Source organism: Pseudomonas sp. Xaverov 259 (assembly GCF_019352915.1).
Classification (GTDB): Bacteria; Pseudomonadota; Gammaproteobacteria; order Pseudomonadales; family Pseudomonadaceae; genus Aquipseudomonas.
Map to the genome: position 1 here is coordinate 103806 of NZ_JAAAFV010000057.1, position 57243 is coordinate 161048.

The 57243-nt window shown below is 60.6% G+C and carries 49 protein-coding genes and 1 pseudogene; 18 read left to right on the plus strand and 32 right to left on the minus strand.

Features of this window, described 5'->3' with window-relative positions; all coding sequences use genetic code 11:
• Positions 1 to 34: 34 nt before the first annotated feature.
• On the minus strand, positions 35 to 325 hold the full coding sequence (locus K0H48_RS23185; protein ID WP_219269347.1) for a DUF3077 domain-containing protein: 291 nt from the start codon (positions 323 to 325) through the stop codon (positions 35 to 37).
• Between the two features lie 566 nt (positions 326 to 891).
• Between K0H48_RS23185 and K0H48_RS23190 the strand changes: the two genes are divergently transcribed.
• Positions 892 to 1248, plus strand: a complete 357-nt coding sequence (locus tag K0H48_RS23190) for a hypothetical protein (RefSeq protein WP_219269348.1) — start codon at positions 892 to 894, stop codon at positions 1246 to 1248.
• A gap of 109 nt (positions 1249 to 1357) precedes the next feature.
• Entirely contained in the window at positions 1358 to 1846 is a 489-nt protein-coding gene (locus tag K0H48_RS23195) for a GreA/GreB family elongation factor (RefSeq protein ID WP_219269349.1), read from the plus strand.
• On the opposite strand, the gene gdhA is transcribed toward K0H48_RS23195, so the two are convergent.
• Positions 1843 to 3180 (minus strand): NADP-specific glutamate dehydrogenase, encoded by a 1338-nt coding sequence (gdhA, locus tag K0H48_RS23200; protein ID WP_219269350.1) that lies wholly within the window; start codon positions 3178 to 3180, stop codon positions 1843 to 1845. The genes K0H48_RS23195 and gdhA overlap by 4 nt on opposite strands.
• A 350-nt stretch (positions 3181 to 3530) precedes the next feature.
• Complete coding sequence (ettA, locus tag K0H48_RS23205) at positions 3531 to 5195, minus strand: energy-dependent translational throttle protein EttA (RefSeq protein WP_058421529.1); 1665 nt, start codon at positions 5193 to 5195, stop codon at positions 3531 to 3533.
• Positions 5196 to 5480: 285 nt separating this feature from the next.
• Between ettA and K0H48_RS23210 the strand changes: the two genes are divergently transcribed.
• Complete coding sequence (locus K0H48_RS23210) at positions 5481 to 9332, plus strand: bifunctional diguanylate cyclase/phosphodiesterase (RefSeq protein ID WP_219269351.1); 3852 nt, start codon at positions 5481 to 5483, stop codon at positions 9330 to 9332.
• A 230-nt stretch (positions 9333 to 9562) separates the two neighbouring features.
• Positions 9563 to 10816, plus strand: coding sequence for a serine hydroxymethyltransferase (gene glyA, locus K0H48_RS23215; protein ID WP_053137906.1), 1254 nt, complete (start codon positions 9563 to 9565; stop codon positions 10814 to 10816).
• A gap of 211 nt (positions 10817 to 11027) precedes the next feature.
• On the opposite strand, the gene yjiA is transcribed toward glyA, so the two are convergent.
• The 3 genes from yjiA to K0H48_RS23230 form a co-directional block, all read right to left on the minus strand.
• Positions 11028 to 12011 carry a GTPase gene (gene yjiA / locus K0H48_RS23220; RefSeq protein WP_219337598.1) on the minus strand — a complete coding sequence of 328 codons (984 nt, stop codon included), beginning with the start codon at positions 12009 to 12011 and terminating at the stop codon, positions 11028 to 11030.
• Between the two features lie 156 nt (positions 12012 to 12167).
• Entirely contained in the window at positions 12168 to 12365 is a 198-nt protein-coding gene (locus K0H48_RS23225) for a YbdD/YjiX family protein (protein ID WP_003176208.1), read from the minus strand.
• 15 nt (positions 12366 to 12380) lie between these two features.
• Positions 12381 to 14447: a carbon starvation CstA family protein gene (locus K0H48_RS23230; RefSeq protein WP_200431478.1), complete on the minus strand. Its 2067-nt coding sequence runs from the start codon at positions 14445 to 14447 to the stop codon at positions 12381 to 12383.
• Between the two features lie 173 nt (positions 14448 to 14620).
• Here K0H48_RS23230 and K0H48_RS23235 point away from each other — a divergent pair, with 173 nt between their 5' ends.
• On the plus strand, positions 14621 to 14989 hold the full coding sequence (locus K0H48_RS23235) for a PilZ domain-containing protein (protein WP_219269352.1): 369 nt from the start codon (positions 14621 to 14623) through the stop codon (positions 14987 to 14989).
• Between the two features lie 126 nt (positions 14990 to 15115).
• Here the strand turns inward: K0H48_RS23235 and radA are convergent, their stop codons facing one another.
• The 3 genes from radA to K0H48_RS23250 are packed head-to-tail and all read right to left on the minus strand — an operon-like array spanning position 15116 to position 18655.
• Entirely contained in the window at positions 15116 to 16483 is a 1368-nt protein-coding gene (gene radA, locus K0H48_RS23240; protein WP_056858224.1) for a DNA repair protein RadA, read from the minus strand.
• A gap of 35 nt (positions 16484 to 16518) precedes the next feature.
• Positions 16519 to 17058: an ankyrin repeat domain-containing protein gene (locus tag K0H48_RS23245; protein ID WP_219269353.1), complete on the minus strand. Its 540-nt coding sequence runs from the start codon at positions 17056 to 17058 to the stop codon at positions 16519 to 16521.
• 55 nt (positions 17059 to 17113) lie between these two features.
• Positions 17114 to 18655, minus strand: coding sequence for a catalase (locus K0H48_RS23250; RefSeq protein ID WP_219269354.1), 1542 nt, complete (start codon positions 18653 to 18655; stop codon positions 17114 to 17116).
• A 287-nt stretch (positions 18656 to 18942) separates the two neighbouring features.
• Between K0H48_RS23250 and mscL the strand changes: the two genes are divergently transcribed.
• Entirely contained in the window at positions 18943 to 19359 is a 417-nt protein-coding gene (mscL, locus tag K0H48_RS23255; RefSeq protein ID WP_110621846.1) for a large-conductance mechanosensitive channel protein MscL, read from the plus strand.
• A 45-nt stretch (positions 19360 to 19404) separates the two neighbouring features.
• On the opposite strand, the gene K0H48_RS23260 is transcribed toward mscL, so the two are convergent.
• Complete coding sequence (locus K0H48_RS23260; RefSeq protein WP_138813760.1) at positions 19405 to 20181, minus strand: ferredoxin--NADP reductase; 777 nt, start codon at positions 20179 to 20181, stop codon at positions 19405 to 19407.
• Positions 20182 to 20611: 430 nt separating this feature from the next.
• On the opposite strand from K0H48_RS23260, the gene K0H48_RS23265 reads away from it, so the two are divergent.
• Entirely contained in the window at positions 20612 to 21322 is a 711-nt protein-coding gene (locus K0H48_RS23265) for a LuxR family transcriptional regulator (protein ID WP_219269355.1), read from the plus strand.
• A 167-nt stretch (positions 21323 to 21489) separates the two neighbouring features.
• Positions 21490 to 22614 (plus strand): methyltransferase, encoded by a 1125-nt coding sequence (locus K0H48_RS23270; RefSeq protein ID WP_219269356.1) that lies wholly within the window; start codon positions 21490 to 21492, stop codon positions 22612 to 22614.
• A 55-nt stretch (positions 22615 to 22669) separates the two neighbouring features.
• On the opposite strand, the gene K0H48_RS23275 is transcribed toward K0H48_RS23270, so the two are convergent.
• From K0H48_RS23275 to K0H48_RS23285, 3 genes are read right to left on the minus strand one after another with little or no spacing between them, the layout of a single operon-like run.
• The gene (locus K0H48_RS23275) at positions 22670 to 22837 is read right to left on the minus strand and encodes a DUF2474 domain-containing protein (protein WP_010206690.1); all 168 of its coding nucleotides are present in this window, start codon (positions 22835 to 22837) and stop codon (positions 22670 to 22672) included.
• A gap of 12 nt (positions 22838 to 22849) precedes the next feature.
• Positions 22850 to 23857, minus strand: coding sequence for a cytochrome d ubiquinol oxidase subunit II (gene cydB, locus K0H48_RS23280; RefSeq protein WP_056858218.1), 1008 nt, complete (start codon positions 23855 to 23857; stop codon positions 22850 to 22852).
• Between the two features lies 1 nt (position 23858).
• Positions 23859 to 25298 carry a cytochrome ubiquinol oxidase subunit I gene (locus K0H48_RS23285; protein ID WP_017139317.1) on the minus strand — a complete coding sequence of 480 codons (1440 nt, stop codon included), beginning with the start codon at positions 25296 to 25298 and terminating at the stop codon, positions 23859 to 23861.
• A 317-nt stretch (positions 25299 to 25615) separates the two neighbouring features.
• Here K0H48_RS23285 and K0H48_RS23290 point away from each other — a divergent pair, with 317 nt between their 5' ends.
• Positions 25616 to 26854, plus strand: a complete 1239-nt coding sequence (locus tag K0H48_RS23290; protein WP_219269357.1) for an MFS transporter — start codon at positions 25616 to 25618, stop codon at positions 26852 to 26854.
• Positions 26855 to 27007: 153 nt separating this feature from the next.
• Here K0H48_RS23290 and K0H48_RS23295 read toward each other — a convergent pair whose 3' ends face one another.
• The 4 genes from K0H48_RS23295 to K0H48_RS23310 form a co-directional block, all read right to left on the minus strand.
• Complete coding sequence (locus K0H48_RS23295) at positions 27008 to 29191, minus strand: xanthine dehydrogenase family protein molybdopterin-binding subunit (RefSeq protein ID WP_219269358.1); 2184 nt, start codon at positions 29189 to 29191, stop codon at positions 27008 to 27010.
• Positions 29188 to 30177, minus strand: coding sequence for a xanthine dehydrogenase family protein subunit M (locus tag K0H48_RS23300; RefSeq protein WP_219269359.1), 990 nt, complete (start codon positions 30175 to 30177; stop codon positions 29188 to 29190). The genes K0H48_RS23295 and K0H48_RS23300 overlap by 4 nt, the downstream gene beginning before the upstream one ends.
• Positions 30174 to 30683, minus strand: a complete 510-nt coding sequence (locus K0H48_RS23305; protein WP_219269360.1) for a (2Fe-2S)-binding protein — start codon at positions 30681 to 30683, stop codon at positions 30174 to 30176. The genes K0H48_RS23300 and K0H48_RS23305 overlap by 4 nt, the downstream gene beginning before the upstream one ends.
• 96 nt (positions 30684 to 30779) lie before the next feature.
• Positions 30780 to 31223, minus strand: a complete 444-nt coding sequence (locus K0H48_RS23310) for a DUF4879 domain-containing protein (protein ID WP_219269361.1) — start codon at positions 31221 to 31223, stop codon at positions 30780 to 30782.
• A gap of 210 nt (positions 31224 to 31433) precedes the next feature.
• Between K0H48_RS23310 and K0H48_RS23315 the strand changes: the two genes are divergently transcribed.
• Both K0H48_RS23315 and trmA read left to right on the plus strand, forming a co-directional pair.
• Positions 31434 to 32729 carry an NCS2 family permease gene (locus K0H48_RS23315; RefSeq protein WP_065911126.1) on the plus strand — a complete coding sequence of 432 codons (1296 nt, stop codon included), beginning with the start codon at positions 31434 to 31436 and terminating at the stop codon, positions 32727 to 32729.
• On the plus strand, positions 32726 to 33805 hold the full coding sequence (trmA, locus tag K0H48_RS23320; protein ID WP_138813751.1) for a tRNA (uridine(54)-C5)-methyltransferase TrmA: 1080 nt from the start codon (positions 32726 to 32728) through the stop codon (positions 33803 to 33805). The genes K0H48_RS23315 and trmA overlap by 4 nt, the downstream gene beginning before the upstream one ends.
• Before the next feature lie 99 nt (positions 33806 to 33904).
• Here the strand turns inward: trmA and K0H48_RS23325 are convergent, their stop codons facing one another.
• The 9 genes and pseudogenes from K0H48_RS23325 to K0H48_RS23365 form a co-directional block, all read right to left on the minus strand.
• Positions 33905 to 34372: a DUF2442 domain-containing protein gene (locus K0H48_RS23325; protein WP_219269362.1), complete on the minus strand. Its 468-nt coding sequence runs from the start codon at positions 34370 to 34372 to the stop codon at positions 33905 to 33907.
• Positions 34369 to 34802 (minus strand): annotated as a pseudogene (locus tag K0H48_RS23330) (DUF4160 domain-containing protein). The gene K0H48_RS23325 and the pseudogene K0H48_RS23330 overlap by 4 nt, the downstream one beginning before the upstream one ends.
• Before the next feature lie 135 nt (positions 34803 to 34937).
• Positions 34938 to 36254 (minus strand): TolC family outer membrane protein, encoded by a 1317-nt coding sequence (locus K0H48_RS23335; protein ID WP_219269363.1) that lies wholly within the window; start codon positions 36252 to 36254, stop codon positions 34938 to 34940.
• Positions 36251 to 37561, minus strand: coding sequence for an HlyD family type I secretion periplasmic adaptor subunit (locus tag K0H48_RS23340; protein ID WP_219269364.1), 1311 nt, complete (start codon positions 37559 to 37561; stop codon positions 36251 to 36253). The genes K0H48_RS23335 and K0H48_RS23340 overlap by 4 nt, the downstream gene beginning before the upstream one ends.
• On the minus strand, positions 37558 to 39294 hold the full coding sequence (locus K0H48_RS23345) for a type I secretion system permease/ATPase (protein WP_219269365.1): 1737 nt from the start codon (positions 39292 to 39294) through the stop codon (positions 37558 to 37560). The genes K0H48_RS23340 and K0H48_RS23345 overlap by 4 nt, the downstream gene beginning before the upstream one ends.
• Positions 39295 to 39464: 170 nt before the next feature.
• Entirely contained in the window at positions 39465 to 40082 is a 618-nt protein-coding gene (locus K0H48_RS23350; protein WP_219269366.1) for a heme acquisition protein HasA, read from the minus strand.
• A 103-nt stretch (positions 40083 to 40185) separates the two neighbouring features.
• Positions 40186 to 42936: a TonB-dependent receptor gene (locus tag K0H48_RS23355; protein ID WP_219269367.1), complete on the minus strand. Its 2751-nt coding sequence runs from the start codon at positions 42934 to 42936 to the stop codon at positions 40186 to 40188.
• 176 nt (positions 42937 to 43112) lie between these two features.
• Complete coding sequence (locus tag K0H48_RS23360) at positions 43113 to 44111, minus strand: FecR family protein (RefSeq protein WP_219269368.1); 999 nt, start codon at positions 44109 to 44111, stop codon at positions 43113 to 43115.
• 63 nt (positions 44112 to 44174) lie between these two features.
• Positions 44175 to 44696, minus strand: a complete 522-nt coding sequence (locus K0H48_RS23365; protein ID WP_219269369.1) for an RNA polymerase sigma factor — start codon at positions 44694 to 44696, stop codon at positions 44175 to 44177.
• Positions 44697 to 44903: 207 nt separating this feature from the next.
• Between K0H48_RS23365 and aroQ the strand changes: the two genes are divergently transcribed.
• Positions 44904 to 45353 carry a type II 3-dehydroquinate dehydratase gene (aroQ, locus tag K0H48_RS23370; protein WP_219269370.1) on the plus strand — a complete coding sequence of 150 codons (450 nt, stop codon included), beginning with the start codon at positions 44904 to 44906 and terminating at the stop codon, positions 45351 to 45353.
• A complete protein-coding gene (locus tag K0H48_RS23375) occupies positions 45350 to 46198 on the plus strand; it encodes a shikimate dehydrogenase (protein WP_219269371.1) in 849 nt (282 codons plus the stop codon). Before aroQ ends, K0H48_RS23375 begins: the two co-directional genes overlap by 4 nt.
• Positions 46199 to 46229: 31 nt before the next feature.
• Here the strand turns inward: K0H48_RS23375 and K0H48_RS23380 are convergent, their stop codons facing one another.
• Entirely contained in the window at positions 46230 to 46895 is a 666-nt protein-coding gene (locus tag K0H48_RS23380) for a TetR/AcrR family transcriptional regulator (protein ID WP_219269372.1), read from the minus strand.
• 80 nt (positions 46896 to 46975) lie between these two features.
• A complete protein-coding gene (gene quiC / locus K0H48_RS23385; protein WP_219269373.1) occupies positions 46976 to 48877 on the minus strand; it encodes a 3-dehydroshikimate dehydratase QuiC in 1902 nt (633 codons plus the stop codon).
• A 211-nt stretch (positions 48878 to 49088) separates the two neighbouring features.
• On the opposite strand from quiC, the gene K0H48_RS23390 reads away from it, so the two are divergent.
• Positions 49089 to 50423 (plus strand): MFS transporter, encoded by a 1335-nt coding sequence (locus K0H48_RS23390; protein WP_219269374.1) that lies wholly within the window; start codon positions 49089 to 49091, stop codon positions 50421 to 50423.
• A gap of 1 nt (position 50424) precedes the next feature.
• Here the strand turns inward: K0H48_RS23390 and K0H48_RS23395 are convergent, their stop codons facing one another.
• Positions 50425 to 51303, minus strand: coding sequence for a DMT family transporter (locus K0H48_RS23395; RefSeq protein ID WP_219269375.1), 879 nt, complete (start codon positions 51301 to 51303; stop codon positions 50425 to 50427).
• Positions 51304 to 51488: 185 nt separating this feature from the next.
• Here K0H48_RS23395 and K0H48_RS23400 point away from each other — a divergent pair, with 185 nt between their 5' ends.
• The 3 genes from K0H48_RS23400 to K0H48_RS23410 all read left to right on the plus strand — a co-directional run bounded on the left by K0H48_RS23400 (position 51489) and on the right by K0H48_RS23410 (position 53952).
• Complete coding sequence (locus K0H48_RS23400; RefSeq protein ID WP_138813736.1) at positions 51489 to 51905, plus strand: membrane lipoprotein lipid attachment site-containing protein; 417 nt, start codon at positions 51489 to 51491, stop codon at positions 51903 to 51905.
• Positions 51906 to 52077: 172 nt separating this feature from the next.
• Positions 52078 to 52965 (plus strand): neutral zinc metallopeptidase, encoded by an 888-nt coding sequence (locus K0H48_RS23405; RefSeq protein ID WP_065911118.1) that lies wholly within the window; start codon positions 52078 to 52080, stop codon positions 52963 to 52965.
• Positions 52966 to 53952 (plus strand): alpha/beta hydrolase, encoded by a 987-nt coding sequence (locus K0H48_RS23410; protein ID WP_219269376.1) that lies wholly within the window; start codon positions 52966 to 52968, stop codon positions 53950 to 53952.
• Positions 53953 to 54104: 152 nt separating this feature from the next.
• Here the strand turns inward: K0H48_RS23410 and K0H48_RS23415 are convergent, their stop codons facing one another.
• From K0H48_RS23415 to K0H48_RS23425, 3 genes are read right to left on the minus strand one after another with little or no spacing between them, the layout of a single operon-like run.
• Positions 54105 to 54692 carry an HAD family hydrolase gene (locus K0H48_RS23415; RefSeq protein WP_219269377.1) on the minus strand — a complete coding sequence of 196 codons (588 nt, stop codon included), beginning with the start codon at positions 54690 to 54692 and terminating at the stop codon, positions 54105 to 54107.
• Positions 54689 to 55558, minus strand: a complete 870-nt coding sequence (tesB, locus tag K0H48_RS23420; protein WP_017139338.1) for an acyl-CoA thioesterase II — start codon at positions 55556 to 55558, stop codon at positions 54689 to 54691. Before tesB ends, K0H48_RS23415 begins: the two co-directional genes overlap by 4 nt.
• A gap of 38 nt (positions 55559 to 55596) precedes the next feature.
• Positions 55597 to 56166, minus strand: a complete 570-nt coding sequence (locus tag K0H48_RS23425; RefSeq protein WP_219269378.1) for a GNAT family N-acetyltransferase — start codon at positions 56164 to 56166, stop codon at positions 55597 to 55599.
• Between the two features lie 76 nt (positions 56167 to 56242).
• Between K0H48_RS23425 and K0H48_RS23430 the strand changes: the two genes are divergently transcribed.
• Positions 56243 to 57163, plus strand: a complete 921-nt coding sequence (locus K0H48_RS23430) for a histone deacetylase (protein ID WP_219269379.1) — start codon at positions 56243 to 56245, stop codon at positions 57161 to 57163.
• Positions 57164 to 57243: the final 80 nt, after the last annotated feature.

Below are 57243 nucleotides of genomic sequence, written 5' to 3' on the forward strand. Positions count from 1 at the left end.
CAAGCCCGCTCGCCACAACGATAGTGTCAGGCTTTTAGGTTGCGGGCGTCATCGCTTGGGTGAGGTCATCGACGACGGCTTTGCCCATTTCACACAGGTAGTGCGCGGCCCAGGCGTATTGTTCGCCGCGCACGTCCATCGCGGCTTCCATGGCGAGTTTCTTTGAGTAAAAAAGCAGGGTGGAGGCGTGTTCCAGGGCTTCGTCGATCGGCATGCCGGCATTGATGCGGAACAGCGGCTTTTGGTTTTCACCGTAGTCGCCAAAGGTGACGACGCCAAGGGTGGTGATTGAAGACAGGGGTGGATCGGGGACGACTTTAGACATGGTGTTTCTCTTAGGTTAAGTAAGTAGAAACTGCCGCGCCATGTCGCTAAACATGGAGAGGTGGCAGCTGTACGCGGGTTAGCGAACCGGTAACCTAGAAACCCGGTAGACCCGAAGGTCTCCCGCGCACAGCCGCCATAACACGATTAGGCAGGCAAAAATGCCGACCAAAATTGTTGAGGAGGTCGTATCTACGTTTCTCGGGTCGCTAAACCCAATCGCTGTTTTGCAGCGACCCGAGGAGGCTAGACACTCAAATCCTATGACGCAATAGGCCAGCGATTCTCTAGGAAACGTCCTGCAAGTTAAAGGGAATCGTCGTTGATGGCCCTTTAATAGATCGTTAATAGATCGTTCCCACGCTCCGCGTGGGCACGCATCCTGTGACGCTCCGCGTCACGACCTTAAAGCGGACGCAGAGCGTCCAGGGCTGCATTCCCACGCAGAGCGTGGGAACGAGCGCTAAGCCTTTAACTCAACACTTTTCTCACCGCCCTTTCACGCCTCCCCGACAATTCCCTGACTAGACTTCCCCTATCAGCCGTAAAGCGGCCAGGGAGTACGCCATGTGGCGGTCTGCGGTAATGCTGTGTGCGCTAGTGTGGTTGTCGGGTTGCCAGTCCACCCATCAGGATTTAATCGCCAAGGGTTATCCTCCTGCCTTTGCCGATGGCTTTGATGATGGTTGCAGCAGTGGTCGCCAGGCGGCTGGCGTGATCAGTGGGGAGTTTCGCAAGAACGTGCCGCGCTATCTTAAGGACCGTGAATACGCCGAAGGCTGGGAAGATGGCTTTCGCCAGTGCAAGGCCATGCGTGAGAACGAAGAGTTGCGCGACTACAAGGACAATCACTGGGATGACCGTGAACGCGCCTGGCAGCAGGAGAAGGATCGCGACGCGGCCCGCGCCTATCGCCCGCAATAGGTCGCTTTTCTGAAAAGCGGACGCAGAGCGTCCAGGGCTGCATGCCCACGCAGAGCGCGGGAACGATCACGCGGCGACCATGGCCCAACCTCCATAGAGGGAGAACACCATGAGCCGAGCTTTTGTAAATGAAGACAACGCCGCCGCCCAGGCCGATCAGCCGGTGGAGCGCCTGGTGAGCGAACAGCCCAACCGTCTCACCGCGCAAGGGTTGGCGCAGTTGCAAGCCAAGGTTGCGCAGTTGCAGCAGGAATACAGCTACGAATCCGCCAAAGATGATAAACAACGTCTGGCGGACCTCGAGCGGGATTTGCGCTACTTCAACCAGCGCGTGCAAAGCGCCCAAGTGGTAGCACCGGCCACCTCCACCGATAAGGTACAGATCGGCAGTTGGGTGACCTTTGCCAACGAGCAGGACGAGCAGCAGCGCATTCAACTGGTCGGTGAAGACCAGGCCGATGCCAATGCCCACCTGATCAACTGGGGCTCACCGTTGGGCCGCGCATTGCTGGGCGCCCAAGTGGGCGACGAGGTGCTGTGGAAGCGCCCCGTCGGCGATCAGTTGATCGAGGTGCTGCGTGTGGAGCCCGAGGTTTAGACGATGCCTTGGGCGAGCATGGCATCGGCGACTTTCACAAAGCCCGCGATATTCGCGCCCTTCACGTAATTGACCCGGCCGTTTTCTTCGCCGTAGTGCACGCAGGCGTGGTGGATCGACTGCATGATCGCGTGCAGCTTGCTGTCGACTTCACCCGCGGTCCACAACAGGCGCATGGCGTTCTGCGACATTTCCAGGCCACTCACGGCCACGCCACCGGCGTTGGAGGCTTTGCCCGGCGCAAACAGAATGCCCGCCTCGATGAAGATATCCACAGCCTCCAAGGTGGTCGGCATGTTGGCGCCTTCGGCCACACAAATGCAGCCGTTGCGCAGCAGCGTGCGGGCGGCTTCGGCATCGAGTTCGTTCTGAGTGGCGCAGGGCAAGGCGATGTCGCAAGCCAACTCCCAAGGGGTTTTGCCTTTGCGGAACTCCAGGCCAAAACGCTCGGCCAATTCACTGATGCGCCCACGCTGTACGTTTTTCAGCTCCAGCAGCGCCGACCATTGCGCCTCGGTCAAACCGCTTTCGGCGTACAAGGTGCCTTCGGAGTCGGAGAGGGAAACCACCTTGCCGCCCAGGTCCATGACTTTGCGCGCGGCGTATTGTGCGACGTTGCCCGAGCCGGAGACCGCCACGCGTTTGCCCTCAACCCGCTGGCCGTTGCGCTTGAGCATTTCTTCCGCGAAGTACACACAGCCAAAGCCGGTGGCTTCAGGGCGGATCAGGCTGCCGCCGTAGGTCATGCCTTTGCCGGTCAGCACCGAGGTGAACTGGTTGCTCAGGCGCTTGTACTGGCCAAACAAAAAGCCGATTTCACGCGCACCCACGCCGATATCGCCAGCCGGCACGTCCACGTCGGCGCCGATGTGGCGGTACAGTTCACTCATGAATGCCTGGCAGAAGCGCATCACTTCGGCGTCGCTCTTGCCCTTGGGGTCGAAGTCCGAGCCGCCTTTGCCGCCGCCCATGGGCAGCGAGGTCAGGGAGTTTTTGAAGGTTTGTTCGAAGGCGAGGAATTTGAGCACGCCCAGGTTCACCGACGGGTGAAAGCGCAGGCCGCCTTTATAGGGGCCGATGGCGCTGTTCATCTGGATGCGAAACCCGCGATTGACCTGAACCTTGCCGTGATCATCCACCCACGACACCCGGAAGGTGATCGCGCGTTCCGGCTCGCAGATGCGCTCCAGAATGCCCGAGCTCAGGTAGTGAGGGTTGGCTTCAAGAAACGGCCACAGGCTGCGCAGGACTTCTTCTACGGCCTGGTGGAATTCCGGCTGGTCGGGGTCGCGTTTCTTGAGGCGCGAAAGGAAGGATTCGACAGATTCGATCATGGAGAAGTCTCGGCAAATTGATTGTTTTTAAATGAGATTGAGCCGGACCTTAGCAACTCATGTTGCACCTGAAAAGCGCAGAATGTCGCCTTTGTGAATTTAAATGGTGCATTGGATATAAATTAATGGGCTTTTTTGCACCACAAGAGGGTTTTCAACTCAGAGCATGCACCAACAGTTCAACCGTCTTCGCGAGCAAGCCCGCTCCCACATTTGATCGGGTTGTCACATTGAAATGCGGTCGAATGTGGGAGCGGGCTTGCTCGCGAATGAATCCACCTCGGTCTCATTGAAAAAACGCGCACAAAAAAACGGAGCCCGAAGGCTCCGCTCTTTCAAACCAACCCGAATCAGGCCAGTTTTTTGTGCCGTACACGGTGCGGCTGGGCAGCAGCATCGCCCAAACGCTTCTTACGGTCCGCTTCGTACTCGGTGTAGTTACCTTCGAAGAACACCGCTTGGGAGTCATCTTCGTAGGCCAGGATGTGCGTCGCCACACGGTCCAGGAACCACCGATCGTGAGAGATCACAATGGCGGCGCCCGGGAAGTCCAACAGGGCTTCTTCCAGGGAACGCAGGGTTTCAACGTCGAGGTCGTTGGACGGTTCGTCGAGCAGCAACACGTTGCCGCCTTCTTTCAAGGTGAGGGCCAGGTGCAAGCGACCGCGCTCACCACCGGACAGGTCCTTGACGAACTTCTGCTGGTCGCCGCCCTTGAAGTTGAAACGGCCAACGTAGGTGCGCGACGGGATTTCATAGTTGCCGATGCGGATCTGGTCAGAACCTTCGGAGACTTGCTGGAATACCGTTTTGCTGCCGTCGAGGTCTTCACGGCTCTGGTCCACACAAGCCAGTTGCACAGTTTCACCGATTTCGATGCTGCCCGAATCCGGGGTTTCCTTGCCCATCAGCATGCGGAACAGTGTGGATTTACCCGCACCGTTACCGCCGATAACGCCGACGATCGCGCCTTTTGGCATGGAGAACGACAGGTTGTCGATCAACACACGGTCGCCATAGCCTTTGCAGACGTTCTTGAATTCGATGACCTTGTCACCCAGGCGCGGGCCGGCCGGGATGTAGATCTCGTTGGTTTCGCTGCGCTTCTGGAATTCCTGCGACTGCATTTCTTCAAAGCGTTGCAGACGTGCCTTGGATTTGGACTGGCGGGCCTTGGCGCCTTTGCGCACCCACTCCAGTTCTTCCTTCATGGCTTTTTCATGGGCCGATTGCTGCTTGGATTCGGCGGCCAGACGGTCGGACTTGGCTTCCAGCCAACCGGAGTAGTTGCCCTCGTAAGGGATACCGGCGCCACGGTCGAGCTCGAGGATCCAGCCGGCGACGTTGTCGAGGAAGTAGCGGTCGTGCGTGATCGCTACCACGGTGCCCGGGAAATCGTGCAGGAAGTGCTCCAGCCAGGCGACGGAATCGGCGTCCAAGTGGTTGGTCGGTTCGTCGAGCAGCAGCATGTCGGGAGCCGACAGCAGCAGGCGGCACAGGGCCACACGGCGTTTTTCACCGCCGGAGAGGAATTCGACCTTGGCGTCCCACGCCGGCAGGCGCAGCGCGTCGGCGGCGACTTCCAGCTGGCGCTCCAGGTTGTGGCCATCGCCAGCCTGCAGGATGGCTTCGAGCTTGGCCTGTTCGGCGGCCAGTTTGTCGAAGTCGGCATCTTCATCGGCGTAGGCGGCGTAGACCTCGTCCAGGCGGGCCTGGGCGTTCTTGATCACGGCCACCGCTTCTTCGACCACTTCACGCACGGTCTTGGTCGGGTCCAGGATCGGCTCTTGGGGCAGGTAGCCGATGTTCAGTTCGGGCATCGGGCGGGCTTCTCCTTCAAACTCGGTGTCGACGCCGGCCATGATTTTCAGCAGCGTGGACTTACCCGAACCGTTGAGGCCGAGCACGCCGATCTTGGCGCCGGGGAAGAAGGACAGCGAAATGTTTTTCAGGATTTCCCGCTTCGGCGGAACAACTTTTCCCAGCCGATGCATGGTGAAGACGTATTGAGCCATGGTGAACCTAGCGTCAGTGACTGATGAATTAAGCGGGCGAAGCCCGTGCCAGGCCATGCGCCGCGCGGGCCGTTGACTATCATCAATGCCTGCGAGCGGAAAAAGCCTGAATGTCTGGGGCTGGAACGCCCCCGCGTAACCGGCAAAGCTACCTGAATGCGCTTGGGCAGTCCAGCCAGGCGGGGCTGGCACTTTGCCACAAGGCAAGGCATGCTAGCCGCCCTCCGGGCGTCCGGCTTATAGTGCACGTCGCGCGCCAGTCCAGCCAAACCGCAGGATCACAGCTTGTCCAAAGTCACGCCGCCTACGCCCTTGCGCGCCGCTCATATAGCGCCGGGCGCGCCCCTGCACGGCACTTTTAAAGGCGCGTTGGCGATGCTGGTGCTGGTGCTGCTGGCGTTGTTGTTCTGGCAACTGCTGGACCAACTGCAGCAAAACCAGAAAAACCAGCAGCAATACACCATCGACTACAGCGCCGACCTGGCTGAACAAATCAGCCTGAATATGGCCCTGAGCGCGAAAATCGCCCTGAACCTGCTGCCGATGGTCGAGCCGCCGCGCAACGACGAACAGCAACAAGCCTTGATGCGCACCTTGCAACGTTCGCTGCCGGAGCTGCGCAGTTTTGCCCTGCTCGCCCCCAGTGGCGCGCTGATCAGTGACAGCGCCAAAGACAGCCAGGATCGCGCCTGGCTCGAAGAATTGGTGCAGCGCAGCCACTCGCAACCTTATTACTTGAGCAACAACGCCGACGGCACCTTGATCTATCTGTTGCTGCAGCAGCCCAGTGGCGGCTCGAAAATGTACTGGGCCTTGCGCCTGGCGCCCAACTACCTGAGCAACCTCACCCGCCAGGACGGCCAGGGCCAGCGGCCGATGTGGGCCATCGAGAACCGCCTGAACCACCGTGTGGTCAGCCGTGACAATGGCATGCCGGCACAATGGGCCACGGCGTTGACGCCGGATGAATTGAACAAAAGCGTACTGGTCACGCCCTTGAGTAAAAGCGACTGGCAATTGCGCGGGCTGTTCGACCGCAGCGCAGTGCTGGAACAACTGCTGCCGGCGTTTATCGGCAAATGCCTGCTGGGCCTGGCGTTCTCGCTGATCCCGCTGATCGTTTTGCTGAACATGCGCCGCCGCCAGCGCCAGGTGCATGAGGGCCGCCGACGTTATCAGGATATTTTCGAAGGCACTGGCGTGGCCCTGTGCGTGTTGGACCTGTCGGGGCTCAAGGCGTTTTTTGACAAAACCCACATGCAGACCCGCGAGCAACTAAAGGCCTGGTTGCACAACAACGCCGCAGAACGCCAGCAACTGCTTAAGGAATTGCGCATTACCGAAGTCAACCAGGTGGCCGTGCGCCTGTTGAATGTCGGCTCATGCGAGGAAGCCTGGGAACGCCTGATCGATGATTGCCCACGCAACGCCACCGCTATCGGCTATCAAGTGCTTGAGGCGGTGCTGACCCAGCAAAAACAGCTGGAGCTGGAAATCCAGCTCAATGACGTCGCCGGCAACGATCAGTACCTATGGCTGGTGATGCGCCTGCCGGAGCAGCAGGACGACTTCAAGGCCGTGATCCTCAGCATCAGCGATATCACCAGCCGCAAGCTGATCGAGCTGTCGCTGGTGGAGCGCGAGAGTTTCTGGTCGGACGTGGTGCGCACCGTGCCTGATCACCTGTATGTGCAGGACGTGATCAGCCAGCGCATGATCTTCAGCAACCACCATTTGGGCCATACCCTCGGCTACAACAAGGCCGAACTGCAGCAAATGGGCGAGTACTTCTGGGAAATCCTGCTGCACCCCGAGGATGCCGAGTATTACCACGACTTGCGCCAGCAACAGCGCGAAGTCGGCTACACCACCCAGCTGCAATGCCAGCTGCGCTTTCGTCATCGCAATAACCAGTGGCGGCGCTTTGATATCCGCGAGCAGGCCCTCGCGCGGGACAAAACCGCGGTGGTCACGCGGATCATCGGCGTGGCCAAGGACATTACCGACCAGATCGAAGCCAGCGAATCCCTGCGCGACAGCGAACAGCGCTACCGCATGCTGGCCGAAAGCATCAGCGACGTGATCTGCTCCACCGACAGCCAGTTGGCCCTCAACTACATCAGCCCTTCGGTGAATACCGTACTGGGTTATGACGTGGACTGGGTGTTCAAGAACGGCTGGCAGTCGATCATCGCCAACCCGCAACAACTGACCGGCATTTACAGCCTGATGGAACAGGTCAGCCGTGCGCTGGGCGATCCCGTAGCGTTGAACACGCTGCGTGATGACGTACAAACCCAGATGTTCCTGTTCGACTGCCTGCGCGCCGATGGCCGCAAGGTGCCGATCGAGCTGCGCCTGGTGCTGGTGTGGGACGAGCACGGCGCGTTTGAAGGCATCCTCGGTGTGGGCCGTGATATCAGCCAGCAACGCCGCGCCGAAAAAGACCTGCGCATGGCCGCCACGGTATTCGAGCACTCCACCTCTGCGATCCTCATTACCGACCCTGCGGGCTATATCGTACAGGCCAACGAGGCGTTCAGCCGGGTCAGCGGCTATGCCGTGGCGGATGTACTCGACCAGTTGCCGAACATGCTCACCGTCGACGAACAGCAGGAAGCCCACCTGCGTTACGTGCTCAAGCAGCTGCACCAGCACAGCACCTGGGAAGGCGAAGTGTGGCTCAAGCGGCGCAATGGCGAGCATTACCCGGCCTGGGTCGGCATTACTGCCGTGTTCGATGATGAAGGCGACCTGGCCAGCTACGTGTGTTTCTTCAGCGATATCAGCGAGCGCAAGGCCAGCGAACAGCGCATCCACCGCCTGGCGTATTACGACGCCCTGACTCACCTGCCCAACCGCACGCTGTTCCAGGACCGCCTGCACACCGCGTTGCAGTCGGCCGAACGGCAGAAGTCGTGGGTGGTGCTGATGTTCCTCGACCTCGACCGCTTCAAGCCGATCAACGATTCCCTGGGCCACGCCGCCGGCGACCGCATGCTCAAGGAAATGGCCACCCGCCTGCTGGGCTGCGTGGCCGAAGACGACACCGTGGCACGCATGGGCGGCGACGAGTTCACCTTGCTGCTGCAACCACGGGTGAGCCGCGAGATGGCGCTGAACCGCGCAATTACCGTGGCCGAGCAGATCCTGGCAAGCCTGGTGAAGCCATTTGTGCTGGAGGGCCGCGAGTTCTTTGTGACCGCCAGTATCGGCATCGCCCTGAGCCCGCAGGACGGCAACGAGCTGAGCCAGCTGATGAAAAACGCCGACACGGCGATGTACCACGCCAAGGAGCGCGGCAAGAATAACTTCCAGTTCTATCAAGCCGATATGAACGCCAGCGCCCTGGAGCGTCTGGAGCTGGAAAGCGACCTGCGCCATGCCTTGGACCAGAACGAATTCGTGTTGTATTACCAACCGCAGTTCAGCGGCGACGGCAAGCGCCTGACCGGCGCCGAAGCCTTGCTGCGCTGGCGGCACCCACGTCGCGGGCTGGTGCCGCCGGGGGATTTCATTCCGGTGCTGGAAGAGTTGGGGCTGGTGGTGGACGTGGGCGACTGGGTGATCGCGGAAGCCTGTCGCCAGCTCAAGACATGGCACCAGAACAAGGTGCGCGTGCCGAAAGTCTCGGTGAACATCTCGGCGCGCCAATTCTCCGATGGGCAATTGGGCGAGCGCATCGCGACCATTCTCAAGGACACCGGCCTGCCGCCGGCGTGCCTGGAGCTGGAGCTGACCGAAAGTATCCTGATGCGTGAAGTCAACGAAGCCATGCAGATCCTCGCCAGCCTGAAAAACCTGGGCCTGAGCATTGCGGTGGACGACTTCGGCACCGGTTATTCGTCGCTCAACTACCTCAAGCAATTCCCCATCGACGTGTTGAAGATCGACCGCACCTTTGTCGACGGCCTGCCGTCTGGCGAGCAGGACGCGCAGATTGCCCGGGCGATTATCGCCATGGCCCACAGCCTTAACCTGGCGGTGATCGCCGAAGGCGTGGAAACCCATGAGCAGCTGGATTTCCTGCGTGAGCATGGTTGCGACGAGGTGCAGGGGTATCTGTTTGGGCGGCCGATGCCGGCGAATCGGTTTGAGGCGCAGTTCAGTAACGACGCGCTGTTCATGTTCGACTGAAGCCCAGTGGTGGGGCTGATGGCCTCATCGCGAGCAAGCCCGCTCCCACATTTTGAATTGTAAATACCTTCAAGTGTGGGAGCTGGCTTGCCTGCGATAGGGCCTGTACAGGCACCGCCCATCCCTGGATGAGCCCCACTTGTCCGCGACATGATGTCCTTTCATATGCCATCTAAAACCCATTGGGTTAGAATGCCCTCCTTTTCTGCCCCCGATCCTTGAGGACCGCCATGTTCAGCCGTGATTTGACTATTGCCAAGTACGACGCCGATCTCTTCGCCGCCATGGAGCAAGAAGCCGTGCGCCAGGAAGAGCACATTGAGCTGATCGCTTCGGAAAACTACACCAGCCCTGCGGTGATGGAGGCTCAAGGTTCGGTTCTGACCAACAAGTACGCCGAAGGCTACCCAGGCAAGCGCTACTATGGTGGTTGCGAGTACGTCGACGTGGTTGAGCAACTGGCTATCGACCGTGCCAAGGAACTGTTCGGCGCCGATTACGCCAACGTCCAGCCACACGCCGGCTCCCAAGCCAACAGCGCCGTGTACCTGGCCCTGCTGCAAGGCGGCGACACCATCCTGGGCATGAGCCTGGCCCACGGCGGTCACCTGACCCACGGCGCCAGCGTTTCCTCCTCCGGCAAGTTGTACAACGCCGTTCAGTACGGTATCGATGCCAATGGCCTGATCGACTACGACGAAGTCGAGCGCCTGGCCGTTGAGCACAAGCCAAAAATGATCGTGGCCGGTTTCTCTGCCTACTCGCAGATCCTGGATTTCCCACGCTTCCGCGCAATCGCCGACAAGGTTGGCGCTTACCTGTTCGTGGACATGGCTCACGTAGCCGGTCTGGTCGCCGCTGGCGTCTACCCGAACCCGGTGCCATTCGCTGACGTCGTGACCACGACTACCCACAAGACCCTGCGCGGTCCACGTGGCGGCCTGATCCTGGCGCGAGCCAACGCCGAGATCGAGAAGAAGCTCAACTCCGCGGTATTCCCAGGCGCCCAGGGCGGCCCGCTGGAGCACGTCATCGCTGCCAAAGCGATCTGCTTCAAAGAAGCCCTGCAGCCTGAGTTCAAGACTTACCAGCAACAAGTGGTGAAGAACGCCCAGACCATGGCCAGCGTGTTTATCGAGCGCGGCTTTGACGTGGTGTCCGGCGGTACTGAAAACCACCTGTTCCTGCTGTCGCTGATCAAGCAGGACATTTCCGGTAAAGATGCTGACGCCGCGCTGGGCAAAGCCTTCATCACCGTGAACAAAAACTCCGTGCCGAACGACCCACGTTCGCCGTTCGTCACCTCCGGCCTGCGCTTCGGCACCCCGGCTGTGACCACTCGTGGCTTTAAAGAAGCAGAGTGCAAAGAGCTGGCCGGCTGGATCTGCGACATCCTGGCAGACCTGAACAACGAAGCCGTGATCGACGCGGTACGTGAGAAGGTCAAGGCCATCTGCAAAAAGCTGCCGGTGTACGGCGCTTGATTGCAGTTGCGTGACTGAAAAGCCCGGCTCTTGAGCCGGGCTTTTTTATGCCCGACCGATCGTTCCCACGCTCCGCGTGGGAATGCAGCCCAGGACGCTCCGCGTCCCAAAGCGTGACGCAGAGCGTCACAAGAGGCGTTCCCACGCAGAGCGTGGGAACGATCAATGTGGGAGCTGGCTTGCCTGCTCCCACATAGGATTGCATTGCAAGTCAGGGTTGGTAGACCCGGGCAAAGCCTTCGCGGATTTTGTCCTCGGGCAACTCATCAGCAATAAACACAATCACACTTTCGCGCGCCTCGCCCTCGGCCCATTCGGTGTCCCAATCGAAACCGTAAAGCTTGAGCACGCCCTGGAACACCATGCGCCGGTCTTCCCCGGCAATATTCAGCACGCCTTTGTAGCGCAGCAGTTGTTTGCCGTGGTCTTCCAGCAGTTCGTTCATAAACTCGCTGAGCCGGTCGATATCCAGCGGCTGGTCGGTGCGCAGCACCAGGCTGGAAATGCGGTCGATGGACGGCGCGGCACTGACCGGGCGCAGGCTCATGCCCGCATTGAGGTTGAAGCCGCGCACGTCGAGCAGCTCGGCCAGGTCGATGGCGCCATGGTCGACCACCCGAATCGGCGCACGGCGGTTGATGCGGGTCAGGCGCTGGCTGAGGGCGTCGAAAGTCGCTTCGTCCACCAGATCGCGCTTACTCACCAGCAGGCGGTCGGCAAAACCGATCTGGGCCTGGGCGATGGTCTGGGTCAGGTGATGTTCGGCGTGGGCCGCGTCCACCAAGGTGATGATGCCGTCGAGAATGTAGCGCTCGCGCAGTTCCTCGTCGATAAAAAAGGTCTGGGCCACGGGCGCAGGGTCGGCCAGGCCGGTGCACTCGATCACCAGGCGGTCGAAGGCGATTTCGCCGCTGTCCAGGCGCTCGAGCAGCAGGTACAGGGCTTTGGTCAGGTCGGTGTGGATGGTGCAGCACACGCAGCCGTTGGACAGGGTCATGACTTGCACCGGTTCGGCGCCCAACAGTTGGGTGTCGATGCCGGCGTCACTGAATTCGTTTTCGATCACGGCGATTTTAAGGCCATGCTCGGCTTTGAGCAGGTGGCGCAGCAAGGTGGTTTTGCCGGCCCCGAGGAAGCCGCTGAGGATGGTGACGGGGATGGGAGAGGACAAAAAATTCTCCTTGAAGAAACACATAAACAAATATGGGAGCAGACCCATGTGGGAGCCGGGCTTGCCCGCGATGCAGGCACCGCGGTGTATCAGCTACACCGCAGTGATGCTATCGCAGGCAAGCCAGCTCCCACACAAGCCCGCTCCCACACGGGATCACTGCAAGCCTAACTTATCGGGTCAGCAGCACTTAGGCCCACCCTTGCCACCGTAACGGGCTTCCTGGCGTTCCCGGAAGAACGCCTTGTAGTCCATCATCGGTTTGTCCGGGTGTTTGGTTTGCATATGCTCGACGTAGGTGTCGTAGTCGGGCATGCCGACCATCAGGCGCGCGGCCTGACCGAGGTATTTACCGAGGCGACTGATGTCATTGAACATGGTTGCAATCCTCGTTTACGCGTCCGGTACAGCCTGGAACGGGGCTTCTTTGTCCGTGCGTTCTTTGTTACCCCAGGCGGCAACGCCGACCTTGAGCGCATAGAACAGGATGCTGAAGACCACGAACAGGAACAGCGCCGTCAGCGTTGCGTTGGTGTAGGCGTTCCAGATCACGTGTTGCATCTGGTCGATGTTCTTGGCCGGCGCGAGGATCTGGCCGTTGGCCAGTGCATCGCTGTACTTCTTGGCCAGCGACAGGAAGCCGATCGCCGGGTTAGCGTCGAACAGCTTGATGAAGCCTGCGGTCACGGTGCAGATCAGCAGCCACACAGCTGGCAGCATGGTCACCCAAATGTAGCGCTGGCGCTTCATTTTGATCAGCACAACGGTGGCGAGCATCAGTGCGATACCGGCGAGCATCTGGTTGGAGATACCGAACAGCGGCCACAAGGTGTTGATCCCGCCCAGTGGGTCGATCACGCCTTGGTACAGCAAGTAACCCCACATCGCCACGCAACCTGCGGTAGCAATCAGGTTGGCGGTCCAGGACTCGGTACGCTTGAGCGACGGCACGAAGGAGCCGAGCAGATCCTGGAGCATGAAGCGTCCGGCACGGGTGCCGGCGTCGACTGCGGTCAGGATGAACAGTGCTTCGAACAGGATCGCAAAGTGGTACCAGAACGCCATGGTGTTTTCACCCGGCAGCACACTGTGCAGGATCTGCGCGATACCGACCGCCAGGGTCGGCGCACCGCCGGCACGCGCCAGGATGGTGGTTTCGCCGATGTCATGGGCTACCGCCGTCAAGGCTTCCGGAGTAATAGCAAAACCCCAGCTGCTGACGGTTTGCGCCACCGTCACCACGTCCGCGCCGACCACCGCAGCCGGGCTGTTCATGGCGAAGTACACGCCGGGCTCGATCACCGAAGCGGCAACCATGGCCATGATCGCCACAAACGACTCCATCAGCATGGCGCCGTAACCGATGTAGCGCGAGTTGACTTCGTTATCCAGCAGCTTGGGCGTGGTGCCCGAAGAGATCAGCGCGTGGAAACCCGACACCGCGCCACAGGCAATGGTGATGAACAGGAACGGGAACAGACCACCCTTCCACACCGGGCCGGTACCGTCGATGAATTGGGTGAGGGCCGGCATTTTCAGCTCTGGCATGGTGACCAGAATGCCGATCGCCAGGGCAATGATGGTGCCGATTTTCAAGAACGTGGAAAGGTAGTCACGCGGTGCGAGGATCAGCCACACCGGCAGTACCGCAGCGACGAAACCATAGCCCACCAGCATCCAGGTGATCTGGATCCCGGTAAACGAGAAGGCCTTGGCCCACACCGGGTCAGCGGCGATTTGCCCGCCCAGCCAGATAGAACCCAGCAGCAACAGCACACCGATGACCGAGATTTCGCCAATGCGGCCCGGGCGGATGTAGCGCATGTACACGCCCATGAACATCGCAATCGGGATGGTCGCCATCACCGTGAAGATGCCCCACGGGCTCTCGGCCAAGGCCTTGACCACGATCAGCGCCAGCACCGCAAGGATGATGATCATGATCAGGAAGCAGCCGAACAGCGCGATGGTCCCTGGAATGCGGCCCATCTCTTCGCGAACCATGTCCCCCAGGGAGCGGCCATTGCGACGAGTGGACAGGAACAGCACCATGAAGTCCTGCACCGCACCGGCCAGCACCACACCGGCTATCAGCCAGAGCGTGCCGGGCAGGTAGCCCATTTGCGCCGCCAGTACCGGGCCGACCAACGGGCCTGCACCGGCAATCGCCGCAAAGTGGTGACCAAAAAGGATGTGTTTGTTGGTCGGCACGTAGTCCAGACCGTCATTGTTGAGCACTGCGGGGGTGGCCCGCCGTGGGTCGAGCTGCATCACATGGTTAGCGATGAACAGACTGTAGTAACGGTACGCAACCAGGTAGATGGCCACAGCAGCAACCACAATCCACAAGGCGTTGATCGCCTCGCCGCGGCGCAAGGCCACTACGCCCAGGGCGCACGCTCCTACAATTGCCAGCACCAGCCAGGGTAGGTGGCGTAGCAGGCTATTATTATTTTTCATTTTTATATTCCAGCCAGGGTGGACAGAAAGACAGCCAGCCCGAGTTTAGCGCTGTTGGCCTTAAAGGCCACCCCCCTACGTTGGTCTAGAGCCTTGCGACAGCAAAAAAAGCAGAAATAAAGGCCCAGTGATGGCGCGGGGCTACAATCCCCTTATCTCCAGAGGGTTTGACCATGAGCGAACACCCGTCAGATCGCCGCCGTTTCCGGCGTATTGCCTTTGATGCGCGAACGACCATTGCGCAAGACAGTTGGAATTCGCCGGTGCAATTGGTGGATCTGTCGCTCAAAGGTTTGTTGGTGCAGCGACCTGATGATTGGCAGGGCAGTCGAGCCCAGCTATTCGATGTGGATATCCGTCTGGATCCGCAGGCGCATATAAAGATGCGAGTAAGGCTGGCCCACGATGATCATGGGCAGTTGGGTTTTGTGTGTGAGTACATTGATCTGGAATCGATCAGCCATTTGCGGCGGCTGATAGAGCTGAACCTCGGGGATGAGGAAGAGCTGCACCGTGAGTTAGCCGCACTGCTGGAAATCTAACAGCCAACACTGACGAAATGTGGGAGCTGGCTTGCCTGCGATAGATTCACCTCGGTCTTCCTGAAAGACCGCGGTGCCTGCATCGCAGGCAAGCCAGCTCCCACATTGGTTTTGCAGTGTTATTGATTACTCGAACAGTGCATCCAGGGCCTGTTCCAGCCGTGTGACGCCAATAATCTTGATTCCCGGCGGCGATTCCTTCGGCATATTGCCCTTGGGCACGATCGCACGCTTGAAGCCGTGCTTGGCCGCTTCCTTCAAACGCTCCTGGCCGCTCGGCACCGGACGCACCTCGCCCGACAGGCCGACCTCACCAAACACCAGCAAGTCATGGGGCAACGGTTTATTGCGCAGGCTGGACATCACCGCCGCCATCAGCGCCAGGTCGGAGGCGGTTTCCAGCACCTTGACCCCGCCGACCACGTTGAGGAACACGTCCTGGTCGTGGGTAGGAATGCCGCCGTGACGGTGCAGCACCGCCAGCAGCATTGCCAATCGGTTCTGATCCAGACCGAGCGTGACCCGGCGTGGGTTGGCCAAGTGGCTGTCATCCACCAGTGCCTGCACTTCGACCAGCATCGGGCGGGTGCCTTCCCACGTGGCCATCACCACACTGCCGGGGACTTCTTCCTGGGCGCGGGTCAGAAAAATCGCCGATGGGTTGGAGACTTCTTTCAGCCCCCGGTCAGTCATGGCGAACACGCCCAACTCGTTGACCGCACCAAAGCGGTTCTTCACCGCCCGCAGCAAACGCAGGCGGCCATCGGATTCGCCTTCAAAATACAGCACGGTGTCGACCATATGCTCCAGCACGCGCGGCCCGGCCAGCGCGCCTTCCTTGGTCACGTGGCCGACCAGGAAAATCGCCGTGCCGCTCTGCTTGGCATAGCGCACCAACAGCGCCGCACTTTCACGCACCTGGGACACGCCGCCGGGTGCCGATTGCAGCTGCTCGGTGAAAATCGTCTGGATCGAGTCGATCACCATGACCTTGGGCTTTTCGATGCGGGCCGTGGCGATGATGCTTTCGATGCAGGTTTCAGTCATGACCCGCAGTTGATCCTGGGGCAAGCCCAGGCGGCGGGCGCGCATGGCCACTTGTTGCTGGGATTCTTCACCGGTGACGTAGAGTGCCGGCATGCGGCTGGCGATGCTGCACAGGGTTTGCAGGAGGATGGTCGATTTACCAATGCCGGGGTCGCCGCCGATCAGCACCACCGAGCCGTCCACCAGCCCGCCGCCCAGTACGCGGTCCAGCTCGCCGGACGCGGTGGAGAAACGCGGAATTTCTTCGACGCTGACTTCGGCCAACGTCTTGATCTGCGCCTGCTGCCCAGTCCAGCCGGCACGGCCGGTGGGGGCAGCAGCGCCGCCGCTTTCGATCATGGTTTCCGTCAGGGTGTTCCATGCACCGCACTCGGTGCATTGGCCGGCCCACTTGGGAAAGGTCGCGCCGCACTCTGTGCAGCCGTACATGCGCTTGGCCTTTGCCATTTGAGAACCTCCAACCGAAAAACCGCGATGATAGCTCAGCGCGGCGCCGGGGTCCGGATTTCACCACTGGCCAAACGTGAAGCGCTGTTGCCGATCGGGTCTTCGGCGTTAAGGTCGGCGCCTTTGGCCTTTAGCTCGTCCAGCAACTCAACTCGCTTGAACAGCCCGGCGTACATGGCGGCAGTCTGCCCGGCGCCGTTGCGTTGGTCGGGGTTGCAGTCAGTGGCGAGCAGGCGCTGGGCAATTTTCAACTCGCCTTTGAAGATCGCGCCCATGAGGGCTGTGTTACCGCGTTTGTCTTGCACGCAGGCGTCGGCGCCGGCGTTGAGCAGGCGCTCCACGAACGGTGCCTGGCCGTGGTAGGCGGCGAGGATCAGCGCGGTGTAACCCTTGTCATCCTGGGTATTGAGGCTGTAACCGGATTCGATGAAGGTGTTGAGCATGTCGATATCGCCACGGCGGGCGGCGTCGAAATAGTAGTCCTGCAATTGGGCCTTGAGCGCGACCGGGTCGGGTGACTCGGCATGGGCGACAAAGGCCAGCATGGCCATCAGTAAACCGATAGAAATTCGCATAGGTTTTCTCCAGCTCGGGTCGACGCCCATCAGCGGGCGCCGACCGTCACCAACGTCAGTCAGTCAGTTTTTCTGCCAGCGCCTTGACGCGCGCCAGGTCGCCTTTGGCCACCTTGGTCACGCCAGTGCCGTACTCAGGGTCAGCCTTATAGAGGAACGAGAGGATGATGTGCTTGCTCTCGTCATCGGTAGTGGCCAGGGAGCCGCCGAAGTTTTCGATCAAGTCCTGACGCTCTTTCTTGCTATAGGAGCGGTACAGGTCACCAGCCTGCTTGAAGTTCTGCTCGCGCTGGATCTTCGCCTGCTGGGTGCTGCCCGACAGCGCCGACTGGCTGTAACGCGCGGCTTGCGGCTCTTCACGCGGCAACAGGCGGCTTGGCTGGTAATTCACGCCCGTGGTGGTCTTGCCGGTGTTCATTGCGCCATCCTGGTTACCGTTGTTGACGGTGACACGGGGTGCGTTGATCGGCAGTTGCAGGGCGTTCGGCCCCAGGCGGTACATCTGCGTGTCCGCGTAGGAGAACACCCGGCCTTGCAGCAAGCGGTCTTCCGACGGCTCGATGCCCGGCACCAGGTTGGCCGGGGCCATGGCCACTTGCTCGGTTTCCTGGAAGACGTTTGCCGGGTTGCGATTCAACACCATTTGCCCGACTTTGCGCTCGGGTATGTTCGGCCAGATCTTAGTGGCGTCCAGCGGATCGAAATCAAACTTGGCCAAGTCCTCAGGTTTTAATACCTGGACATACAAGTCCCACTTGGGGAAGTCCCCTTTATTGATATGGGTAACCAAGTCATTGGTCATATGGCTGTAGTCACGCCCCTGCACTTCGGTCACTTGCTTGGGGTCAAGGTTCTTGATGCCCTGCAGGCTCTTCCAGTGGAACTTGACGTAGTGCACTTCACCCTTGGCGTTAATCAACTTGTAGGCATGTACGCCGTTACCGTCCATTTCGCGATAACTGGCCGGCGTGCCGGAGTCGGAATACAACTCGGTGAGGGTGCGGGTGGACTCTGGCACATGGGAGAAGAAGTCAAAACGCCGCGAGTCGTCGTCGAGGTTAGTGCGCGGGTCCGGTTTGAACGCATGGACCATGTCCGGAAACTTGATGGCGTCGCGGATGAAGAACGTCGGGAAGTTATTGCCCACCAGGTCCCAGTTACCTTCGCTGGTGTAGAACTTGGTGGCGAAACCGCGTGGGTCACGCAGGGTTTCCGGGGAATGGTTGCCGTGCACCACTGCCGAGAAGCGCACGAACACCGGGGTGGCTTCACCGGCCGCGAAGACTTTGGCTTTGGTCAGGTCGCTGAGGTTATCGGTGACGGTAAAGGTGCCGTGGGCGCCGGTGCCACGGGCGTGAACTACGCGCTCCGGGATGCGTTCGCGGTCAAAGCGCTGCAACTTCTGAATCAACTGCACGTCTTGCAGCAGTACCGGGCCATTGGCTCCGGCGGTTTGCGAGTTCTGGTTGTCACCCACGGCGGCGCCGTTATCGCGGGTCAGGTTGGCGGCTTGTACAGAAAGGGATAGCAGGCTGGCAGTGACCAATCCCAGTGCGTATCGCGCTGAAACAGGCCTGCGGCTCATTGACGTGTTCATCGGGGTTTCCTCTGGCTTTTTTAGTGCACATTCAGTTGTGCTTGCCAGAGGCTAGTGACCTGCGAGCCAGAAGATAAATAGAAAAACACCACCGGGCTGATTAAGAAAAAAGTCTGGTAAGCCCCTGAAGTAGCGCGTATTTCGCGCGCGATTGGTGGCACTTTGCAAACTATTTGCGATTTAATGGGTCGATAAAAATTGACAGTGTTAACGGTTGTGTCGAGCAAGCGGGCTACGACTGACTTACACTGACCTCCACCCTTCTCATCTGTAACAAGGAATAACCTATGGGCGTGATCAGTGAGTTCAAGGCCTTCGCGGTCAAAGGTAATGTGGTCGATATGGCCGTCGGTATCATCATCGGCGCCGCCTTCGGCAAAATCGTTTCCTCCTTTGTAGGCGACGTGGTGATGCCACCGATCGGTCTGTTGATCGGTGGTGTGGACTTCGCTGACCTGGCGATAACCCTCAAGGCCGCGCAGGGTGATGTGCCCGCCGTGGTCCTGGCTTATGGCAAGTTCATCCAGAGCGTGATCGACTTCGTGATCGTCGCCTTCGCCATCTTCATGGGCGTGAAAGCCATCAACCGCCTGAAGCGCGAAGAAGCTGTGGCGCCAAGCCTGCCTCCGACGCCGACCAAGGAAGAGGTGCTGCTGGGCGAGATCCGTGATCTGCTCAAAGCACAAAACGACAAGCCGCTTTAACCCGTGTTTGCTTGGAGAAGGCGCCTGTTTAAGGCGCCTTTTTTATTACCAGTAATTTTCCACCGCCACTTGCCCAGGGCGCCGGCTGAGGCTCAGTTGCAGATCGCGCTGCTTGAGCAACTGGCGTGTGTCATCGACCATCTGCGGGTTGCCACAGATCAGCACGCGGGAGTGCTCCGGCGTCAGTTCTACGCCGGCAGCGCGCTCCAGCTCGCCATTCTCGATCAGCGTGGTGATGCGCCCGTTCAGCGCTCCTGGGTGCTGCTCACGGGTGACGATGGGAATGTAGGTGAGTTTGTGCGCGTACTCGGCCAGGTATTCGCGCTCGCCCAGCGTGTTGATCAGCGACTGATACGCCAGCTCCTTGGCCTCACGGGCGCTGTAGACCAACACGATGCGCTCGAATTTTTCCCAAACCTCGAAGTCCTGCAGCATCGACAGAAACGGCGCCACCCCGGTGCCGGTGCCCAGCAGCCACAGATCACGCCCGTCTACGAAGCGGTTCAAGGTCAGATAGCCTGTGGCCTGACGCTCCACCATCAAGGTATCGCCCACCTTCAGGCGGCTTAGTTCACTGGTGAACTCGCCACCCGGAACCACGATAGAGAAAAAATCCAGGTGTTCGTCAAACGGCGAGGACACGATGGAGTAGGCACGCCACACCGTGCTGCCGTCCGCCTTGGTCACGCCGAGGCGCACAAACTGGCCGGCGGTAAACCGAAAGCCCGGGTCTCGGGTGGTGCGCAGGGTAAACAGGCTGGGCGTCAGCGATTGCACCTCGAGCAGGGTCTGGCGGGTAAATTTCTCAGCACTGGCCGTCATGGGGGGCTCCGTTGAACAGGTGCCCTAGTGTCCCTCAAAGCCGCTGCGGGAAACACCGCTGGTTTGTACTGACATTGCCAATGCCAGCAAACGCTACGGGTTACACCAGAAGTGGTCGGATCGAACCTATCCAGTTCCAACTAATCATTTAGCTATTTCCAACCTTTCAACCGGCCATTACATGTCGCAGTGCAACTAAACAAATGCCAATTTAACATCACTGCTAACACATTGAACCTATTGAACTTATCCGAGCTACAGACGTATATGTACAAACGATGACTCGCTGTACAAGCATTAAACAAACAAAATACAGGCATTCGGTAAAATTTTTTCACATTACGATTTGTAGGCTTTGTCCTACACTGATTTCCGTACACCGCTGGGAGATAGGACGTGCCCAGGCAATAACACCCATGGAGAGTTACCAATGGTCAACTGGCGTAATACACGACTCCCCAAACTGGAAGGTGAGAATAAGATCACCACTATTTATGAGATGGTCGTCAATCACACCTATGAGCTCGGGTTCCAATACTGCTCATTCACGATGAGCTCACAACAACCAGCCACTCAAGCAAAACCTATTCACTTCAACAACTACCCAAACGAATGGAACAACGTTTACAAACAAGCGCATTTCTTTGACATTGATCCGGTGGTCGCCCACTGCAAAACCAGCGTGATGCCCATCGTGTGGGACGAAAAAACCTTCAGCGACGCACCCCACCTCTGGTCGTTGGCCCAGTCGTTTGGTGTGCACTTTGGATGGACCCAAGCGGTGCACGACTTTCAAGGCGTGTTCAGCATGCTGACCCTGGGCAGAAGCAACGGTGAAGTCAGCCCGCAAGAGCTTTACGAGAAAGCCGGCCAGGTCCTCTGGCTTTGCCATGTGATGCACGCTGCGGTGGCACAAAAATATGCCGAAAAACCGAGCGGCGCGGCGCCTTGCAAATTGACCCCACGAGAAACAGAAATCCTCAGGTGGTCGGCCCTGGGCAAAACGGCGTCGGACATCGCCACGATCCTGTGCCTGTCGGAGCGTACGGTGGGCTTTCATATCAGCAGTTGCTTGAGAAAACTGGGGGTCAATAACAAGATTGCCGCTGTGCTCAGTGCCTCCAAAGCCGGTCTGTTTTAACCGCTGAAGAAACACAGCATGTAATCCCATCGAAAAAAAAGTAACATTTACGGCCAATTCTGAGTGTTGATACGGCGCCCTGGTGCCGCTTCGTTGTTCACTCAGATGGTTGCGCCGGTTGCCCATGCCCGCTGCCGCCCCATCGATGACCCAGAGCTCCCCCCGCCATGCCCCTGCTTGACAGCCCCTTTGCCCAGCTCGACCTGATTCGCCAGCCAGAGCAACACAATGACCCGTTGCAGGCCTTTGATGCCGCCGACGAGTACCTGCTCAGCTACTTGGCCGAGCAGCAGCCAGGCGCTGCAACCCGTGTGCTGGTGCTCAACGACAGCTTCGGCGCCTTGGCGGCCAGCCTGGAAGGCCAGGTACAGGTCACGTCCAGCGGCGATTCGTTCCTGGCGGCCCAGGGCCTGGAAAAAAACCTGATGCGCAACGGCAAGACCTTTGATGCGGTGGCTTTCGTGCCAGCCAGCCAGGTGCCGGCCGGGCCGTTCGACCGCGTGCTGATCCGCGTACCAAAGACCCTGGCCCTGCTGGAAGAACAGTTGATTCGCCTGCAAGGCCAACTGGCGCCCGGCGCCCAGGTGATTGCCGGGGCGATGGTCAAGCACCTGCCACGGGCGGCGGGCGAGTTGCTGGAGCGCTATATCGGCCCGATGCACGCCTCCCTCGCGGTCAAAAAGGCCCGGTTGCTGATCGCCACGGTGGAAGCCCGCCCGGCCGCCGTCTCGCCCTACCCTACCCGCTACACCCTGGACGCACCGGCTATCGAGCTGTTGAACCACGCCAACGTGTTCTGCCGCGAAGGCCTCGACATCGGCACCCGCGCCTTCCTCCCGCACCTGCCAACCAATCTCGGCAGCGCGCGCGTGGCGGACCTGGGCTGCGGCAACGGCGTGCTGGCGATTGCCAGTGCCCTGCAAAACCCCGACGCGCAGTACACCCTGGTGGATGAGTCCTACATGGCCGTGCAGTCGGCGGCCGAGAACTGGCAGGCCGCCTTGGGTGCGCGCGAGGTCATCGTACGCGCCGCCGATGGCCTGGCCGGCCAGGAAGCGCAATCCTTGGACGTGGTGCTGTGCAACCCGCCGTTCCACCAGCAGCAGGTGGTCGGCGACTTCCTGGCCTGGCGCATGTTCCAGCAGGCGCGCGAAGCGCTGGTAGTGGGCGGTGCGCTGTATATCGTCGGCAACCGCCACCTGGGTTATCACAGCAAATTGGCGCGTTTGTTCCGTGGCGTTGAACAAGTCGCCGCCACGCCGAAGTTCGTCATCCTCAAAGCCCGCAAATAAAAAAGCCCTCGAGGCGAGGGCTTGAAAACCGGGCTGCAAAGCCCGGATCGGGATGTCAGTGAGTGGTCAGGCCGGCCGCATTCATGAACATGCGCATCAGGCTGGCCACGACGAACAGGGCCAGCACGCTGCCGGTCCAGATCATCGCCAGCCACCCCAGGCGCCGCCATAACGGCTGTTTCTCGGCCTGTTCAATCTCGTGTAACGAAGGTTTGCCGGACATACAACGACCCTCCTAGTGGTAGCCGTCTTCGTGGGTGACCTTGCCGCGGAACACGTAGTAGCTCCAGAAGGTGTAACCCAGGATAAACGGGATGATGAACAACGTGCCCACCAGCATGAAGCCCTGGCTCTGCGGCGGTGCGGCAGCGTCCCAGATCGACACGGAAGGCGGAATGATGTTCGGCCACAGGCTGATCCCCAGGCCACTGTAGCCGAGGAAGATCAGCACCAACGTCAGCAGAAACGGCGTGTAGTGGGCATTACGTGCCACCGCGCGGATCAAGCCGTACATGGTCACCAGCACCAGGATCGGCACCGGCAGGAACCAGAACAGGTTCGGCAGGGTGAACCAGCGCGAAGCGATTTCCGGGTGCGCCAGCGGCGTCCACAAACTGACGATGCCGATCACCGCCAGCACCACGAAGGCCAAGGGCCGTGCCAGGTTATGCATCTGCTCCTGCAACTTGCCTTCGGTTTTCATGATCAACCAGGTGCAGCCGAGCAAGGCATAGGCGACCACCAATGCAACGCCGCAGAACAGGGTGAACGGCGTGAGCCAGTCCAGCGAACCGCCGGCAAACTGGCGATTCACCACCGGAATGCCATCGATAAACGCCCCCAGCGCCACGCCCTGGAAGAACGTCGCGGCGATGGAGCCACCGATAAACGCCTTGTCCCACAGGTGACGCTTGTCGTCCTTGGCCTTGAAGCGGAACTCAAAGGCCACGCCGCGGAAGATCAGCCCGATCAGCATCAGGATCAGCGGCAGGTACAACGCCGACAACACCACCGAATACGCCAGCGGGAACGCGCCGAACAACGCCGCGCCGCCGAGTACCAGCCAGGTTTCGTTGCCGTCCCATACCGGTGCGACGGTGTTCATCATCACATCACGGTCGACTTTGCCGGGGATAAACGGAAAGAGGATGCCGATGCCCAGGTCGAAGCCGTCCATCACCACGTACATCATGATGCCGAAGATGATGATCACGGCCCAGATCAGCGGAAGATCAATACCCATCTCAATTCCCCTTGTGCTGGATGTGGGTGTGGTCGTCATCGCTGCCGTCATCGGCGGCGGACAACGGACGGGCCGGTGTACGTTTCTGGCCAGGGCCACCATGGGTTGGCTCGCTGCCTTCGTGGGTCTGCGGGCCTTTGCGCACCAGGCGCATCATGTAGCCCAAACCGGCGCCGAAAAGCGCGAAGTACACCACCACGAACAACACCAGCGTGATGGTCATCTGCGCCAGGCTATGCCCGGATGAAGCATCCGCAGTGCGCATCAGCCCATACACCACCCACGGCTGGCGGCCGATTTCGGTGGTGAACCAACCGGCAAGAATCGCGATCAAGCCGGAAGGCCCCATCCACAACGCCAGGTACAGGAACGGCTTGGACGTGTACATCTTGTCGCCCCGGCGCAGCCACAGGCTGAACAGACCGGTGAAGATCATCAGGAAGCCCAGGCCGACCATGACCCGGAACGACCAGAACACAATGGTCGAGTTGGGGCGATCCTCAGGCGGGAACTCCTTGAGCGCCGGCACCTGCTTGTCCAAAGAGTGGGTCAGGATCAGGCTGCCAAGGTACGGAATTTCGACCGCGTATTTGGTTTTCTCGGCCTTCATGTCGGGCCAGCCGAACAAGATCAGCGGCGTCGGCTCGTTGCCGATATTTTCCCAGTGGCCTTCAATCGCGGCGATTTTCGCCGGTTGGTGCTTCAAGGTGTTGAGGCCATGGAAGTCACCGATCACCGCCTGGATAGGCGCCACAATCAAGGCCATCCACATCGCCATCGACAGCATGGTGCGGATCGCCGGGTTGTCCTTGCCGCGCAACAAGTGCCAGGCCGCCGAGGAACCGACGAAGAACGCCGTGGCGACAAAGGCTGCCGTGGCCATGTGCATCAGGCGGTAGGGGAACGACGGGTTGAAGATCACCGCCAGCCAGTCGGTGGGAATCACCCGGCCGTCGATGATTTCAAAGCCTTGTGGTGTCTGCATCCAGCTGTTGGAGGCCAGAATCCAGAAGGTCGAGATCAGCGTACCGACGGCCACCATCACCGTGGCAAAGAAGTGCAGCTTGCGCCCCACTTTGTTCCAGCCGAACAGCATCACCCCGAGGAAACCTGCCTCAAGGAAGAAGGCCGTGAGCACTTCGTAGGTCAGAAGCGGCCCGGTGACGGCGCCGGCGAAGTCCGAGAAACGGCTCCAGTTGGTACCAAACTGGTAAGCCATGACCAAGCCCGAAACCACCCCCATGCCGAAGTTGACGGCAAAGATCTTCGACCAGAAATGGTAGAGGTCACGGTAGGTATCGTTGTGGGTCTTGAGCCACAAGCCTTCCAGCACCGCAAGGTAACTGGCCAGGCCGATGGTGATCGCCGGGAACAGGATGTGAAACGAGATGGTGAACGCGAATTGAATTCGGGCGAGATCTAGCGCCTCCAAACCGAACATAAGTCTTCCTCTGTCAGGTAATACCGGCTGCTGGCGGGAGCCTGCACCCACTGCCCCCACGGATATGGAGTGTGGCGAATTTCAATTCGTTTCTTTTTTTACCCATCACGTAGGGATTCTGGCCTTTCGGCCGCCAGAACAATCCCGGGGCCGGTTTTGATCTGGATCAAGCATTGCTCAAAGAGTAGTCCCATTTTGGCTGTAGGACGGCGTGGTCTTTTGCCGCGTGACAGCTTGCCTCAGCTCAGTTCTTGCAACTATTTGTTACAGCTTGATGCTAATCTCGCCATTCACTCCGTTCCGAACCCGTATCCCCGATGCCCAGTGAACCCGCCTTGTTGTTGCGCCACCACCGTCCTTTTATCGCGTTCTGGCTGGCGCGGATCTTTACCGCCAGCGGTTTCCAGATGCTTACCGTGGCCATCGGCTGGAACCTCTACCAACTGACTGGCAACGTGCTGGACCTGGGTTTGGTTGGCCTGGTGGAGTTCGTACCACGGGTGCTGTTCATGTTGCACACCGGGCATGTGGCTGATCGCTATGAGCGGCGCAAGGTCGCTGCCATCTGCCAGACCGTGCAGGCATTAATTGCCTTGTCCCTGGCCATCGGCGGTCTGACCGGCAACGTGACCCGCGAGATGATCTTTATCCTCGCCTTCCTGCTCGGCGCTGCACGCTCGTTTGAAATGCCCACCACCCAGGCGCTGCTGCCGAGCATCGTGCCCAGCGCGCTGTTCCCAAGGGCCGTGGCCTCGTCGCAGTCGGCCCAGCAACTGGCGACCATCGTCGCACCGGCCCTGGGCGGCTTGCTTTATGCGTTCGGCAGCGTGTGGGTGTATGGCCCCACCGTGGCGCTGTACCTGATTGCCTGCGTGCTGACCCTTAACCTGCCCGCACGCCAGACGCCGCTGAACAAGGCCAAGGCAACCATGGACTCGCTGTTGGCCGGGATTCGCTTTATTCGCAGCCGCCCGGACATTCTCGGCGCCATCTCGTTGGACTTGTTCGCCGTGCTGCTGGGCGGTGCCACCGCATTGCTGCCGGTGTTCGCCAAGGACATCTTGCTGACCGGCGCCTGGGGCCTGGGCCTGCTGCGCTCGGCGCCCGCGGTGGGTGCCTTGTTGATGTCGCTGTGGCTGGCGCGGTTCTCGGTAGACCGCAAGGTCGGCCGTGTGATGTTCACCGCCGTCGGTGTGTTTGGCGTGGCAACCATTGCGTTCGGTCTGTCGACTTCGTTCTGGTTCTCGTTGGCCGTGCTGGTGGTGCTGGGCGCGGCGGACATGATCAGCATGGTGATCCGCGCATCGTTCGTGCAACTGGAAACCCCGGATGAAATGCGCGGGCGCGTCAGTGCGGTCAACGGCCTGTTTATCGGCGCCTCCAACCAACTGGGTGAGTTTGAATCCGGGATTACCGCCCACTGGTTCGGCACCGTACCTGCCGTGGTGATGGGCGGGATTGGCACGTTGTTGGTGACGGGGGTGTGGATAAAGCTGTTTCCGACCCTGGCCAACCGCGATCGGATGCATGTGCCGGTGGAAGAAACGAAGGCCTGAGGCCACCGGTGACCCTGATGTTGAAATACAGTCAATGTGGGAGCGGGCTTGCTCGCGAATGCAGTGTGTCAGTCACTGAATGTGTATCTGACACGCCGTATTCGCGAGCAAGCCCGCTCCCACATTTTGACCTTCTGTGGCTTGGAGACCGGGTTACAGCACCTTATCCAGGGTGATAGGAAACTCCCGCACGCGCTTGCCGGTGGCATGGTAAATCGCATTCGCCACCGCTGCCGCCACCCCGACAATGCCTATTTCACCCACGCCCTTGGAGCCCAGGGCGTTGACGATTTCGTCGTGTTCTTCGACAAAAATCACTTCAATGTCGCCGATGTCGGCATTTACCGGGATGTGGTACTCGGCCAGGCTGTGGTTCATGTAGCGCCCCAGGTGATGATCGATCTGGGTTTCTTCATGCAGGGCCATGCCGATGCCCCAGACCACGCCGCCGAGGATCTGGCTGCGGGCCATCTTCGGGTTGACCACACGCCCGGCCGCGATGGCGCTGACCACCCGACGCACCTTGATGGTGCCCAGGTCTTCGTCGACCTGAACCTCGACAAACACCGCCGAATGGGTCGCCGTCGCATAGCCTTCACGCTTTTTGTCCGGCTGGCTGTCAACCTGAACGGCCAGCACTTCGTCGCCACTGTCCTTGACCAGTTGTGCCAAGGACACACTCACATCACCGGTGTGCAACTGGCCGTCTTCAAAACGCACCGATTCAGCCTCTTTGAACACCGGGTAAGTCTGCCGGGCAATCGCCAGTAGCTTGGCGTTCAGCGCCTCGCAGGCTTGCTGCACCGCAGTGCCGACGGACGACACGGTAAACGAGCCGCCCTGTAACGGCGCCGTGGGTAATGACGAATCACCGAGCAGAAAACGCACATCGGCCATCGCCACACCACTGGTTTGCGCGGCAATCTGCGTCATCACCGTATACGTGCCCGTGCCGATATCAGTAGTGGCGCTGCTGACCGTCAATTGGCCTTGAGCATCCAGCTGCGCCTTGGCGCTGGCCTTCATCTGCAAGGCTTCCCACACACCACCGGCCATGCCCCAGCCGATCAACTGGTTGCCATCACGCATGCTGCGCGGCTCGGGGTTGCGCTGGCTCCAGCCGAAGCGCTCGGCGCCTTCGCGGTAACACTCGCGCAGGGCTTTGCTCGACCAGGGTTTGTCTTCGTTCTGGTTGCGCTCGGCGTAGTTGATCAGGCGCAGTTGCACAGGGTCCATCCCCAGGGCGCAGGCCAGTTCATCCATTGCGCATTCCAGGCCGATCACGCCCAGCGCGGCGCCCGGCGCGCGCATGTCCATCGGCGTATATACGTCCAGGGGCACCAGTTTGTAGGTCAGTTGCACATTGTCGCAGTGGTAGAGCATGCCGCTCCATTCCACCACATGTTCGCTGAAGTCTTCGAAGCGCGAAGTCTGGCCAATCGCAGTGTGGCCCAACGCCAACAGGCGTCCATTGGCGGCAGCGCCCAGCTGCAAACGCTGCAGGGTGCGCGGGCGGTAGCCAAAGGTGAACATCTGTTGACGGGTCAAGGTGACGCGCACCGAACGCTTGAGCGCCAGCGCTGCCATCACCGCCAGCGGCAATTGATACTGCGGGCGCAGGCCCGAGCCAAAGGCACCGCCGACAAACGCAGCGAAGATCCTTACCTGACTTTTATCCAGGCCGAAGACTTTTTGCACATACGCCTGGCAGTTCTGCGGGCCTTGGGTCTTGTCGTGGATATGCAGGGTGCCGTCCGGCTGATACAGCACGGTGCTGGCGTGGGGTTCCATCGGGTTATGGTGCTCGATGGGCGTGCTGTAGTGCATATCCAGGCTGACGGCGGCAGCGGCCCACTCGGCCTGGAAGTTACCCCGAGGCTTGGGCGGCGTTTGCGGCGAGGGGTGCGCCTGCTCCTGCTGGGCAACCAAGTCGGTTGCAAACGCCTCGGTCGCGTATTCGATCTCGACCAGCGAGGCAGCGTGCCGCGCCAGTTCAAGGTTGTCGGCGATCACCAAGGCCAGGGGTTGGCCGCTATACAGCACGCGGTCGTTATACAGCGGGCGAAACGGCGAGCCGTCGGCCGCATCGGCGTCGGCGAAAGCCTCATCGTAGCTGGCGAGTTTGGGGCGGTTCAGATGATCAAGCACGCTGACCACGCCCGGCAGCGCCAGGGCTTTGGACGCGTCAATCCTGAGGACTCGGCCCTTGGCAATCGTGCTTGAGACCACACTGCCATGCAGCAGGTCGTTGCCTGGAAACTCACCGGCATAACGCGCCTGGCCAGTGACCTTGAGCAGACCGTCAACACGGTCCAGGGGTTTGCCGACAGCGGTCATGGGCGTTCTCCTGCGACAGCAGCGTCACTCAGGGCACGGATAATGGCGCGGCGTGCCAGCTTGATCTTGAAGCGGTTGTGTTCCAAAGGCTCTGCGTCTTGCAGCAGGGCGTCAGCGGCCTGGCTGAAGGTTTCGCGGCTGACCGCTTGCCCGATCAGCGCGGCTTCCACGGCGCGGTCGCGCCAGGGTTTGTGGGCCACACCGCCAAGGGCCAGGCGCGCATCGACGATGGTGTCCCCTTCCAGTTCCAGCGCGGCGGCAACGGAGACCAGCGCGAAGGCGTAGGACGCACGGTCGCGGATTTTCAGGTAGTGGCTATGGCTGGCGAGCTGATCAGGCGGCAGTTCGATGGCAGTGATCAGCTCATCGTCGGCCAGCAGGTTGTCGCGCTCAGGCGTATCGCCAGGCAGCCGATGAAAATCAGCAAACTCGATCACCCGCGCGCCGCCACGTCCTTCTACATGCACCCGCGCCTGCAGCGCTGCGAGGGCGACGCACATGTCCGAGGGATGGGTGGCCACGCAGTGTTCGCTGGCGCCGAGGATCGCATGGATGCGGTTCAACCCGGTGCGCGCCGGGCAGCCGCTGCCGGGTTCACGCTTATTGCACGGCACGCTGGCATCATAGAAATAGTAGCAACGGGTACGTTGCAACAGGTTACCGCCGGTACTGGCCATATTGCGCAGTTGCGGCGACGCGCCCGCCAGGATGGCCTGGGACAGCAACGGGTAGCGCGCTTCGATCAGCGGGTGCCAGGCCAGGTCGGCATTGCTGACCAACGCGCCGATCATCACCCCGCCGTCGGCGGTCGCTTCTACGCCATGCAGCGACAAGCCGGTGATGTCGATCAGGTGTTCGGGGCGGCTGATGTTTTCTTTCATCAGGTCCAGCAGGTTGGTGCCACCGGCGATAAACCGCGACGTCGCGCTGCTCAGGTGTACGGCTTCATGCACATCGGCCGGCTTGCTGTACTGGAAGGGGTTCATTGGTCACCTCCCAGCACAACGTCTTCAATGGCGTCGCGAATATTGCTGTAGGCCCCGCAGCGGCACAGGTTGCCGCTCATCAGTTCCTGAATTTGCGCAGAGTCATGGGCGCGGCCTTCATTGGCCAGGCCGACGGCGGAGCAAATCTGCCCCGGCGTGCAGTAGCCGCACTGGAACGCGTCACGCTGGATAAAAGCCTGCTGCATCGGGTGTAACTGCTCGCCGTCGGCCAGGCCCTCGATAGTGGTCAATTCGGCACCGTCGCACATCACCGCCAAGGTCAGGCAGGCGTTGATACGCTTGCCATCGCGCAACACCGTGCAGGCGCCGCACTGGCCGTGGTCGCAGCCTTTTTTGCTACCCACCAGATCCAGCTGTTCGCGCAGCAGGTCCAGCAAGGTGGTCCAGGGCAACACCTGCAACTGGCGATCTTGGCCGTTCAGGGTCAGGCGTATCGGGTGGCTGACGAACGGTTTGGTCGTCGCGCCATTGGGGGTCACGCTCATAAACACCTCACGGGTTGGTGCACATCCGCGGCGTTCAGGAAAGTCGCCGTCTTAGGGCTACGACTTCCCGGGGTAGTGAGCGTTCAAGGGGATTGATCAGAGGATGTTGAACAAGAGCTTCAACGTGTTTTGCGCGCCATTGATCGAGATATTGCTGAATTCGAACCAGCCTTGGGCCTGTACATTCAGGTCAAACACATAGATGTAGCCCATCACAGTGCCTGCACCGTTACAGACTTCGCTGATGTTGCCCACCTGACACACCGGCGTGCGTTGCCCATTCAATTCGGCGCCATTGAAGCGCCCCATCGGGCTTTTGCCCAGGCCGACTTCCATCACCGAAACCTTGGTCTGCCCACGATGGGTGCACATCTGGGTGGTCGTCACTCCCGTTGGGATGGTTTCCGTGCAACGCGCCGACTCGACTTTGAACACCCGCACCTCGCTCAAGGGCGGTGCAGCCGCGCCCCACGCCGGTGCCACGAGCCCCAGGCCGATTACGGCGAACAGAGCTAGACTGCTGGCGTTGGCTTTTTTCATGCTGATAACGACCCTGTATTTAACGTCGGCGCAGTATGCCTCAAGGCCAGATTCGAGAATACGCAGCCTACTCCGCCACATCGCGTCGGCTGCTGGTATCATGCGCCGCTTTTTCCGATCCTCTCTGAAACCACAGGCGCTTGGCGCAGTTTGTGCTTTGACTTAGAGGTCAACAAATAACGACGCAAAATAGCGTCACAGGGAGCCGGCATGCTGGAAAAGCTGTTTCAACTCAAAGCACACAACACCAACGTGCGCACCGAGATTCTCGCGGGTATCACGACCTTTCTGGCCATGGCCTACATTCTGTTCGTGAACCCGAGCATCCTCGGCGAGACCGGCATGGACAAGGGCGCGGTGTTTGTCGCCACCTGCCTGGCCGCCGCCATCGGTTCGACCGTGATGGGCCTGATCGCCAACTACCCGATCGCGCTGGCACCGGGCATGGGCCTCAACGCCTTCTTCACCTACACCGTGGTCCTGCACATGGGCCACACCTGGCAAGTCGCGCTGGGCGCAGTATTCATTTCGGCGGTGTTGTTCTTCCTGCTGTCGATCTTCCGCATCCGTGAGTGGATCATCAACAGCATCCCGCTGCCGCTGCGCTCGGCGATTGCTGCCGGTATCGGCCTGTTCCTGGCGCTGATCGCCCTGCATAACGCCGGCATCGTGGTCAGCAACCCGGCCACCATGGTCGGCCTGGGCGACCTGAAACAACCGGCGCCGATCCTGGCCACCCTGGGTTTCGCGCTGATCGTGGCACTGGAAGCCCTGGCGGTACGCGGTGCGGTGCTGATCGGCATCCTGGCGGTGACCATCGTGTCCATCGTGATGGGCTTCACCCCGTTCGGCGGCGTGACCTCGATGCCACCGTCCCTGGCGCCGACCTTCCTGCAACTGGATATCAAGGGTGCGCTGGATATCGGCCTGGTCAGCGTGATCTTCGCCTTCCTGTTCGTTGACCTGTTCGACAACTCCGGCACCCTGATCGGTGTAGCCAAGCGTGCCGGCCTGATGGGCAAGGACGGCCACATGCCGAAAATGGGCCGTGCACTGATCGCCGACAGTACCGCCGCCATGGCCGGTTCGCTGCTGGGTACGTCGACCACCACCAGCTACATCGAGTCGGCTGCGGGCGTGAGTGCCGGTGGCCGTACCGGCTTGACCGCCATTGTCGTTGCCATCCTGTTCCTGCTGGCGCTGTTCTTCTCGCCGCTGGCCGCCAGTGTTCCAGCGTTTGCCACCGCGCCGGCGCTGCTGTTCGTGGCCGTGCTGATGACCCAGGGCCTGGCCGAAATCGACTGGGATGACATTACCGTTGCAGCGCCCGTGGTGGTCACCGCCCTGGCGATGCCTTTCACTTACTCCATCGCCAACGGCATTGCCTTCGGTTTCATCGCCTGGACCGCCATCAAGCTGCTTTCGGGCCGCTACCGTGAGCTGAACCCGGCACTGGTGATCCTGTCGATTCTGTTTGTGATCAAGCTGGGCTGGTTCAACGCATGACTTTTGACGCCGCAAGCTACACCGTTCAACTGCAAGACAAGGTCACGCGCCTGCGTGACCTGTTGGCACCGTTCGACGCCCCCGAACCGCAGGTCTTCGATTCGCCGCTGCAGAACTTCCGCCTGCGCGCGGAGTTCCGCCTGTGGCGCGAAGGCGGCGAGCGCCACTACGCGATGTTCTCCCAGGACGACAAGCGCACGCCGATCCTCATCGAAGAATTCCCGATCGCCAGCGCACGCATCAACGAGCTGATGCCGCAACTCAAGGCCGCCTGGCAAGCCAGCGCAGCCTTGAGCCACAAGCTGTTCCAGGTGGAGTTCCTGACCACGCTGGCCGGCGACGCGATGATTACCCTGTGCTATCACCGCCCGCTGGACGAGCATTGGCACACTGCTGCGAACAAGCTCGCGGCCGACTTGAATGTCAGCATCATCGGCCGCTCCAAGGGCAAGCGCGATGTGATCGGCCACGACTACGTGGTGGAAAAACTCGAGGTCGGCGGCCGCACGTTCAGCTACCGCCAACCCGAGGGCGCGTTCACCCAGCCCAACGGCACCGTGAACCAGAAGATGCTCAACTGGGCCTATGAAGCCTTGGGCGATCGCCCGGATGATTTGCTGGAGTTGTACTGCGGCAACGGCAACTTCACCCTGCCACTGGCGACCCGCGTGCGTAAGGTGCTGGCCACCGAAATCAGCAAGACTTCGGTAAATGCGGCCTTAAGCAACCTCGATGAGAACGCAGTGGATAACGTCACCTTGGTGCGCCTGTCTGCCGAGGAACTCACCGAGGCACTCAACGAAGTTCGCCCGTTCCGCCGCCTGCACGGCATCGACCTCAAGAGCTACGAATTCGGTAGCGTGTTCGTCGACCCACCGCGCGCCGGCATGGACCCGGACACCTGCGAACTGACCCGACGTTTTGACAACATCCTGTACATCTCCTGCAACCCGGAGACGCTGGCGGCGAACATTGCGCAACTGCATGACACGCACCGGATTACCCAGTGTGCGATGTTTGACCAGTTCCCCTGGACGCACCATATGGAATCCGGGGTGTTATTGACCCGGCGGTAAACTGTGGGAGCTGGCTTGCCTGCGATGGCGGTAGGCCTGCCCTGCATCGGTCAACTGATACACCGCTATCGCAGGCAAGCCAGCGCCCACACTGGGTTCTCATGCATCTGTTGAATCACCGTTATCCAACGGCTCCTTGCGGGGCCGACCGCCCTTCTTGCCATTGGCTCGGGCGGCGGCGGTTTTGGCGGCGCTGCTCTTGCGACCGTTACGCGATGCCACCAGGCTTGTCGCCAGGTCCATCAAGGGCTGGCTGGTGGCGATGAGGCCGGTGATCGACACATCCAGATCCTGCGCCTCACAGCACAGCGCCTTGCCGCCAAAGCCGACCTCCAGTTGTTGAAAGTCCGCCTGGGAAAACCCTTCGAACTCCGGCAGCCCGGCTACAGGCAACATGACGCGGCTGCCGTCGCTGAAGCCGATGGAAATGCACTCATGTTCATAGCGCACATTGCTGGCATTGGCGTACAGACGTTTGAGCTTGCGCCCACGGGCGATTGCCTTGTCGACATCGGCGTCCGTGAGCGGCTTGTACGGTACGACTTTGGCTTTTACGATTTTTTTCATAAATCAATCTCCACAAAACCCGGTGCCCTGACCAGATTCAAAATTGTCTTCTGCCCCACGACATCGTGCCGGGCACGTGCAATCACATAAACACCGCGCTGAATGATCAGCCCTGGCAGTACCTCATCGGCTTCCCAATCCCAAGAGTGATTCTCCAGGCAAACCGTTTGCAGCTTCTCCCACCAGATCCTGCGTGCCCGCGCCAGGTAATGCGGCTGCATGATCGCCTCACGTATTTCCTTCAGGAGCGCAGTGGATGGCCGCCTGCGATCCGGCTCTACATCCCACAACTCCACGTCCCCATCCAGAAAGCTGAAACGAAAACGCGCATCCCATGCCATGCCATGCCCCTGACATGAACGTGGGGCGGGCAGTGTTCATCCCTGAGAAACACCGAAATCACATATCCTTTGTAAGCACCTACTTTCATCGTAACCCATCCGTTAGGTTATTTTCCGTCAGGTAACAATTTTTCCGTGGCACCCGACAACCGGCTCCATCCTTGCGAAGCTGTTTCACAGATTAGTAACGACGAACAACCCCGCGAATGCGGGGTTGTAACCACTCATGCCGACGGCTGGAAATACCCTGCCAACGCCCGCAAGTCCTGCTCGCTCAGCAACCCCGCGTAATACTTCAACTGAATCCGCGCCAGCAAATACGCATGCCGTGCGTTGGCCAGGTCGCGGCGGGCGGTGAACAGTTGTTGTTCGGCATCGAGCACGTCGAGGTTGACCCGCTCACCGCCGGCAACACTCTTTTTGGTCGCGCTGACCAAGGCCGTAGCCGAGCGGACGGCCATCTCATAAGCACGCACTTTCGCCGCGCCGCTGGTGTTGAGGTTGAACTGCTTGCGCAGCTCCACCAGGGTGTTGGCGGTTTGCGCGTCCAGTTCATATTGAGCCTGGGACAATTGGTTCGCCGCCTGGCGTGTGGACGCCGAGACCGAGCCACCAGCAAACAACGGCAAGCTGACCTGGATGCCGACACTGTTGGTGTCGTATTTCTGGTTGTAGCTGCTTTCCGAATCGGAGCTGGTCTTGCGGCTGCTGGCGTACAGGCTGACCTTGGGCAAGTGCCCGGCGCGCTTACGCTCGACTTCATAGGAAGCCACGTCCAGCGCGTGATGCGAAGACTTCAGCTCAGGATTGTTGGCCATGGCCATTTCACGCCACGTCTCAAAACGGTTCGGCTCCAGGGGCGCAATCTCAAACTGGCGCGCCAGCGGTGCCAACTCTTCGATCAGTAACGGCTGACCCACAATGGTCTCCAATTCACGCAAGGCGCTGTCCTGGGCGTCCTGCGATTCAAGCTCTTCGGCCTGGGCCAGGCTCAGCCGCGCCTGGGTTTCCAGCACATCGGTACGCGTGCCCTCGCCGCCTTTAAGCAGGCGATCATTGAGTTGCAGGCGCTCGGCAAACGCGCGCTTCTGCGCGCGGCTCAACTCGATGCGCTCCTGGGCCAGCAGCGCCTGGCTATAGGCGCCCAGTACCCGCACGGCCAATTCCTGGCTTTTGCTGCGAAAGCGTTCATCGGCCATCAGCGCCTGGGCGGTGCCCTGGCGAAACCGTGCATAGGCTTCGTAATCGAGCAGCGGTTGTTGCAGGGTCAACGTGGAGGCGTAGCTGCGATAGTCGCGGTCGCTGGTGGTGCGGTTCTGGGTGACTTCGGATTCATTGCGCGAATTGTTGTAACTCCAGGACAGGTTCGGCAGCAACGCCGCCCGGCCGATCACGTAGTTCTCCTCACCGGCTTCGCGTTCCTGGATCGCGGCCTGAAAGGTCGGATCATTACGCAGGGCCAAATCGTAAGCTTCCAACAAACCCAAGGCATGGGCTGCTGGCGCACAACTCAAACACAGGGTAAACAGCAGCGCTTTCATTCTTCCACCAGCGCCATGTGCGTGCGATCGAGCAGCGGCTTGAACAGGTAGTTGAGCATCGAACGCTCACCGGTTTTGACGAAGGTTTCCACCGGCATGCCCGGACGGATCTGCACACCGTCCAATTGCTGCATACCGGCCGCGCTGACCTGGGCGCGCAGTGTGTAATACGGCTCATCGGTACGCTCATCCACCTGACGGTCAGCCGATACCAGCGTCACCTCGCCGGCCACACGCGGCGTGGTGGCCTGGTTGAACGCCGAGAACAACAACTCCACCGGCAAACCTGGGTGCACCTTGTCGACCATCTGCACCGGCACGCGCGCTTCCACCAGCAACGGCTCGCCTTGGGGCACGATGTCCATCAGTGCCTGGCCGGGTTTGATCACGCCGCCTTCGGTGTACACATCGAGCCCCACCACCACACCGGCAGCGGGCGCGCGCACCAGGCTGTTGGCCAGTTCGAACTCGGCCGAGGCCAGGCGATTGCGCAGGTCATCACTGCGGGTGCGGGTGTCGGCCAACTGGCCGCGCAGGTCTTTCTGGAAATCTTCGCCCAGTTGGCGAATGCGCAAACGCAATTCGAGCACCTGGCGTTGCAGTTGGCCGATGCGGCCGAAATCCTCGGCAATGGTGCCGTCTATCTGCGCGTACAGGCGCTCGCTGTCGAGCAGGCGATTGCGTGGGATGTAACCGTCGCGCGCCAATTCGCGCAGGCCTTGCAATTGCTCGTTGAGCGCCGCCCGTTGCTGGACTTTGCTGGCCTGGGAATCGCGGGTGCCGCGCAACTGCGCCTCGGCCCCGACGATGGTTTCGCGCAAGCCTTGCTGCTCGGTGGCCAGCGCCTGGGCGCGGCTGCTGAACAACTGCCGCTGTAAATTCAGCACGATGGCGGCGTCGGGCTCGTCGAGCAATTCGGCGCCGAAGTCGATGGTTGCCAGCCCCTCACTTTCGGCACTCAAGCGCGCCTCACTGGCCAGCGACGCCCAATACTGGCTGCGCAGCGATTGCATCTGCCCGCGCAGTGGCGTTTCTTTCAAGCGCAACAGCACCTGGCCGGCCTTGACCACATCACCGTCGCGCACCTCGATGCGCTCGACGATACCGCCGCTGGGGTGCTGCACCGTCTTGCGATGGCCCGAGACCATCACTTTGCCGGACACGGCCACGCCCTTGTCCAACGGCGCCAATGCCGCCCAGCCAAGAAACCCGGCAAAGCCGCCGAGCACCAGCAGCCAACCCAGGCGCGAATACTTCTTATCGTCCAGCGCCAGCACATTATTCGGTACGGGTTTGACTTGGCTCATGCCTGCTTTCCTTCACCGAGGCGGTAACTCATGCTCAGGGTCGACACCGGCTTGGCCGGCGCGGGTTTCTGCCGGGCTTCCAACACGCGCGCCGTGGGGCCGAACGCTTGCAACTGGCCGTCCTTGAGAATCAGCAACTGGTCGGTCAGGGACAGCACGTTGGCTTTGTGGGTGATCAGAATGACCGTGCGGCGCTGCTGCTTGAGCTGGGCGATGGCCTGGAGCAACGCCTGCTCACCGGCCTCATCAAGGTTGGCGTTGGGCTCATCCAGCACGATCAGCGCGGGCAGGCCGTACAACGCGCGCGCCAGGGCCACGCGCTGCTTCTGGCCGCCGGACAAACCCGCACCGCCCTCGCCCAGTTGCGTGTCGTAGCCTTGGGGCAGTTGCAGGATCAAGTCATGTACACCGGCCATTTGCGCGGCGGCGAGTACCTTGTCGGCGTCCATGTCGGCAAAGCGCGCGATGTTTTGCGCGATGCTGCCGGCGAACAGCTGGATATCCTGAGGCAAGTAACCAATGTGCGGGCCGAGTTGCTGTTTGTCCCACTGGGTCAGGTCGGCGCCGTCCAGGCGCACCTTGCCGGCCAACGGTGCCCAGGCACCAACCAACACGCGGGCCAGGGTGGATTTGCCGCAACCCGACGGGCCAATCACACCCAACACCTCACCCGCCGGCAAGCTGAAACCCAGGTTACTAATGGCCGGGCGACGGTTGCCCGGCGCGCAGGCGCTGACCTGCTCCACACTCAGCTGGCCCGTGGGCACCGGCAAGCTCATGCGGGCTGGCCGGGCCGGGTTGTCCGCCAGCATCTGTGACAAGCGTTCGAAGGCCAGGCGCGCCGAACCCCATTGCTTCCACACACCAATCAACTGGTCGATAGGGCTGAGCACCCGGCCCATCAAGATGGAGCCGGCGATCATCATGCCCGGCGTGATGTCACCCTGCACCGCCAGCAAGGCGCCTAGCCCCAACACCAGTGACTGCAAGGCCAGACGCACGCCCTTGGACCAGGCGGTAACGGCAGCGGTCTTTTCACTGGCCAGGTTCTGCTGCGCCAGAAACGCCTGGTGCTGGGTGAACCAACGCTCGCGCAAGGTGGCGAGCATGCCCATGGCTTCGATGGTTTCCGCATTGCGCAAATTGGCCGTGGCCTGCTGGCTGGCGCTGATGGACAGTTGGCTGGCCTGGGCCATCGGTGCCTGGCTGACATGGTGGTTGACCCACGCCAGGGCGATCAGGACCAGCGCGCCGCCCAGGGCCAACAGGCCGAGCCAGGGGTGAAATAGGAAGATCACCAGCAGGTACACCGGAAACCACGGCGCATCAAAAAACGCGAACAACGCCTGGCCGGTGGCGAACTGGCGTAGCGTGGTCAGGTCGTTCAAGGCCTGGCCCGCCGCCTGGGTGCCGCCCTTGAGTTGCGCTTCGAACGCGGCATCGTATACGCGCTGGTTCAAGCGCATGTCCATTTGCGTGCCGAGGCGGATCACCACCTGGCTGCGCACCCACTCCAACGCACCCATCAGGCCGAACAAGCCGAGGACCATCAGCGTCAGCATCAACAGGGTCATCTGATTACCCGAGGCCAGCACCCGGTCGTACACTTGTAGCATGTAGAGCGCCGGGGCGAGCATCAGCAGGTTGATCACCGCCGAGAACAGGCCGATGTTGAAGAAGCCACTTTTATAGGCCGTGAGGGCAGCCAGGGTTTCGTTGCCGGCGTGGCGCATCTGGGGATTCTCGTGGGGTTAAGCGGGCAGCGCCGCCGCGTTGACAGGCGATACGGCGCTGCGCAGAATTTGGCACCGCTGTCGCTGAAGAGTTAGAAGGCTTGGCGACGGCGGTGTGTCATGCGGCGAAGGGCAGAGCGATCTCCCCTTCGCTTTTTTATGCAGCAGCGTCAGGCAGCGAGTGCCCAGTCCTGCGCCACGTCTTGCACGCCGACCAGGGCAACATCGGCCGACGGTGCGGCGTGACCCAGCCCGGCAGCGGCCAGTTGGTCGAAGGTCGAGGCCGTGGACAGGCCGAAGTCGTCCAGCAGGTTGTTGAGCACGCTTTCCAGCGCGGCGGTGTTGCCCTGCATCAGGCCGTAGATCACGCTCTGAACTTCGTTGCCCACACGACCGGCGCCTTCGGCAGCGCTCAGGTCGAGGCCGTTGAACGCAACTTTGAAGTCATTGAGGGTGAAGTCGCTGCCACCGCCGCCGCCCAGGCCGGTGCCCAGTTGCACGTTATCGAGGTTGCCCCACAGGTAGTGGTTCAGGTTGTTGCCGGCAGGCAGCGACGGGTTGAACACATAGTGCAGGCCGTTGCTGGTGTTGCTGTCGGCGATAAAGGCGTATTCGGAGTTGCTGGCGCCGTGGGTCGAATACTGGTCACCACTGAGGGAACCGTTGCTGAAGCCACCGGTGTTGCCGGTGCCATGACCGGCCGTATTGAAGCCCACAGCCCAAGAACTCAAGTAGTCGGATACCGACAGTGAACCCAGGCCCGAATCGTAGCTAACAGAAATAGTCATCACTAAACCTCGTTAAACAACGTTTTAGATGAGCACGCCGGTGCGGCGCACTTTTTTGCCCACGCTTGGGCAAAACCATTGATCAGGTGCATCAGCACACAGCTCAGAACTTGTATTCCAACATCCCGCTCAGGGTTCGCCCGCGCGCCAGGCTGAGGTTGTTGGCGTCGCCCATGGCGACGAAATAGGCTTCATCGGTGGCGTTTTCCAATGCCAGCGCAATGTTCAGGTGATCGGTCATCCAGTAGCTGGCGTACAGGTCGTAGAGCGTGTACTGAGGCCACATCGCCTGGTCCATCAGCTCGTAGCCCTGCTGATTGAGGTTTTCGCCATTGCCCGAGCTGTAGCGCACACGCACACCGGTATCCAGGCGCTTGTCGAGGAACCGCGCCCCCAGCGTCAGCGAGCCGCGATCGGCAGGCATATACGTGGCGTTGCCCATGATTCGCCCGCAGCTTTCCTGGTTGTTGGCGACGTTGTCGTCGAGCACTTCATAGGTGGTGACCGGGCGAATGCCGATGCGCCCGTTCGGCAGCGTGAAACGCTCCAGGCGCGTGGTGCGCGGCCCGGTGGTCTTGGCACCGCCCATGTAATAGTTCTTGGAGCAGAACTCATTGCTGCCAATCATGTGGGTGTAACTGAGGTTGGCGTACGCCCGGCCCATGTCGTAATTGAGTTGGTATTCCACCCCGCGAAAGCGCGTCGGGTTGGTGTTATTGACGTAGGCCATGGTCCCCAGAAACCCGCCGGACTGGGTTTCCGGCAGGCTGACGCTGGTATTGAGGAAGGAGAAGTTCTCAATGCGAGTATCGAAGTACGCCACCTTCATGCCCAGGCGGTCATCACTGAACAGCAGCCCCTCTTTGAAGACGTTCATGCCCACTTCCCAATCCCGCGACTCTTCAGGCTTGAGGTACGGGTTGGGAAACACGCGCTCCCCGGAACCGCCACCGTGCGGGCGGCCCGTCATAAAGGTTTCGGTGACGGCCGGCGGGCGCCAGCCTTTGCCCCAACGGGTATAGAGTTGCAGCCAGTCCACTCCCGGCTTGACCGCGATGCCGAAGGTCGGCGAGAACTGCCCCTCTTCACGGTCGACATCGAATACCTCCGACACACGCTTGGCGCCCACCAGGCTGCTGAAGAAGCGATCACGCCGATACAGGGTCAGGCCGGTCTGGCCTTCCAGCCGATAACGGTCGTAACGCAAGCCTGCGTCCAGGGTCAGCCAGTCGCCGTATTCGTATTGCAGGTTGTTGAACAGGCTGGCGATGGTGCGCTTGCCACTCGGCGTACTGCCTTCGGCATAGGGCAGCAGGCCGAGATTGTTGACGGCTTCGACCTTGTTGGTGCGTGGTTTGAACTCGTCCTGATACATCTCCAGGCCGTAGTTCCAGCTCAGATGCCCGCGCTCGCCGAAGTCAAAGCGCGAGGTGTTGTCGCCCTGCAGCCCCCAGGTGTCCGTCTGGAAATGATCGGTGTAGGCACCGACGTAGTTACCCGTGCCCGGCGTCGACATGTTGGGCGTATTGGCACGGTCGAGCTGGGTGGTGACGTAATAGACCTTGGCTTTCAGATCGATCAGCGGGTTATCCGGCGTGTAGCTGTAGTCCAGCGCGAAGTTCTTGGCATTCAGGTTGTTTTTGCTGACGCGACGGTAGTAGGCGCTCTGCAGGTCATCGGCGATGTAGGCCCAGGAATCGTTGCTGTCGCTGTCGCTTTCCAGGTAGCTCAGTTGCACGCGCTGATCGTTGGGCAAGTTAAGACTGAACTTGGCGATCTGCGAGCGCGTGACGCTGCCCATGTCCCCGACTTCGCTGTTCAACCAATCATCAAAGGCTGCCGGCGCGTATTTGCGTGCACGCAGGTTTGTGCCCAGCTTGTGGTCGTTGTGGGTTCCGGCGCGGTAGTTACCGAAATGCCGCTCGCTGTAACCCAGCAACACATCACCGCGCTCGTCACCGAACGCAAACACGCCGCTGCCATTGAAGTAGGTGCCATTGCCCAATTCGCCAATGCCGCTGCCGGCGCGAAAACGTCCGCCGATCTCTTTGCCGTCCTTGAGAAACTCACTGGCCTCCAGGGTCTTGAACGAGGCGATCCCGCCCAACACCGCCGCACCGCCCTGCCCCGACTGGCTGCCCTTGTCGATCTGGATGCTGGAGATGAACTCCGGGTCGATCAGCATCGTGCCATTGCGCTGTTGGTGGCCGTTGACGTTGAAGTTCTGGCGCATGCCGTCGATGTTCATGTTCACGCGGCCGTAGTCCTGCACGCCGCGAATGTTCACCGACAGGCCGGGGTCACGCTGGTTGACGGCGGTGTACACGCCAGCGGTTTCTTCGAGCATGTCGGCGGCGTGACGGGGCGGGCGTTTGTCGATCATGTCACGGCTGATGACGGCCACGGACTTTGGGCTCTGGTACACCCAGTCGCCGCGCTGGCCATTGGTGTTGCCGGTGATGGTGGTGGTGCCGACGGTCATGGCGCCGTCATGTTCGGCCGCCACGCGGTTGAGGGTGACCTGGCGCTCTCCGGTAAAGCGGTACTCCACCGGCGCACCGCCGAGCAAACGGCCAAGGCCTTCCTGCACGCTGAAGCTGCCTTTGAGCGCCGTGCTGCCCAAGCCTTGCAGGCGCTGGCTGTCGAACAACACCTGCAGGCCGGCCTGATCGGCGAACGCCAGCACCGCACTGCCCAGGGATTGCGCAGGGATATCAAACATCACCACCACAGGCTGGGCCGCGCCGGCTTGAGGCTGCGCGGCATACACGGGCGCCGCTGCGGCGAACAGGCCCAAGTGGATGGCCAGGGCTAACCGGCTGCCGGTGATGCGCCCCTTGGTGAGTGCTGACATGTTTGATTTCCCTGCGCTAAGCGTATTTTTGTTTATGCGAATGCTTCTCACCTAGCAAGACGAGCGAGGCGCTGGAAGTCAGTAAGACTTTTTTGAAAGTTTTTCAGAAAGGGGCTTTTTAAAGGGGCTTCTAACGGGGCTTTGGCGAGCAGCGGGAGGTGTCTCCCGCCAGGGCATCAATAGATCAGGCTGAGGCCTGCCAGGTCCAAGCGTTGCACCTGGAGTTCCTGGGTCAAGGTCGCCAGGGCAGTGTCGAGCATGTCGAGGCGGAACACGCCGCTGACTTCGCGATCGCCCAAGGCGGCGTTGGTCAACACCACGCGGCCTGGGCGATAGCGGTTGAGTTGCTCGATGACTTTGGCCAAGGGCAGCCGGTCGAAGATCAGCACGCCGCGCCGCCAACTGGTGGCGCGCTCCACATCGAATTGATCCAGAGGCACCACGCCGTCCTGCGCGCTGTAACGCGCCGCCTGGCCCTCCTTGAGCACGCGTTCGCTCAAGCCTTGTTTCGGTACGGTTTGCAGCGCGACCTCAACGCTGTGCTGCAACACGCCCACCCAGGCCTGGCGCTCACCCTCGCGCTCGACCACGAACCGCGTGCCCAGTGCACGGGTCTGCGCCCCGGCGCTTTGCACCACGAAGGGTCGGGTTTCCTCGCCTTTCATGGGTGCTACATCAAAAATTGCGGAGCCCTGGATCAGGCTGACGCGCCGCTGCACGCCGTCGTAGTCCAGCCGAATTGCACTGGCGGAATCCAGCTCCACCGTGCTGCCGTCGGCCAGGTGCACGGTACGAATTTCGCCCTTTTGGGTGACGTAGTCAGCCTGAAAACGCAGCAACGTATCCGGCCCGCGCAGCCAACCCACGCCGGCCGCCACTACCACCAGTGCGACGGCGGCCACACGTTGCCACGCCCTGCGCCGCGTGGGCCGACGCACCGGCAACGCTGCCGAGGGCGGGCGCTGACGCTGCACAGGCTCATCCTTATGCACGTCGCCCAAGGCTGCCCAGGTCTGCTCGGCAAACCGTAGCGCCGCTTCATGGCGGCTGTCGCAGGCGATCCACTGTCGCAGCTCGGCCTGCTCCTGTTCGGTCAGGGCACCCGCGTGCAGGCGCACCGCCCAGTCGGCAGCCGCCTCGGTAATGCTGTGCTGTTGCGGACCCTGGCTATTCACGTGTGAATCTCAAATTTTCGTTATGTAAACGCTGTGACGTCTGACGCGGGCTGTTTCGGTAATTCATTCGTCGGATGGCTTCACCTCACCGTCCTGCAAGCGCTGCATCACATAGGCCAAGGCCTTGGCCAGATGCTTTTGCACGGAGCTGTCGGAAATGTCCAGGTGCCGGGCAACCTGGGCATGGGTCATGCCCTCGATGCGGTTCAGACGGAAAACCTGCTGGGTACGCTCCGGCAAATCCGCCAGTGCCTGCTTCAATGCCTGTCGCTGTTGCTGCGCCATTGCCTGAGCCTCCAACCCGGCCACGTCATCTTCAATCTCGGCCAGCGCCTCGTGGGGCACGGAGTCTGTTTTGCGCCGCGCTTCCTGGCGAATATGGTCGATCAGCAGATTGCTTGCCGTTCGATAGAGATAGCCCTGGGAATTGTCGATGCGCTCGCCGGCCGGTTTTTCCGCCAGGCGCAGGAAGCTCTCCTGCACCAGGTCCGCGGCCAACTGCGGGTCCCGTACCTTGCGCGCCAGATACCCGCGCAGGGTATCGGCGTGCTTGAGAAACAGGCCCTTGAGATCCACGTCCGACAAACCGACTCCCTGGAATGTTAAGGAAACAGGCGGGCATCTTAAGCGTTGTCGAGAATGATTTTCAATTGATATCTAATCTGATTGGGTCTCAGGGTGTATCAGAATAAGAGTTCGATAATCGAACACATCCGCCGCCATCAATTGACCAAATTAACCATCCAGTACATTTTATCCGCACAACCAATAATAAGTGTGGAGAGACCCTTTATGCCGCCCATCGTGCTGGTGCTCAACGGCCCCAACCTCAACCTGCTCGGCACCCGCGAGCCTGCTACCTACGGGCATGAAACCCTGGCCGACATCGCCGCACTGTGCGGTCGCAGCGCGGAAAATCTCGGGTTGAAAATCGAATTTCGCCAGACCAACCACGAAGGCGAACTGCTCGACTGGATCCACGGCGCCCGTGCGCGCTGCGCCGGTATCGTGATCAACCCGGCGGCCTGGACCCACACCTCCGTAGCGATTCGCGACGCACTGGTGGCCAGTGAAGTGCCGGTGATTGAAGTACATATATCCAATGTGCATGCACGCGAGGCGTTCAGGCACCACTCGTTTGTATCGCCCATTGCCAAGGCGGTACTCGCAGGTTTCGGCAGCCATGGTTATCACCTGGCGCTGGAACACTTCAGCCATAGCCTCAAAGGATCCGCCCGATGAAACCGCGCATCCTCGCCGGCCTGATCGGCGCCGGCATCCAAGCCTCCCGCACGCCTGCCTTGCATGAACAGGAAGGCGACGCCCAAGGCTTGCGCTACCTGTATCAGTTGATCGACCTGGAAGCGCTGCAACTGAACATCAACGCCCTGCCCGACCTGCTGGACGCGGCCGAGTTGATGCACTTTACCGGCTTGAACATTACCTACCCGTGCAAGCAGGCGGTCCTGGCGCTGCTCGATGAGTTGTCTGACGAGGCGCGCGGCATTGGCGCCGTCAACACCGTGGTGTTCAAGGATGGCAAGCGCATTGGCCACAACACCGATTGCCTGGGGTTTGCCGAAGGTTTCCGGCGCAACTTGCATGATGTCGCGCGCGAACGAGTCGTGCAGATGGGCGCCGGCGGTGCGGGCGCAGCAGTGGCTCATGCCTTGCTGGCCGAAGGCGTGCAGCACTTGAGTATTTTTGACGTGGACTTGGCCCGCGCCCGCGACCTGGTGGATAACCTGGCGCAGCGCTTTGGTGCCGGTCGCGCCCAGGTTGGCAACCACCTGGAAAACGCCATGGCCGAGGCAGACGGCTTGGTGAACACCACGCCCATGGGCATGGCCAAGCTGCCCGGTACGCCGGTGCCGCCTGCGCTGTTGCGGGCCGAATTATGGGTCGCGGAAATCGTGTATTTCCCGCTGGAAACCGAACTGCTGCGCAACGCCCGCGCCCTGGGTTGCCGCACGCTGGACGGCGGCAATATGGCGGTGTTTCAGGCAGTGAAGGCGTTTGAGTTGTTCAGTGGCCAAACGCCGGATGCACAACGAATGCTGGCGCACTTTCAGAGCATGAATAGCTGACTGCCGAAACCGAATCAAAAAATGTGGGACCTTAAGCCTGCAAGTAGCGCATCACCGACTCACAAATCATCTCCCGATGCCGTTGTTTAACCGCTTCATCCGACAGTTCGATCTGAAAGATCTCACTGAATGTGTGGCGGTTGGACACCCGGTAAAAGCTGAATGAGTTGATCAGCAGGTGCACATCCAGCGGCTCCAGCCCTTCGCGAAACAACCCCATCTCGGCGCCACGCCGCAATGTGGCGCCCAGCGCTTCGAGGATGTTGCTGTTCATTGCCTTGATCGAATCCGAGCGCTTCACGTATTCCGCGTTGTGGATATTTTCGATGCTGACGATGCGCACGAAATCCACGTTCTGGTCGTGGTGATCAAAGGTGAACTCCACCAGCCGGCGGATCGCTTCACGCGGTTCCAGGGCTGTAAGATTCATGCGCGTTTCGGTGTTACGGATGTCGCCGTAGAGTTTTTCCAGCACCTCGACGTACAACTGCTCCTTGCTGCCGAAGTAGTAATAGATCATGCGTTTGGAGGTGTGGATACGCTCGGCGATCGCATCCACGCGCGCGCCGGACAGGCCCTGCTGAACAAACTCGACGATGGCTTCCTGCAGGATGTTTTCGCGGGTCTTTTCCGGGTTGTTCTTGCGACTCTTGCGCGGTGTGTCTGACACAGCGGAGAGGTCGGGGGTCAGGGTCATGGTGCGCTCACGGCCATTTGTGTTGTGCAGGCGACGATTATGGGCCGAGGCGCTTCCCGAAGGAAGCACCTGGCCAGCCGTTATAAACGCGCCTGACGCGCCGCGCCGCTGCGCGATTTGGCCATCGCCGCCAGGCGCACCGCCACGTTGGCCGCGCCATAACCGGCATAACCGTTTTTACGCTGGATGATCTCGAAGAAAAACCGCCCTTCGAACGCCTCGGTGTACACATGAAACAACTCACCGCCCTGAGCGTCACGGTCGTACAACACGTTGTAGTACGCCAGTTCGCTGAGGAACTCATCGTCGAAATCAAACCGTGCGGCCAGGTCGTCGTAGTAGTTGAGCGGGATATCCAGTAACGGCACGGCGGCCGCTTTGGCCCGGCTGACTTCCGCGAAAATATCCGCGCAGTCAAACGCAATATGGTGCACACCCGAACCACGATAGCTCGACAGCGCGTGGGAAATCGCCGTGTTGCGGTTCTCGGAAATATTCAGCGGCAAGCGGATCGAGCTGCAACGGCTGCGCAACGCTCGGCTTTTCACCAGGCCATAAGGGTCGGGCAGCACCACTTCGTCATCGGCTTCGAAATCCAGCAGGCTCTTGTAGAACAGCACCCAACTGTCGAGGCTGTCGGCCGGCAAGGCCATGGCCATATGGTCGATGCGCAGCAGGCCGCCGCTGGACGCCGTTGCCGGTTGCATGTTGAAGTCGGTGTCGTACAACGTACCTTCGGACGGGTCCACCAGATAAATCAGGCTGCCATCTGGCGCACGTACTGCCGCCAGCTCCAGCTCGTTAGGCCCGACCAGCCCGCGATACGGCTGGCCTTTGTAGGCGACTGCCCGCTCCAGCGCCTTGGCGCTGTCCTTGACCCGAATCGCCGTGGCGCACAACGACGGGCCGTGGGCTTCGAAAAAGTTGTGGGCAAACGAATAGGGCTCACAGTTGAGGATCAGGTTGATATCACCCTGGCGCAGCAGGCTCACGCTCTTGGAGCGGTGCTGGCCCGCCTTGACGAACCCCAGGCGCTCCAGCCAGTGGGTCAGCTTGGCACCGAGGCTTTCATCCACGGCAAACTCAAGGAACTCGATACCGTTGTAGTCACTGGCCGCCGGAGTATCAAACAGAATCTCGACGGGCTGGGCCGGCGCTTCTTGCTTGAGACGTTCGCGGGTTTTCTCTTCCAGGTACAGCAACGAACGCAAACCATCCGCCGCATTCGCGCGGGTGGGTGCAGCGCGGAAACCATCGTTGAAAATCTCCAGGGACAACGGCCCGGTGTAGCCACTCTTGATGATCGGCGCGAGAAAGCCTGCCAGGTCAAATTCGCCCTGCCCCGGGAAACAGCGGAAATGCCGGCTCCACTCCAGCACATCCATGGCCAGGACCGGCGCGTCCGCCATCTGCACAAAGAAGATTTTATCGCCTGGAATGTCGGCAATGCCGCTCGGGTCGCCCTTGAGCGATAAGGTGTGAAAACTGTCGAGCAACACGCCCAGGCTTGGGTGATCGACCTGGCGCACCAGATTCCACACCTGCTGCCAGGTGTTCACATGCTTGCCCCAGGCCAGCGCTTCATAGCCGATACGCAGGCCACGGCGGCCGGCGTTTTCGGCCAGCAAGCTGAGGTCATCGAGCAAAATGCGTTCATCGCCGACGCAATCTGCCGAGGCATTGCTGCACACCAGCACCAGGTCGGTGCCCAGCTCCTGCATCAAATCGAATTTGCGTTCGGCGCGCTCCAGGTTGCGCGCCAGGCGGTCGCGGCGGCATCCTTCAAAGTCGCGGAACGGCTGGAACAAGGTGATGGCAATGCCCAGGTCGGCGCACATCTGCCTAACTTCCCGCGGGCTGCCGTCGTAATACAACAGGTCGTTCTCGAAGATCTCGACCCCGTCGAACCCGGCAGCGGCGATGGCTTCGAGCTTTTCCGGCAGGGTGCCGCTCAAGGAAACGGTGGCAATGGAACGTTGCATGGGGCGACTCCCGGCAGTTGTTATTTGCAGCAAATTATTGGCCCCTAGCCTACACGCAGCAATTAAAATGTACGAACCGGTTAGTTTTTTGTGCGATTACCGAACACTATGCCCTGTTAGCGAATTGACGACTTTTTAACCACTGCGCACCATCGAACCTGCACCAAGACCCAGAACACACCATAAAAATTTCAAAAACGGGTACGACCTCATGCCTTTGCAAAACTCCGCCCTGGCCGCGCGCCCGGGCAACCCGCACGCCGGCATCGGCGACAAGATCCGTGGCGCCATGGCCGTGGGTAAAACGCGCTGGGGCATGCTGGCCCTGGTGTTCTTTGCCACCACCCTGAACTACATCGACCGTGCCGCCCTGGGCGTGATGCAGCCGATCCTGGCCAAAGAGATGAGCTGGACGGCGATGGACTACGCCAACATCAACTTTTGGTTCCAGGTCGGTTATGCCATCGGTTTTGTGTTACAAGGCCGGCTGATTGACCGCGTGGGCGTCAAGCGCGTGTTCTTCTGCGCCGTGCTGTTGTGGAGCCTGGCCACCGGCGCCCACGGCCTGGCCACCTCGGCAGTGGGCTTTATGGTCTGCCGCTTTATTCTCGGGCTGACGGAAGCCGCCAACTACCCCGCCTGCGTCAAGACCACGCGCTTGTGGTTCCCGGCCGGTGAGCGCGCAGTGGCCACCGGCATCTTCAACGCCGGCACCAACGTCGGCGCGATGATGACCCCAATGCTGCTGCCGTTGATCCTGCATGTGTGGGGCTGGCAGGCGGCGTTCCTGTGCATGTCGGCACTCGGCGCGATCTGGCTGGTGTTCTGGGGGTTGAAGTACTACAACCCGGAAGACCACCCGACGGCCAAACAATCCGAATTGGACTACGTGCAACAGGAAGCCGAACCCGAGCAACCGAGCGTGCCGTTCAGCCGCATCCTGCGCATGCGCGGCACCTGGGCCTTCGCCCTTGCCTACGCAATGACCGCCCCGGTGTTCTGGTTCTACCTGTATTGGCTGCCGCCGTTTTTGAACCAGCAATACAACCTGGGCATCAACGTGACCCAGATGGGTATCCCGCTGATCATCATTTACCTCACCGCCGACTTCGGCAGTGTGGGTGGCGGGATCCTGTCGTCATTCCTGATCGGCCGGGGGATGAATGCGATCAAGGCGCGGTTGTTGTCGATGCTGCTGTTTGCCTGCTGCATCGTCGGCGTGATCATGGCCGCCGGTTCCAGCCAATTGTGGGTTGCAGTGTTCGCCATTTCCCTGGCGATCGGCGCGCACCAGGCCTGGACCGCCAACATCTGGAGCCTGGTGATGGACTACACGCCCAAGCACATGATGAGCACGGTGTTCGGTTTCGGCGGCATGTGCGCGGCCATCGGCGGCATGTTCATGACCCAGATCGTCGGGCACATCCTCACCGTGACCAACAACAACTACACCGTGTTGTTCACCTTGATCCCGGCGATGTATTTCATTGCGCTGACCTGGATGTACTTCATGGCGCCGCGCAAGATTCCCAAAGTCGAGGTGTAACTCACCGCCGCCGCTGCTGCCAGGCAGCAGCCAGCCCGCTCATGCAGATCACCCCGATGCCGACCACCGTGGTCACGTCGGGGGTATGGCTGAACACCAGCCAACCCAACAACCCCGCAAACACGATCTGGCAATAGCCGAACGGTGCCAGCAAGGCCGGCGCCGCGAAGCGGAACGCCTGGGTCAGCATCAAGTGCGCCGTCATGCCGCAGGTGCCCAGCGCCAGCATCAGGCAGGCATGCCACAGCGTCGGGACCTGCCAGAAGAACGGCACCAAGGCACTCATCACCAAGGTATTGCACAGCCCGGCGAAAAAGTTGCTGGTGGTCGGCGTGTCGTATTGGCTGAGGATGCGCGTGAGCAATTGGTAGAAACAGAAGAACAGCGCCGAACACAGCGGCAGCAGCACCGCAGGCGTAAACAGTTCGCCGCCGGGGTGGATGATGATCAACACACCGACAAACCCGCAGATCACCGCCAGCCATTGGCCACGTGTGACGTGCTCGCCGAGCAAGGGCACTGACAGTGCCGTCACCAGGATCGGCGCCAGGAAGTTCACCGCCGTGGCTTCCGCCAACGGGATGTAGTGCAGCGCCGCGGTAAAAAACAGACTGGTGCCCAACAGGCATAAAGCACGCACCACCTGCATGCCCGGCCGCTTGCTGCGCAGCACCCGCAAGCCGGATTGCGGCAGGAATATCCCGGCCATCAGCAAGGTGTGCACCAGGTAACGCGCCCACACCACCATTACAATCGGGTAAAACCCGGCCAGGTATTTGGACAGGGCGTCGTGGCTGGAGAACAGAAACGTCGCCAGCACAATCAGCAGGATGCCTTTGAAAGGATGGTTGACGCCGGAAAGCGGTGTGCTGACAGTCATTGAATTCTCTTGCATGGCGGGCTGAACGCTTTTGTACTCAACCCGGTAATCTAGCAGCCGGGCTTGCGTCTGCCCCAAGAGCATAACCAAACACCGTGCGAACAGCGCACTAATTCATGGGTTTCGAGTCCAACGCTGCACGTTCACCGTCGCGTTGCACCTTTTTTAACCAAGGCCTTGTCGCTATGAAAAAAACACTCTTTGTTCTTTCTGCCCTTGCCCTGCTCACCGCGTGTAACAAGGAACCCCAGGAAGCGCCTAAACCCGCACCGGCTTCCGTGCAAGCCACGCTGGTGCCGGCAACCCCACCGACCGATAAATGGGTCGGCAAATGGATCGGCGTCGAAGGCCTGAACCTGACCATCGCCAAGGACGACAGCATCGGCCGTGGCCACTACCTGCTGACCATGCAATACGGCCTTGATGCCGATGACTCCGGCACCTTCAAAGGCGAAGCCAATGAAGACGGTATCAGCTTCACGCGCCCGGACGGCCCGCAACAATTGAGCGCCGGCGACGGCGAAGCCACTGGCCTTAAATGGCTGGCGGATAAAAAGGACTGCTTGATCGTCGATACCGGCGAAGGTTACTGCCGCGACTGAGACGGCAAACCTGACATAACTTTCATCTGGCGCCCCTGCCGACACGGCCTGACAGCAGCGATACTAGGCAGCTCTCGTTGCTTGTCGGACAGCCGGGCTGGCGCCATGCCCCTGCACCAACAACACTGCTCTTATAAATAAAGAGCGCAGGCTTAACGAGAGGACTGCACCAATGCTATGGAAAAAAGGCCGACGCAGCGACAACGTGGTGGACGCCCGCGATGACAGTGGCGGCGGCGGTGGCGGCATGCGCTTTGGTGGCGGCAAGGGCCTGAGCCTCACGGCCATTGTGCTGATCGTCGGCATTGGCTGGCTGACCGGCCAGGACCCGATGCAGATCCTCGGCCAATTAAGCGGCCAAATGGAGCAAGCGCCCCCGGCGAGTACGCAGGCGCGCCAGGCGCCGCCGGCCAATGATCAACAGGCCGATTTCGTGCGCGCCGTGCTGGGCGACACGGAAGACACCTGGGGCCAGGTGTTCAAGGAAAATGGGTTGGTCTACAAGAACCCGAAACTGATTCTGTTCCGTGGTCGGGTCAATTCCGCCTGCGGTGGCGCCACCTCGGCCAGCGGCCCGTTCTATTGCCCGGCTGACCAACAAGTGTACCTGGACCTGGATTTCTTCCGGGAGATGTCGCAACGCTTCAAGGCTTCGGGCGAGTTCGCCCAGGCGTATGTGATTGCCCACGAGGTCGGGCACCACGTGCAAACGCTGCTGGGCATCTCGGCCAAGATCCAGGCCGCACGCCAGCAAGGCCGACAGATGGAAGGCGACGGCGGTTTACTGGTACGCCAGGAACTGCAAGCCGACTGTTTCGCCGGCGTGTGGGCCAACCGTGCGCAAAAACGCCTGAACTGGCTGGAGCCCGGCGATATTGAAGCCGCACTGAATGCGGCCAACGCCATTGGCGATGACCGTTTGCAGCAACAGGGTCAAGGGCGCGTAGTGCCGGACTCGTTTACCCACGGCACCTCCGCACAGCGGGTTCGCTGGTTCAAGACCGGCTTCGCAGAGGGCCAGATCACTCAATGCGACACCTTTACAGCCAAGAGTCTTTAAATGAATAAACGATTGGGATTGCTGCTTAGCGCATTAGCGATGTGTTCCACCGCCACCTGGGCCGCCGAGAAAGAACATGGCGTCAAGGTGGTCAGCCCCGATCGTTTCCAACTGGATGCCGGCGCCTTGAGCCTGGGTTTGAGCCAGGACTGGCGCCAGCCGCTGCCCAACGTCACCCGCGCGCTGATCATCGTGCACGGTCGCCTGCGCAATGCGCAGACCTACCTGCAAAGCGGCGAAGATGCCGCCCAGCACGCGGGCGTTGCGGCCAATACCCTGGTGATCGCACCGCAGTTTCTGAATGAGTTGGATATCCAGCGCAACCATCTCGACAATCAGGTGCTGCGCTGGAATCACAACGACTGGATGGCCGGCGACCCGTCGACCGGCCCAGGCCAAGTCAGCTCCTACGGCGCCCTCGACCAGATCATCAAGCACCTGGGCAACCGCAAGTTGTTCCCGGCCTTGAAAGAAATCGTGGTAGCCGGCCATTCCGGTGGCGGCCAGGTGGTGCAGCGCTTCGCCCTCACCGGCCACGACCACCCGATGTTGCAAACCGAGGGCATCAGCCTGCGTTACGTGGTTGCCAACCCATCGTCCTACGCCTACTTCACCCCGCAACGCCCGGTGAAGTTTGATGTAGCCAGTTGCCCAGGCTTTAACGACTGGAAGTACGGCATGCAGAACCTGCCGGATTACGCCAAAGGCCAGAGCGCGCAGCAGCTTGAGCAGGTTTATGTGTCACGCAACATCACCTACCTGCTGGGCCAGCAAGACACCGACCCGAACCACCCGGCGCTGGATAAAAGCTGCGAAGCCGAAACCCAGGGCGCGTATCGCCTGATTCGTGGGCACAACTATTTTGACTACCTCAAGCAGCGCCATCCGCAACTGACACAAAAGCTGGTGGAAGTGCCAGGGGTTGGGCACGACGGCGACAAGATGTTTACCTCGCCTGAGGGCGAGAAAGTGCTGTTCGGTAAATAGGATCAAAAATGTGGGAGCTGGCTTGTGTGGGAGCTGGCTTGCCTGCGATGCAGACACCTCGGTCTAACAGGCATAGCGAGGTGATGCTATCGCAGGCAAGCCAGCTCCCACACAAGTTCAGCTCCCACCTGAGCCCGACATAGGTGTCTGAGTTAGATCATTCGGCGCAACGCCGCGCAATCCTCAGCATGCCAATCCGCCAGTTCCGGCCACGGGTTCTCCGGCAGATTAACCAATACGGTCCTGGTCCCCGCGGCTCGGCCGCAATCCAGGTCGAAGCGGTAATCCCCGACCATCACCATCGCGCTCGGCGCTACCTGCCAGGCAGTCGCCAACTTCAGCAACCCACCCGGATCGGGCTTGGGCGGCGCATCATCACGCCCAAGCACATCCTCGACGGCAAAGCAGTCTGCCAGGCCAATCGCTTGCAGGGTGATATGCGCCAACTCCCGCGCATTGCGCGTCAGGATGCCCAGGCGATAACCACGCCCGGCCAGCTCGCGCACCAGCTCCACCGCGCCAACAGCAGCAACCGAACCCACGGCCAGCTCGCGCTCATGCTCAAGCAACCAGGCATGTTTGGCCGCTGCCACATCCGCAGGCAATGCCGCCAGGTGCGTGAGAATGTCGTCTTCAGGTGGAATATCAAGCGCCACGCGAATCGCGGCAAAATCATGCACGGCCACCGTGAGGGTGCCGTCCATATCAAACACCCAATGTTTAACGTCCGACAGGCTCATGCCCAATCCTTGCGATGGCGAATCAACCCTTCCTGGGTCACCGAAGCCACCAGTTGCCCGGCGCGGTTGTAGACGCTGCCTCGCGAGAAACCACGGGAATTACCGGCCCACGGACTGTCCATGGCGTAGAGCAGCCAGTCATCGGCGCGCAGGTCGGCGTGGAACCACAACGCATGGTCAAGGCTGGCAACCTGCATGTCTTTCTGCCACACCGTCTTGCCGTGGGGCAGCAACGAGGTTGTCAGCAAGCCGAAATCCGAGGCGTAGGCCAGCAGGTATTTGTGCAGCGCCGGCGAATCGGCCAGCGCGCCGTCAGCACGAAACCACACGTATTTGACCGGGTCGGACGGCTGCGGGTTGAACGGGTCTTTTTCGGTCACCGGGCGCACTTCGATCGGCTTGGGGCACAGCAGCTTGTCGCGCATGTGCTCGGGGATCAGGTGTGCACGTTGCTTGGTCAGTTCCAGCTCCGACGGCAGGTTTTCCGGGCCGACCACCACGGGCATGGTGGTCTGGTGCTCGAAGCCTTCCTCGTCATACTGGAACGAGGTGGTGCAGGTGAAAATCGGGTTGCCCTTCTGGATAGCGGTGACGCGGCGCGTGCTGAAACTGCCGCCATCGCGCACGCGGTCCACCGAATACACCACGGGCAGTGCTGCATCGCCAGGGCGCAGGAAATAGCCATGCAGGGAATGCACGTGGCGCGCTTCCTCTACGGTCTGGCTGGCGGCCGACAGCGACTGGCCCAGCACTTGGCCGCCGAACAGTTGGCGAAAACCCAGGTCCTGGCTGCGGCCGCGAAAGAGGTTTTCCTCGATCGGCTCCAGGGTCAGCAAGTCCACCAGATCTTCCAATACTTGGCTCATAGAGCAACTCCTACAATCAATAGGGCATTCCGGGCTGCTTATCCATGCAGCGTGTCCAACCATTGGGCGCGGGTGATGCGGTACAACACATGATGGCGCAGCGGGTCATCGGCTGCGACCTTGGGGTGTTCAAAATCTGCCTGCGGATCGTAATGCATACCGATGGCCTGCATGACTTTTTGTGATGGCAGATTGGCTTCGGTGGTGAAGGCGAGGATTTCGTCCAATTGCAGGCGGTCGAAACCGCAGCGCAGCGCGGTCCACGCCGCTTCACTGGCGTAGCCCAAACCCCAATGCTCACGGGCCAGGCGCCAGCCAATTTCTACCGCCGGGGTAAAGTCGGCCTCAAAGTTGACGTTTTGCAGCCCGGTCAGGCCGATAAATTCGCCGGTGTCCTTGCGCTGCAAGGCCCAAAAGCCAAAGCCGTATTCAGCAAAGTGCCCGCGAATACGGCCGATCAGCGCGGCGCTTTCCAAGTGGCTCAGCTTGGCCGGGAAATAACGCATCACCTGCGGGTCGGCGCACATGCGCGCAAACTCCGTCAGGTCGCTGTCACGCCATTGGCGCAGCACCAGCCGTGCGCTTTCCAATTCCAGTATCGGCTCCATGGGTCCCCCTCCCTTGCCATGTGCGTGAGTGTACAGCGCTGGTAAGATCCGTCGCAGGTTCCCGTCAGAAAATCCCATGCCTTTGCCATTGATCTACCACGATGACTACAGCCCTGAGTTCCCGGCGGACCACCGATTCCCCATGGACAAATTCCGCCTGTTGCGTGACCACCTTGTGGACAGCGGCCTGACCGAGGACAGCCACTTGCTGCGACCCGAGGTCTGCCCCGCCGAGATTCTGGCCCTGGCCCATGAACCTGGGTATATCGAGCGCTACATGAGCGGCGAGTTATCGCGCGAAGACCAACGGCGCCTCGGCCTACCTTGGAACGAAGCGCTGGCGCGGCGCACCGTGCGTGCAGTCGGCGGCTCAATACTCGCAGCAGAAAAAGCCCTGGAACACGGCCTGGCCTGCCACCTGGCGGGCGGCACGCACCACGCCCATTACGACTACCCGGCGGGCTTTTGCATCTTCAATGACCTGGCGGTGATCAGCCATTACCTGCTGGCCAGCGGGCGGGTCAACCGCGTGCTGATCTTCGACTGCGACGTACACCAGGGCGATGGCACCGCGCGCATCCTGCACGACACGCCGGATGCCATCACGGTGTCGCTGCACTGCGAAAAGAACTTCCCGGCACGCAAGGCCCAGAGCGACTGGGACATCCCGCTGCCCATGGGCATGGGCGATGCCGACTACCTCAAGGTGGTCGACGACGCACTCAACTACCTGTTGCCGCTGTACCAGCCCGACCTGGTGCTGTACGACGCGGGTGTGGATGTGCACAAGGACGACGCCCTCGGTTACCTCAAGCTGACAGACGCAGGCGTAGCCGCACGTGATGAAAGCGTGATGCGCCACTGCCTGGGCCGCGACATTCCAGTGATGGGCGTGATCGGCGGCGGCTACAGCAAAGACCGCCCGGCCCTGGCCCGCCGCCACGGCATCCTGCACCACAGCGCACAACGGGTGTGGGCGTCATCAGGTTGTCATTAAGTTGTGGGCGTTACCCACAATGCCTGTGGAACGGCCTGTGGATAACTTGAGCGTAAGCCTCTAAGAGCGAGCGGCCGTAT

What these genes read in the sequence shown, in the direction of transcription:
- K0H48_RS23185 (WP_219269347.1), bottom strand. Translation starts at nt 325, where the DNA reads ATGTCTAAAGTCGTCCCCGATCCACCCCTGTCTTCAATCACCACCCTT.
- K0H48_RS23190 (WP_219269348.1), top strand. Translation starts at nt 892, where the DNA reads ATGTGGCGGTCTGCGGTAATGCTGTGTGCGCTAGTGTGGTTGTCGGGT.
- K0H48_RS23195 (WP_219269349.1), top strand. Translation starts at nt 1,358, where the DNA reads ATGAGCCGAGCTTTTGTAAATGAAGACAACGCCGCCGCCCAGGCCGAT.
- gdhA (WP_219269350.1), bottom strand. Translation starts at nt 3,180, where the DNA reads ATGATCGAATCTGTCGAATCCTTCCTTTCGCGCCTCAAGAAACGCGAC.
- ettA (WP_058421529.1), bottom strand. Translation starts at nt 5,195, where the DNA reads ATGGCTCAATACGTCTTCACCATGCATCGGCTGGGAAAAGTTGTTCCG.
- glyA (WP_053137906.1), top strand. Translation starts at nt 9,563, where the DNA reads ATGTTCAGCCGTGATTTGACTATTGCCAAGTACGACGCCGATCTCTTC.
- yjiA (WP_219337598.1), bottom strand. Translation starts at nt 12,011, where the DNA reads ATGTGTTTCTTCAAGGAGAATTTTTTGTCCTCTCCCATCCCCGTCACC.
- K0H48_RS23225 (WP_003176208.1), bottom strand. Translation starts at nt 12,365, where the DNA reads ATGTTCAATGACATCAGTCGCCTCGGTAAATACCTCGGTCAGGCCGCG.
- K0H48_RS23230 (WP_200431478.1), bottom strand. Translation starts at nt 14,447, where the DNA reads ATGAAAAATAATAATAGCCTGCTACGCCACCTACCCTGGCTGGTGCTG.
- K0H48_RS23235 (WP_219269352.1), top strand. Translation starts at nt 14,621, where the DNA reads ATGAGCGAACACCCGTCAGATCGCCGCCGTTTCCGGCGTATTGCCTTT.
- radA (WP_056858224.1), bottom strand. Translation starts at nt 16,483, where the DNA reads ATGGCAAAGGCCAAGCGCATGTACGGCTGCACAGAGTGCGGCGCGACC.
- K0H48_RS23245 (WP_219269353.1), bottom strand. Translation starts at nt 17,058, where the DNA reads ATGCGAATTTCTATCGGTTTACTGATGGCCATGCTGGCCTTTGTCGCC.
- K0H48_RS23250 (WP_219269354.1), bottom strand. Translation starts at nt 18,655, where the DNA reads ATGAACACGTCAATGAGCCGCAGGCCTGTTTCAGCGCGATACGCACTG.
- mscL (WP_110621846.1), top strand. Translation starts at nt 18,943, where the DNA reads ATGGGCGTGATCAGTGAGTTCAAGGCCTTCGCGGTCAAAGGTAATGTG.
- K0H48_RS23260 (WP_138813760.1), bottom strand. Translation starts at nt 20,181, where the DNA reads ATGACGGCCAGTGCTGAGAAATTTACCCGCCAGACCCTGCTCGAGGTG.
- K0H48_RS23265 (WP_219269355.1), top strand. Translation starts at nt 20,612, where the DNA reads ATGGTCAACTGGCGTAATACACGACTCCCCAAACTGGAAGGTGAGAAT.
- K0H48_RS23270 (WP_219269356.1), top strand. Translation starts at nt 21,490, where the DNA reads ATGCCCCTGCTTGACAGCCCCTTTGCCCAGCTCGACCTGATTCGCCAG.
- K0H48_RS23275 (WP_010206690.1), bottom strand. Translation starts at nt 22,837, where the DNA reads ATGTCCGGCAAACCTTCGTTACACGAGATTGAACAGGCCGAGAAACAG.
- cydB (WP_056858218.1), bottom strand. Translation starts at nt 23,857, where the DNA reads ATGGGTATTGATCTTCCGCTGATCTGGGCCGTGATCATCATCTTCGGC.
- K0H48_RS23285 (WP_017139317.1), bottom strand. Translation starts at nt 25,298, where the DNA reads ATGTTCGGTTTGGAGGCGCTAGATCTCGCCCGAATTCAATTCGCGTTC.
- K0H48_RS23290 (WP_219269357.1), top strand. Translation starts at nt 25,616, where the DNA reads ATGCCCAGTGAACCCGCCTTGTTGTTGCGCCACCACCGTCCTTTTATC.
- K0H48_RS23295 (WP_219269358.1), bottom strand. Translation starts at nt 29,191, where the DNA reads ATGACCGCTGTCGGCAAACCCCTGGACCGTGTTGACGGTCTGCTCAAG.
- K0H48_RS23300 (WP_219269359.1), bottom strand. Translation starts at nt 30,177, where the DNA reads ATGAACCCCTTCCAGTACAGCAAGCCGGCCGATGTGCATGAAGCCGTA.
- K0H48_RS23305 (WP_219269360.1), bottom strand. Translation starts at nt 30,683, where the DNA reads ATGAGCGTGACCCCCAATGGCGCGACGACCAAACCGTTCGTCAGCCAC.
- K0H48_RS23310 (WP_219269361.1), bottom strand. Translation starts at nt 31,223, where the DNA reads ATGAAAAAAGCCAACGCCAGCAGTCTAGCTCTGTTCGCCGTAATCGGC.
- K0H48_RS23315 (WP_065911126.1), top strand. Translation starts at nt 31,434, where the DNA reads ATGCTGGAAAAGCTGTTTCAACTCAAAGCACACAACACCAACGTGCGC.
- trmA (WP_138813751.1), top strand. Translation starts at nt 32,726, where the DNA reads ATGACTTTTGACGCCGCAAGCTACACCGTTCAACTGCAAGACAAGGTC.
- K0H48_RS23325 (WP_219269362.1), bottom strand. Translation starts at nt 34,372, where the DNA reads ATGAAAAAAATCGTAAAAGCCAAAGTCGTACCGTACAAGCCGCTCACG.
- K0H48_RS23335 (WP_219269363.1), bottom strand. Translation starts at nt 36,254, where the DNA reads ATGAAAGCGCTGCTGTTTACCCTGTGTTTGAGTTGTGCGCCAGCAGCC.
- K0H48_RS23340 (WP_219269364.1), bottom strand. Translation starts at nt 37,561, where the DNA reads ATGAGCCAAGTCAAACCCGTACCGAATAATGTGCTGGCGCTGGACGAT.
- K0H48_RS23345 (WP_219269365.1), bottom strand. Translation starts at nt 39,294, where the DNA reads ATGCGCCACGCCGGCAACGAAACCCTGGCTGCCCTCACGGCCTATAAA.
- K0H48_RS23350 (WP_219269366.1), bottom strand. Translation starts at nt 40,082, where the DNA reads ATGACTATTTCTGTTAGCTACGATTCGGGCCTGGGTTCACTGTCGGTA.
- K0H48_RS23355 (WP_219269367.1), bottom strand. Translation starts at nt 42,936, where the DNA reads ATGTCAGCACTCACCAAGGGGCGCATCACCGGCAGCCGGTTAGCCCTG.
- aroQ (WP_219269370.1), top strand. Translation starts at nt 44,904, where the DNA reads ATGCCGCCCATCGTGCTGGTGCTCAACGGCCCCAACCTCAACCTGCTC.
- K0H48_RS23375 (WP_219269371.1), top strand. Translation starts at nt 45,350, where the DNA reads ATGAAACCGCGCATCCTCGCCGGCCTGATCGGCGCCGGCATCCAAGCC.
- K0H48_RS23380 (WP_219269372.1), bottom strand. Translation starts at nt 46,895, where the DNA reads ATGACCCTGACCCCCGACCTCTCCGCTGTGTCAGACACACCGCGCAAG.
- quiC (WP_219269373.1), bottom strand. Translation starts at nt 48,877, where the DNA reads ATGCAACGTTCCATTGCCACCGTTTCCTTGAGCGGCACCCTGCCGGAA.
- K0H48_RS23390 (WP_219269374.1), top strand. Translation starts at nt 49,089, where the DNA reads ATGCCTTTGCAAAACTCCGCCCTGGCCGCGCGCCCGGGCAACCCGCAC.
- K0H48_RS23395 (WP_219269375.1), bottom strand. Translation starts at nt 51,303, where the DNA reads ATGACTGTCAGCACACCGCTTTCCGGCGTCAACCATCCTTTCAAAGGC.
- K0H48_RS23400 (WP_138813736.1), top strand. Translation starts at nt 51,489, where the DNA reads ATGAAAAAAACACTCTTTGTTCTTTCTGCCCTTGCCCTGCTCACCGCG.
- K0H48_RS23405 (WP_065911118.1), top strand. Translation starts at nt 52,078, where the DNA reads ATGCTATGGAAAAAAGGCCGACGCAGCGACAACGTGGTGGACGCCCGC.
- K0H48_RS23410 (WP_219269376.1), top strand. Translation starts at nt 52,966, where the DNA reads ATGAATAAACGATTGGGATTGCTGCTTAGCGCATTAGCGATGTGTTCC.
- K0H48_RS23415 (WP_219269377.1), bottom strand. Translation starts at nt 54,692, where the DNA reads ATGAGCCTGTCGGACGTTAAACATTGGGTGTTTGATATGGACGGCACC.
- tesB (WP_017139338.1), bottom strand. Translation starts at nt 55,558, where the DNA reads ATGAGCCAAGTATTGGAAGATCTGGTGGACTTGCTGACCCTGGAGCCG.
- K0H48_RS23425 (WP_219269378.1), bottom strand. Translation starts at nt 56,166, where the DNA reads ATGGAGCCGATACTGGAATTGGAAAGCGCACGGCTGGTGCTGCGCCAA.
- K0H48_RS23430 (WP_219269379.1), top strand. Translation starts at nt 56,243, where the DNA reads ATGCCTTTGCCATTGATCTACCACGATGACTACAGCCCTGAGTTCCCG.